The organism is Dietzia sp. NPDC055343 (genome assembly GCF_053645265.1).
Map to the genome: position 1 here is coordinate 1 of NZ_JBSHMJ010000009.1, position 56,611 is coordinate 56,611.

57 protein-coding genes and 1 tRNA gene (1 of these 58 cut by a window edge) are annotated in these 56,611 nt (G+C 70.3%); 45 read left to right on the plus strand and 13 right to left on the minus strand.

Features of this window, described 5'->3' with window-relative positions; translation table 11 throughout:
• Positions 1-32 precede the first annotated feature (32 nt).
• Positions 33-1,607: an MDR family MFS transporter gene (locus ACWIE7_RS06235; protein WP_452101091.1), complete on the minus strand. Its 1,575-nt coding sequence runs from the start codon at positions 1,605-1,607 to the stop codon at positions 33-35.
• Positions 1,604-2,269 carry a TetR/AcrR family transcriptional regulator gene (locus tag ACWIE7_RS06240; RefSeq protein ID WP_452101092.1) on the minus strand — a complete coding sequence of 222 codons (666 nt, stop codon included), beginning with the start codon at positions 2,267-2,269 and terminating at the stop codon, positions 1,604-1,606. The genes ACWIE7_RS06235 and ACWIE7_RS06240 overlap by 4 nt, the downstream gene beginning before the upstream one ends.
• A 112-nt stretch (positions 2,270-2,381) precedes the next feature.
• Here ACWIE7_RS06240 and ACWIE7_RS06245 point away from each other — a divergent pair.
• Positions 2,382-2,457: transfer RNA gene (locus tag ACWIE7_RS06245), tRNA-Glu, on the plus strand.
• Between the two features lie 72 nt (positions 2,458-2,529).
• On the plus strand, positions 2,530-3,399 hold the full coding sequence (locus ACWIE7_RS06250) for an ABC transporter substrate-binding protein (protein WP_452100972.1): 870 nt from the start codon (positions 2,530-2,532) through the stop codon (positions 3,397-3,399).
• Positions 3,400-3,509: 110 nt separating this feature from the next.
• Here ACWIE7_RS06250 and ACWIE7_RS06255 read toward each other — a convergent pair whose 3' ends face one another.
• Positions 3,510-4,211 (minus strand): IclR family transcriptional regulator, encoded by a 702-nt coding sequence (locus ACWIE7_RS06255; RefSeq protein WP_452100973.1) that lies wholly within the window; start codon positions 4,209-4,211, stop codon positions 3,510-3,512.
• Positions 4,212-4,282: 71 nt separating this feature from the next.
• On the opposite strand from ACWIE7_RS06255, the gene leuC reads away from it, so the two are divergent.
• The 3 genes from leuC to ACWIE7_RS06270 all read left to right on the plus strand — a co-directional run bounded on the left by leuC (position 4,283) and on the right by ACWIE7_RS06270 (position 6,895).
• Positions 4,283-5,749, plus strand: coding sequence for a 3-isopropylmalate dehydratase large subunit (gene leuC, locus ACWIE7_RS06260; RefSeq protein ID WP_454068825.1), 1,467 nt, complete (start codon positions 4,283-4,285; stop codon positions 5,747-5,749).
• A 6-nt stretch (positions 5,750-5,755) separates the two neighbouring features.
• On the plus strand, positions 5,756-6,352 hold the full coding sequence (leuD, locus tag ACWIE7_RS06265) for a 3-isopropylmalate dehydratase small subunit (protein WP_452100975.1): 597 nt from the start codon (positions 5,756-5,758) through the stop codon (positions 6,350-6,352).
• Between the two features lie 162 nt (positions 6,353-6,514).
• Positions 6,515-6,895 (plus strand): HU family DNA-binding protein, encoded by a 381-nt coding sequence (locus tag ACWIE7_RS06270; protein WP_452100976.1) that lies wholly within the window; start codon positions 6,515-6,517, stop codon positions 6,893-6,895.
• 58 nt (positions 6,896-6,953) lie between these two features.
• On the opposite strand, the gene ACWIE7_RS06275 is transcribed toward ACWIE7_RS06270, so the two are convergent.
• From ACWIE7_RS06275 to cofC, 3 genes are read right to left on the minus strand one after another with little or no spacing between them, the layout of a single operon-like run.
• Positions 6,954-7,871 (minus strand): NUDIX hydrolase, encoded by a 918-nt coding sequence (locus tag ACWIE7_RS06275; RefSeq protein WP_452100977.1) that lies wholly within the window; start codon positions 7,869-7,871, stop codon positions 6,954-6,956.
• Positions 7,868-9,964: an RNA degradosome polyphosphate kinase gene (locus ACWIE7_RS06280; RefSeq protein ID WP_452100978.1), complete on the minus strand. Its 2,097-nt coding sequence runs from the start codon at positions 9,962-9,964 to the stop codon at positions 7,868-7,870. Before ACWIE7_RS06280 ends, ACWIE7_RS06275 begins: the two co-directional genes overlap by 4 nt.
• Positions 9,961-10,680, minus strand: coding sequence for a 2-phospho-L-lactate guanylyltransferase (cofC, locus tag ACWIE7_RS06285; RefSeq protein WP_452100979.1), 720 nt, complete (start codon positions 10,678-10,680; stop codon positions 9,961-9,963). Before cofC ends, ACWIE7_RS06280 begins: the two co-directional genes overlap by 4 nt.
• Before the next feature lie 109 nt (positions 10,681-10,789).
• Here cofC and ACWIE7_RS06290 point away from each other — a divergent pair, with 109 nt between their 5' ends.
• Positions 10,790-11,788, plus strand: a complete 999-nt coding sequence (locus tag ACWIE7_RS06290; protein WP_452100980.1) for an NAD(P)H-dependent glycerol-3-phosphate dehydrogenase — start codon at positions 10,790-10,792, stop codon at positions 11,786-11,788.
• Between the two features lie 10 nt (positions 11,789-11,798).
• Positions 11,799-12,905 carry a D-alanine--D-alanine ligase family protein gene (locus tag ACWIE7_RS06295; RefSeq protein ID WP_452100981.1) on the plus strand — a complete coding sequence of 369 codons (1,107 nt, stop codon included), beginning with the start codon at positions 11,799-11,801 and terminating at the stop codon, positions 12,903-12,905.
• Between the two features lie 73 nt (positions 12,906-12,978).
• Here ACWIE7_RS06295 and ACWIE7_RS06300 read toward each other — a convergent pair whose 3' ends face one another.
• Positions 12,979-13,599 carry a DUF3515 domain-containing protein gene (locus ACWIE7_RS06300; RefSeq protein WP_452100982.1) on the minus strand — a complete coding sequence of 207 codons (621 nt, stop codon included), beginning with the start codon at positions 13,597-13,599 and terminating at the stop codon, positions 12,979-12,981.
• Between the two features lie 120 nt (positions 13,600-13,719).
• Between ACWIE7_RS06300 and thiL the strand changes: the two genes are divergently transcribed.
• Genes thiL through ACWIE7_RS06315 form a run of 3 tightly spaced genes read left to right on the plus strand, consistent with a single transcriptional unit; the run spans position 13,720 to position 15,933 of the window.
• On the plus strand, positions 13,720-14,697 hold the full coding sequence (gene thiL, locus ACWIE7_RS06305; protein WP_452100983.1) for a thiamine-phosphate kinase: 978 nt from the start codon (positions 13,720-13,722) through the stop codon (positions 14,695-14,697).
• Positions 14,698-14,706: 9 nt separating this feature from the next.
• Positions 14,707-15,228: a gamma carbonic anhydrase family protein gene (locus tag ACWIE7_RS06310; protein ID WP_452100984.1), complete on the plus strand. Its 522-nt coding sequence runs from the start codon at positions 14,707-14,709 to the stop codon at positions 15,226-15,228.
• Between the two features lie 3 nt (positions 15,229-15,231).
• Entirely contained in the window at positions 15,232-15,933 is a 702-nt protein-coding gene (locus ACWIE7_RS06315; RefSeq protein ID WP_452100985.1) for a uracil-DNA glycosylase, read from the plus strand.
• A 133-nt stretch (positions 15,934-16,066) separates the two neighbouring features.
• Here ACWIE7_RS06315 and ACWIE7_RS06320 read toward each other — a convergent pair whose 3' ends face one another.
• A complete protein-coding gene (locus ACWIE7_RS06320) occupies positions 16,067-16,861 on the minus strand; it encodes an enoyl-CoA hydratase/isomerase family protein (RefSeq protein WP_452100986.1) in 795 nt (264 codons plus the stop codon).
• A 130-nt stretch (positions 16,862-16,991) separates the two neighbouring features.
• Here ACWIE7_RS06320 and ACWIE7_RS06325 point away from each other — a divergent pair, with 130 nt between their 5' ends.
• From ACWIE7_RS06325 to ACWIE7_RS06380, 12 genes are all read left to right on the plus strand, one after another.
• Entirely contained in the window at positions 16,992-18,731 is a 1,740-nt protein-coding gene (locus tag ACWIE7_RS06325; protein ID WP_452100987.1) for a DAK2 domain-containing protein, read from the plus strand.
• Positions 18,728-20,980: an ATP-dependent DNA helicase RecG gene (gene recG / locus ACWIE7_RS06330; RefSeq protein ID WP_452100988.1), complete on the plus strand. Its 2,253-nt coding sequence runs from the start codon at positions 18,728-18,730 to the stop codon at positions 20,978-20,980. The genes ACWIE7_RS06325 and recG overlap by 4 nt, the downstream gene beginning before the upstream one ends.
• A 68-nt stretch (positions 20,981-21,048) precedes the next feature.
• Positions 21,049-21,639, plus strand: coding sequence for a 16S rRNA (guanine(966)-N(2))-methyltransferase RsmD (gene rsmD, locus ACWIE7_RS06335; RefSeq protein WP_452100989.1), 591 nt, complete (start codon positions 21,049-21,051; stop codon positions 21,637-21,639).
• Positions 21,636-22,109, plus strand: a complete 474-nt coding sequence (gene coaD, locus ACWIE7_RS06340; RefSeq protein ID WP_452100990.1) for a pantetheine-phosphate adenylyltransferase — start codon at positions 21,636-21,638, stop codon at positions 22,107-22,109. The genes rsmD and coaD overlap by 4 nt, the downstream gene beginning before the upstream one ends.
• Positions 22,110-22,208: 99 nt before the next feature.
• A complete protein-coding gene (locus ACWIE7_RS06345; RefSeq protein ID WP_452100991.1) occupies positions 22,209-23,000 on the plus strand; it encodes a DivIVA domain-containing protein in 792 nt (263 codons plus the stop codon).
• A gap of 24 nt (positions 23,001-23,024) precedes the next feature.
• Entirely contained in the window at positions 23,025-23,606 is a 582-nt protein-coding gene (locus ACWIE7_RS06350) for a YceD family protein (protein ID WP_452100992.1), read from the plus strand.
• Positions 23,603-24,301: a ribonuclease III gene (gene rnc, locus ACWIE7_RS06355; RefSeq protein WP_452100993.1), complete on the plus strand. Its 699-nt coding sequence runs from the start codon at positions 23,603-23,605 to the stop codon at positions 24,299-24,301. The genes ACWIE7_RS06350 and rnc overlap by 4 nt, the downstream gene beginning before the upstream one ends.
• 4 nt (positions 24,302-24,305) lie before the next feature.
• Complete coding sequence (mutM, locus tag ACWIE7_RS06360; protein WP_454068826.1) at positions 24,306-25,247, plus strand: bifunctional DNA-formamidopyrimidine glycosylase/DNA-(apurinic or apyrimidinic site) lyase; 942 nt, start codon at positions 24,306-24,308, stop codon at positions 25,245-25,247.
• Positions 25,248-25,252: 5 nt separating this feature from the next.
• Positions 25,253-25,720 (plus strand): OsmC family protein, encoded by a 468-nt coding sequence (locus ACWIE7_RS06365; RefSeq protein WP_452100995.1) that lies wholly within the window; start codon positions 25,253-25,255, stop codon positions 25,718-25,720.
• On the plus strand, positions 25,717-26,007 hold the full coding sequence (locus tag ACWIE7_RS06370; protein WP_452100996.1) for an acylphosphatase: 291 nt from the start codon (positions 25,717-25,719) through the stop codon (positions 26,005-26,007). The genes ACWIE7_RS06365 and ACWIE7_RS06370 overlap by 4 nt, the downstream gene beginning before the upstream one ends.
• A gap of 16 nt (positions 26,008-26,023) precedes the next feature.
• A complete protein-coding gene (gene smc / locus ACWIE7_RS06375; RefSeq protein WP_454058322.1) occupies positions 26,024-29,590 on the plus strand; it encodes a chromosome segregation protein SMC in 3,567 nt (1,188 codons plus the stop codon).
• Between the two features lie 20 nt (positions 29,591-29,610).
• Positions 29,611-29,928, plus strand: coding sequence for a helix-turn-helix domain-containing protein (locus ACWIE7_RS06380; RefSeq protein ID WP_230928750.1), 318 nt, complete (start codon positions 29,611-29,613; stop codon positions 29,926-29,928).
• A 4-nt stretch (positions 29,929-29,932) separates the two neighbouring features.
• Here the strand turns inward: ACWIE7_RS06380 and ACWIE7_RS06385 are convergent, their stop codons facing one another.
• The 3 genes from ACWIE7_RS06385 to ACWIE7_RS06395 are packed head-to-tail and all read right to left on the minus strand — an operon-like array spanning position 29,933 to position 33,358.
• Complete coding sequence (locus ACWIE7_RS06385) at positions 29,933-30,676, minus strand: succinate dehydrogenase/fumarate reductase iron-sulfur subunit (RefSeq protein ID WP_452099052.1); 744 nt, start codon at positions 30,674-30,676, stop codon at positions 29,933-29,935.
• Between the two features lie 52 nt (positions 30,677-30,728).
• Positions 30,729-32,705 (minus strand): fumarate reductase/succinate dehydrogenase flavoprotein subunit, encoded by a 1,977-nt coding sequence (locus ACWIE7_RS06390; protein WP_452099051.1) that lies wholly within the window; start codon positions 32,703-32,705, stop codon positions 30,729-30,731.
• On the minus strand, positions 32,702-33,358 hold the full coding sequence (locus tag ACWIE7_RS06395) for a succinate dehydrogenase cytochrome b subunit (protein WP_452099050.1): 657 nt from the start codon (positions 33,356-33,358) through the stop codon (positions 32,702-32,704). Before ACWIE7_RS06395 ends, ACWIE7_RS06390 begins: the two co-directional genes overlap by 4 nt.
• A gap of 183 nt (positions 33,359-33,541) precedes the next feature.
• On the opposite strand from ACWIE7_RS06395, the gene ftsY reads away from it, so the two are divergent.
• From ftsY to ACWIE7_RS06480, 17 genes are all read left to right on the plus strand, one after another.
• Positions 33,542-35,020 (plus strand): signal recognition particle-docking protein FtsY, encoded by a 1,479-nt coding sequence (ftsY, locus tag ACWIE7_RS06400; RefSeq protein ID WP_452099049.1) that lies wholly within the window; start codon positions 33,542-33,544, stop codon positions 35,018-35,020.
• A gap of 216 nt (positions 35,021-35,236) precedes the next feature.
• Positions 35,237-36,532, plus strand: coding sequence for an ammonium transporter (locus ACWIE7_RS06405; protein WP_454058353.1), 1,296 nt, complete (start codon positions 35,237-35,239; stop codon positions 36,530-36,532).
• A 27-nt stretch (positions 36,533-36,559) separates the two neighbouring features.
• Positions 36,560-36,898 carry a P-II family nitrogen regulator gene (locus tag ACWIE7_RS06410; protein ID WP_452099048.1) on the plus strand — a complete coding sequence of 113 codons (339 nt, stop codon included), beginning with the start codon at positions 36,560-36,562 and terminating at the stop codon, positions 36,896-36,898.
• Between the two features lie 48 nt (positions 36,899-36,946).
• Positions 36,947-39,271 carry a [protein-PII] uridylyltransferase gene (locus tag ACWIE7_RS06415; RefSeq protein ID WP_454068827.1) on the plus strand — a complete coding sequence of 775 codons (2,325 nt, stop codon included), beginning with the start codon at positions 36,947-36,949 and terminating at the stop codon, positions 39,269-39,271.
• Positions 39,272-39,388: 117 nt separating this feature from the next.
• Positions 39,389-40,957 carry a signal recognition particle protein gene (gene ffh, locus ACWIE7_RS06420; RefSeq protein WP_454068828.1) on the plus strand — a complete coding sequence of 523 codons (1,569 nt, stop codon included), beginning with the start codon at positions 39,389-39,391 and terminating at the stop codon, positions 40,955-40,957.
• A 210-nt stretch (positions 40,958-41,167) separates the two neighbouring features.
• Positions 41,168-41,653 carry a 30S ribosomal protein S16 gene (rpsP, locus tag ACWIE7_RS06425; RefSeq protein ID WP_295653159.1) on the plus strand — a complete coding sequence of 162 codons (486 nt, stop codon included), beginning with the start codon at positions 41,168-41,170 and terminating at the stop codon, positions 41,651-41,653.
• Between the two features lie 5 nt (positions 41,654-41,658).
• Positions 41,659-41,901, plus strand: coding sequence for an RNA-binding protein (locus ACWIE7_RS06430; protein WP_230928758.1), 243 nt, complete (start codon positions 41,659-41,661; stop codon positions 41,899-41,901).
• A gap of 29 nt (positions 41,902-41,930) precedes the next feature.
• Positions 41,931-42,464: a ribosome maturation factor RimM gene (gene rimM / locus ACWIE7_RS06435; RefSeq protein WP_452099045.1), complete on the plus strand. Its 534-nt coding sequence runs from the start codon at positions 41,931-41,933 to the stop codon at positions 42,462-42,464.
• The gene (gene trmD, locus ACWIE7_RS06440) at positions 42,461-43,270 is read left to right on the plus strand and encodes a tRNA (guanosine(37)-N1)-methyltransferase TrmD (RefSeq protein ID WP_452099044.1); all 810 of its coding nucleotides are present in this window, start codon (positions 42,461-42,463) and stop codon (positions 43,268-43,270) included. The genes rimM and trmD overlap by 4 nt, the downstream gene beginning before the upstream one ends.
• 164 nt (positions 43,271-43,434) lie before the next feature.
• Positions 43,435-43,776, plus strand: coding sequence for a 50S ribosomal protein L19 (gene rplS, locus ACWIE7_RS06445; RefSeq protein WP_230928760.1), 342 nt, complete (start codon positions 43,435-43,437; stop codon positions 43,774-43,776).
• Between the two features lie 62 nt (positions 43,777-43,838).
• The gene (gene lepB / locus ACWIE7_RS06450; protein WP_452099043.1) at positions 43,839-44,603 is read left to right on the plus strand and encodes a signal peptidase I; all 765 of its coding nucleotides are present in this window, start codon (positions 43,839-43,841) and stop codon (positions 44,601-44,603) included.
• Positions 44,604-44,644: 41 nt separating this feature from the next.
• Complete coding sequence (locus ACWIE7_RS06455) at positions 44,645-45,289, plus strand: ribonuclease HII (RefSeq protein ID WP_452099042.1); 645 nt, start codon at positions 44,645-44,647, stop codon at positions 45,287-45,289.
• Complete coding sequence (locus ACWIE7_RS06460; RefSeq protein WP_007632861.1) at positions 45,286-45,591, plus strand: DUF2469 domain-containing protein; 306 nt, start codon at positions 45,286-45,288, stop codon at positions 45,589-45,591. The genes ACWIE7_RS06455 and ACWIE7_RS06460 overlap by 4 nt, the downstream gene beginning before the upstream one ends.
• A gap of 144 nt (positions 45,592-45,735) precedes the next feature.
• Positions 45,736-46,152 carry a YraN family protein gene (locus ACWIE7_RS06465; protein WP_454068829.1) on the plus strand — a complete coding sequence of 139 codons (417 nt, stop codon included), beginning with the start codon at positions 45,736-45,738 and terminating at the stop codon, positions 46,150-46,152.
• Positions 46,153-46,154: 2 nt separating this feature from the next.
• Positions 46,155-47,672 carry a YifB family Mg chelatase-like AAA ATPase gene (locus tag ACWIE7_RS06470; RefSeq protein WP_452099077.1) on the plus strand — a complete coding sequence of 506 codons (1,518 nt, stop codon included), beginning with the start codon at positions 46,155-46,157 and terminating at the stop codon, positions 47,670-47,672.
• Positions 47,672-48,877 carry a DNA-processing protein DprA gene (dprA, locus tag ACWIE7_RS06475; RefSeq protein ID WP_452099040.1) on the plus strand — a complete coding sequence of 402 codons (1,206 nt, stop codon included), beginning with the start codon at positions 47,672-47,674 and terminating at the stop codon, positions 48,875-48,877. Before ACWIE7_RS06470 ends, dprA begins: the two co-directional genes overlap by 1 nt.
• Before the next feature lie 100 nt (positions 48,878-48,977).
• The gene (locus ACWIE7_RS06480; protein ID WP_452099076.1) at positions 48,978-49,937 is read left to right on the plus strand and encodes a tyrosine recombinase XerC; all 960 of its coding nucleotides are present in this window, start codon (positions 48,978-48,980) and stop codon (positions 49,935-49,937) included.
• A 51-nt stretch (positions 49,938-49,988) separates the two neighbouring features.
• On the opposite strand, the gene ACWIE7_RS06485 is transcribed toward ACWIE7_RS06480, so the two are convergent.
• Entirely contained in the window at positions 49,989-50,594 is a 606-nt protein-coding gene (locus tag ACWIE7_RS06485) for a M23 family metallopeptidase (protein WP_452099039.1), read from the minus strand.
• A gap of 398 nt (positions 50,595-50,992) precedes the next feature.
• Between ACWIE7_RS06485 and rpsB the strand changes: the two genes are divergently transcribed.
• From rpsB to ACWIE7_RS06510, 5 genes are all read left to right on the plus strand, one after another.
• Positions 50,993-51,874 carry a 30S ribosomal protein S2 gene (gene rpsB, locus ACWIE7_RS06490; protein WP_452099038.1) on the plus strand — a complete coding sequence of 294 codons (882 nt, stop codon included), beginning with the start codon at positions 50,993-50,995 and terminating at the stop codon, positions 51,872-51,874.
• A 208-nt stretch (positions 51,875-52,082) separates the two neighbouring features.
• A complete protein-coding gene (gene tsf, locus ACWIE7_RS06495; protein ID WP_230928767.1) occupies positions 52,083-52,907 on the plus strand; it encodes a translation elongation factor Ts in 825 nt (274 codons plus the stop codon).
• Between the two features lie 238 nt (positions 52,908-53,145).
• A complete protein-coding gene (gene pyrH, locus ACWIE7_RS06500) occupies positions 53,146-53,871 on the plus strand; it encodes a UMP kinase (protein ID WP_454068830.1) in 726 nt (241 codons plus the stop codon).
• A gap of 56 nt (positions 53,872-53,927) precedes the next feature.
• Positions 53,928-54,485, plus strand: coding sequence for a ribosome recycling factor (gene frr, locus ACWIE7_RS06505; RefSeq protein ID WP_230928769.1), 558 nt, complete (start codon positions 53,928-53,930; stop codon positions 54,483-54,485).
• Between the two features lie 56 nt (positions 54,486-54,541).
• The gene (locus ACWIE7_RS06510; RefSeq protein ID WP_452099037.1) at positions 54,542-55,420 is read left to right on the plus strand and encodes a phosphatidate cytidylyltransferase; all 879 of its coding nucleotides are present in this window, start codon (positions 54,542-54,544) and stop codon (positions 55,418-55,420) included.
• 50 nt (positions 55,421-55,470) lie between these two features.
• On the opposite strand, the gene ACWIE7_RS06515 is transcribed toward ACWIE7_RS06510, so the two are convergent.
• Positions 55,471-55,896 (minus strand): lipopolysaccharide assembly protein LapA domain-containing protein, encoded by a 426-nt coding sequence (locus ACWIE7_RS06515; RefSeq protein WP_452099036.1) that lies wholly within the window; start codon positions 55,894-55,896, stop codon positions 55,471-55,473.
• Between the two features lie 85 nt (positions 55,897-55,981).
• Between ACWIE7_RS06515 and rlmN the strand changes: the two genes are divergently transcribed.
• Positions 55,982-56,611, plus strand: partial view of a 23S rRNA (adenine(2503)-C(2))-methyltransferase RlmN gene (gene rlmN / locus ACWIE7_RS06520; protein ID WP_452099035.1) — the 5' portion only. The gene runs 480 nt beyond the window's last position; 630 of the gene's 1,110 nt are visible here — the first part of the coding sequence; it begins with the start codon at positions 55,982-55,984; its stop codon lies beyond the right edge, outside the window.

Below are 56,611 nucleotides of genomic sequence, written 5' to 3' on the forward strand. Positions count from 1 at the left end.
GGCCGGTCCGGCCACCCGCGTCGCCGGCCTGCTCAGTCGATCGTCTCCTTGAGCTTGTCCTCGCGGATGAACAGCAGCATCACGGTGGCGACGAGGAGCAGTGGCACCACGACGTGGTAGATCGGAACGAGGGCGTCGTTGTACGCTCCGACGATCGCGTCGTGCAGCGGCCCGGGAAGGCCGGCGAGTATCTCCGGGCTCATCGAGTTCGCGGCGCCGGAGCCGTTCGAGAAACCTGCGGCGACCTCAGCTCCTTCGGGCCCCATCTGCTGGGCCGCGGCGGGGATCCGCTCGCCCATGAGATCGGCGAGGCGGCTGACGAACACCGAGCCGACGACCGCCGACCCCAGTGTGGCGCCGATCTGACGGAAGAAGTTGTTGGACGCGGTGGCCGTGCCGACCATGGTGATGGGGAACGAGTTCTGCACGATGAGGACCAGCAGCTGCATGCACAGGCCGAGTCCGAAGCCGAACACGAACAGGACCACCCCGAGGTGCGTGAGGGTGTCCTCGGCCCGGAGCGAGCCGATCAGCCAGAGGCCGACGGCCATGACCACCGAGCCGACCACCGGGTACCACTTGTAGCGGCCGGTGCGGCTGACGATGTTGCCCACGACGATCGAGGTGCCCATCATCCCGGCCATCATCGGCGTCATCATGAGGCCGGCGGCGGTGGGGCTGAGCCCGTGGACCATCTGGATGTAGGTGGGCAGGTAGGCGATGCACCCGAACATCGACACGCCGATGATGAGCCCGGCCGCGGTGGACAGGGTGAAGTTGCGCTGGCGGAACAGGGTCATGGGGATCAGCGGATCGGCGGAGCGCAGCTCGACCAGGACGAACGCGACCGCGCAGACGAGGAACACTGCGCCCAGGGCGAAGATCGCCGGGTCGGTCCAGCCGAACCGGTGGCCGCCCCACGACGAGAGCAGGATGAGCGCGGTGGTGCCGGTGGCCATGAGGAGCGTGCCGGCCCAGTCCGTCCGTCGGCCGGCGCCGCGGCGGGGGAGACGGAGGAAGGCCACCGCCACGACCAGGGCTAGGAGGCAGACCGGGAGGTTGAACCACAGCGCCCAGCGCCAACCGGGCCCCTCGGTGAAGAACCCGCCGAGGAGTGGCCCGAGGACGGAGGAGAGCCCGAAGACCGCGCCCATGATGCCCATGTACCGACCGCGCTGGCGGGCGGGCACGACGTCGGCGACGATCGCCTGCGACAGGACCATGAGCCCGCCGCCGCCGAGGCCCTGGATGGCGCGCGCAACGATGAGGACGTCGATGTTCCAGGACAGTGCGCCGAGGAGCGAGCCGGCGGAGAACAGCAGTATCGCGGCCACGAACAGGGGCTTGCGGCCGATCTGGTCACCGAGCTTGCCGTATACCGGCAGGCCGATGGTCATGGTGAGCAGGTAGACGGTGATGACCCAGCTCATCCGGTCGACGCCGCCGAGGTCGGCGACGATGGTCGGGAGCGCGGTGGCGAAGATCATCTGCCCCAGGGACACGATGAGCATCCCCAGCAGCAGCGAGGTGAAGACCAGCGGGACGTTGTGGCCGGGCGCGGCCGGGGCGTTCGTCTCCGCGTGTGGTCGGGTGGTGGTGTCGGTCATACTGACCTCTCTGAGAGGGCTGCGAGCTGGGCGAGTTGGCCGAGGGCCATGAGGCAGTCGGCGTTGAGGTCGGCGAGGGTGGCGTGTTCGCGGGTGAGCCAGGTCGACAGCCCGAGGCTCCCGGAGGCGGCGATCAGCGCGACGTAGGCACGCGCCTCGGCGTCGACGGGGACGGTGGTGAGCCGCCGTAGCTGTGGGCTCCGTCCGAAATGCTGGGTGAGCAGGTCGACGAGCCGGAGCTGGAACTTCGACGAGGCGGTCATCCGCGCGGCGGCCAGGTCGGGGTGCTCACGGAAGATGGCGCGCCGACGCTGCAGAAGGACGGCGGTCTGCGCGTCGTCGGCCGTGCGGACCGCGGCGAACGCCGAGAGGAACAGCGTGAGCAGGGCGCGCGGGACGTCCGGGTCGGCCCCGACGAGGAACTCCGCGCGTGCGGCGTCGGGGACGTCCTCGGGGGTCGTGCCGATGACCGCGGCCTCCTTGGAGGCGACGTAGTTGAAGAAGGTCCGCTTGGAGACCTCGGCGGCCGCGCAGATCTGGTCGACGGTCACCGCGTCGTAGCCGTGCTCGAGCACGAGCGACGTGGCGGCGTCCTCGATGGCGACCATCGTCGCGCGCCGCTTGCGCTCGCGGAGCGAGTCGGCGTCGGGTGGGGAAGTCATGGCGGAAGCCTAGCCAAACTTTGCACCGAGTGCATATTTATACCTGGTGAACTTCGACACCCTCCTGATTTGGAATCCGGAACCGGGTCTGCCTATAGTGGTTCCGCACTAAGCCCCCGTCGTCTAGCGGCCTAGGACGCCGCCCTCTCACGGCGGTAGCGTGGGTTCGAATCCCATCGGGGGTACCAGGGAGATGACCCGGCTCGTCTGATCAGACGAGCCGGGTCATCCTGCATTTGGGGCATGAGAGGATCGCCGTCGTGACCTCGCGCCGTGACCTTCTCCGCCTCGCCCTCGGTGCCGGGCTGGCGACGGTGGGGGTGTCCGGGTGTGCGCGGACGGACGATCCGGGCCGGACGACGACGACACCGTCGACCCGGGGCGCGTCCACGTCCGGGTCGCTCGCCCCGCCGGAGCCGGTCCGGACCGTCACGCCCGACGCCCCTGCGCGACAGGTGGTCGCGATGTCCTCGGCGGACCTCGACGTCCTGCACGCGCTCGACCATGCGCCGACGGCGGCCTGGGCGGCGGACGGTACCGGACCCCGGCCCTGGCGCGGGCGGCCCGCCCCGCCGGCGCCGGAGTGGGCCGGGTCCGGGCCGCCGAGCCTCAGATCCCTCCTGCCCTTCGGGGTGGACGCGTTCGCGATGGCGTCCGCGGATGTCACCGAGTCGCAACTGCGGGCCTATGAACGTCTCGGCGCGGTGATCGTCGGCCCGGAGGGGCGACCCGATTGGCGCGATCATCTCCACCTGATCGCCGACGCGGTGGGCGCCGACCCCGCCCCGGCGGAACGGGCCACCGGGGAGGTGCTCGGGGCGTGGGCCGAGCGGCAGCGCCGGCTGGGGGTGGAGAGCTTCGTCGTCGTCATCGGGACCGGCGCTGACCCCGACACCGCCGTGGCCACCCTCGCGGCCGACGCGCCGCTCCTCGCCGAGCTGCGGGCACTCGGGTTCGACGTGGTGACGTATCCCGGGCCGGTCGTCTTCCGGGAACTGCGGCGGCCCGGCGTGCACGTCGTTCGCGTCGACCCACGGGACGGTGATCTCGTGGCCGCGGTCCGGCAGCCGAGCGTGTCCAGCCTGCCCTGGGCGCTGGAGCGGCTCGTCCGGGGGCGGCGCCCGGGCTGACCCGGCGGGCTGACCCGGCGGGCTGACCCGACGGGCGGCATGCCGGGCCGGGGCGCAGGGCGGGCGGCGCCTGGTTCGGTGCGGGTCGCGGCCGGTGGGGCGGGTGTCGGTTAGAGGCGCTTGTGGATGGCCTCGGCAGCGGCTAGGAGGTCGGCGGCCCAGCGCACACCGGGGCGGCGGCCGATGCGGTCCACCGGGCCGGAGACGGAGATGGCAGCGATCACCGCGCCCGAGGAGTCGCGGATCGGCGCCGAGATGGACGCGACGCCGGGCTCGCGCTCGGCGACGGACTGTGCCCAGCCGCGCTTGCGGATCTCGGCGAGCTGGCGCTCGGTGTAGCCCGCCTCGGCCAGCAGCGCGCGCTGCGTGTGGATGTCGGCCCACGCGGCGAGCACCTTGGCGCCAGAGCCGCGCGTCATGGGCAGGACCGCTCCGACGGGCACCGTGTCGCGCAGTCCGGTGAGGGGCTCGGCCGAGGCCACGCAGACACGGCGGTCGCCGTCGCGGCGGTAGACTTGGACGCTCTCGTCCGTGGTCTCGCGCAGGCGGGGCAGGACCGAGGAGGCGGCCTCGGCGAGCGGGTCGGGGAGGTTGGCCGCGAGCTTGGCGAGGCCGGGTCCCAGGGTCCAGATGCCGGCATCGTCACGGGCCAGGAGTTGGTGCGTCTCCAGGCCCACCGCCAGTCGGTGTGCGGTCGCCCGGGGCAGCCCGGTTCGCTCGCACAGGTCTGACAGGACGCACGGTTGCTCGGCCACGGCGTGTAGCACCGTCATTGCTTTGTCGAGGACCCCGATCCCGCTATACTGTCTCACAGTTCGACTATAGCGTCCTACATGGTGAGAATCCATCGTGAACTCGCCGAGGACGTGGACTTGGAGGCGTGATGAGTGAGACGGTGTCCGGCGGCGGACGGCCGCGGACCCTGGCCGAGAAGGTCTGGGATGACCACGTGGTCGCCAGGGGCGAGGGCGAGGGCGGGTCGCGTCAGCCCGACCTCATCTTCATCGACCTGCACCTCATCCATGAGGTGACCAGCCCGCAGGCGTTCGACGGGCTCCGGCTCGCCGGTCGGCGGCTCCGCCGGCCCGACCTCACGCTGGCGACGGAGGACCACAACGTGCCCACCGACATCGTCGGGGGAGCGGTGAACCTCATCGCCGACCAGACCTCGCGGACGCAGATCGAGACGCTGCGCCGCAACTGCGAGGAGTTCGGTGTCCGCCTCTACCCGATGGGTGATGCCGAGCAGGGCATCGTCCACATCATCGGACCGCAGCTGGGCCTGACCCAGCCCGGGATGACCGTCGTGTGCGGCGATTCGCACACCTCGACGCACGGCGCGTTCGGCTCCATCGCGATGGGCATCGGCACCTCCGAGGTGGAGCACGTCATGGCCACCCAGACACTGTCGCTGCGGCCGTTCAAGACGATGGCGATCACCGTGACCGGCGAACTGCGGCCCGGCGTCACCGCGAAGGACCTCATCCTGGCCGTGATCGCACAGATCGGCACCGGCGGCGGGCAGGGCTACATCATCGAGTACCGCGGAGAGGCCATCGAGAAGCTCTCGATGGAGGCCCGGATGACCGTGTGCAACATGAGCATCGAGGCCGGCGCCCGCGCGGGCATGATCGCCCCGGACCAGACCACCTTCGACTATCTCGAGGGTCGCCCGCACGCCCCGCAGGGGGCCGAGTGGGACGCCGCCGTGGAGTACTGGCGCGGCCTGCGGACCGACGAGGACGCGGTGTTCGACACCGAGGTCGTGATCGACGGCTCCGCACTGACCCCGTTCGTCACGTGGGGCACCAACCCCGGCCAGGGTGTTCCGCTGGGTGCGACCGTGCCGGACCCGGAGTCCTTCACGGACGAGAGTGAGCGGATCGCCGCCGAGAGCGCCCTGGAGTACATGGATCTCCGGGCGGGGACCCCGATGCGGGACGTGCCCGTCGACGTGGTGTTCGTGGGCTCCTGCACCAACGGGCGGATCGAGGACCTGCGCGAGGTGGCCGAGGTCATCGCCGGCCGCAGGGTCGCCGACGACGTCCGAGTGCTCGTCGTCCCCGGTTCGATGCGGGTACGCGAGCAGGCCGAGGCCGAGGGGCTGGACCGGATCTTCACAGAGTTCGGGGCCGAGTGGCGCCAGCCCGGATGCTCGATGTGTCTCGGGATGAACCCCGACTCACTCGAGCCCGGTCAGCGATGTGCCTCGACCTCCAACCGGAACTTCGAGGGGCGCCAGGGCAAGGGTGCGCGCACCCACCTGGTCAGCCCGTCCGTCGCGGCGGCCACCGCCGTGCTCGGCCGCTTCGCCTCTCCCGCCGACCTCGAGCCCGCGAAGGGGGCCTGACACCTCATGGAGCCGATCACCACCCACACCGGCATCGGTGCCCCGCTGCGCCGCTCCAACGTGGACACCGATCAGATCATCCCCGCCGTCTACCTCAAGCGCGTGACCCGCACGGGCTTCGAGGACGGGCTGTTCTCGTCATGGCGCGCGAAGGAGCCCGACTTCGTGCTCAACCGCGCGCCCTACGACAAGGCTTCCGTCCTGGTCGCCGGTCCCGACTTCGGCACCGGTTCCTCCCGGGAGCACGCTGTCTGGGCGCTCATGGACTTCGGGTTCCGCGTGGTCATCTCCTCGCGCTTCGCCGACATCTTCCGCGGGAACTCCGGCAAGTCCGGGCTCGTCGCGGCCCAGGTGGAGCAGGAGAACGTGGAGCTGCTCTGGAAGGTCATGGACGCCCGGCCCGGGATCGAGCTGACCGTCGATCTGGGTGCGCGGACCGTCGCGGCCGGAGATGTGACCGTCCCGTTCGACATCGATGACTACACCAGGTGGCGCCTCATGGAGGGGCTCGACGACATCGGCCTCACCCTCCGGCGTGAGGACCTCATCGAGGAGTACGAGGCCCGGCGTCCGTCCTTCAAGCCCGTCACCGAGCCACGGTAGGCGGGGATCGGCGCCCCTCGGCGGGTGGCTCGGGAGAGCTGCCGGACGCCATGGCGCGCGGATGTTGAGGCTTCTTTATCCCTCTTTGTGTGAGTATGCTTATCCGCACTGGGTGCGGATCGGTTCCGCGACAGCGACACTCGCACAAAGGGGGGCTCCCACGTGAACAAAGCCGATCTCATCGAGGAACTGGCTGAACGTATGGGCGGTGACCACCAGCTAGCCACCGAGGCGCTGGAGAACACCCTCGACATCATCGTGCGGACGGTGGCGTCCGGGGAGTCGATCACCATCATGGGGTTCGGCATCTTCGAGAAGAAGGCCCGGGCCGCACGGGTCGCCCGTAACCCACACACCGGGGAGTCGATCCCGGTCCCTCCCACGTATTCGCCGGTGTTCCGCCCCGGTCAGTACTTCAAGGCGGTCATCCAGGGCGCGGAGGTCCTCCCGGAAGGACGGCTGGCGGCAAAGCGATCGAGTTCGCACCAGTCGTTCGGCGGGCTGGGGCAGAACGGTGTCGACCACCCCGGCAGGGTCGGCTGAGCCTCGGCTGACCCACGCCGCGCCGTCCCGGGAGAGTGCGGTCCCGTCGGCTCGCCGGTCAGTGCAGCGGGAGCGGGCTGCGGTAGTAGTCCGCATAGAGCAGTGTGGTCCCTGAGAAGCCGAGACCCCACGCGCCCGCCTTCTTGGTGGAGGTATCGCCGATGTCGATCCCCGCTGCCACGGCCATATCATCGAGCATCCCGGGGATCGCGGTGCCCTGGGAACTGATCGCCGCGATGCCACCGCCGGTGGCCGCGATCTCGAGCAGCCGCTGCACGGCGCCCGCAGGTGACTCCAGGTAGGCCTCGTCGCTCAGGGCGGGCTCGATCGCGATGTCGACACCGAGTTCATCGGCGAGCGGCCCCAGGGTCTGTTCGCAGCGCACCCGGGGCGCGCTGTGCAGCCGGCTGACGCCGAACGCCCTCAGCATCGGGGACAGCATCTCGGCCTGCGTACGCCCGGACTTCTCGAGTGGTCGAAGCGCGTCGTCCCCGCTCCATTCGCTCCTGTCGCCCGCCTTGGCGTGCCGCACGAGGAGCACCACCGTCTCCACCGGTCGCATGCCGGCGAAGCGGGTGAGTATCTTGCGGTCCAGGGCGTAGGAGACGAGAGCCTTGGCCTCCTCCACGGGGAGCCACCGGAGTTCGTCGACCTCGGAATTCGGCGCGAAGCGGCCGCCGAGCGACCGGGCGGACCAGTAGGTGACCTCCTTGCGGGTGTTCTCCTTCAGCGGGTACGCGGTGGTCCCGATGAGTGACTCGAGCACCGACTCGAACCCGGTCTCCTCGAGGATCTCCCTGACCGCGGTCGTCGGCAGGGACTCTCCTGAATCGACCTTGCCCTTCGGTAGCGACCAGTCGTCGTACCGGGACCGGTGGACGATCGCGCACACCGGCACCCCGTTCTCCACGCGGTACAACACCGCACCCGCGGCGGGGACGACCCGGATCTTGGACTTGGACTTGGACTTGCTCATCGGTCACGGAACCCCGCGTGTTCGGCGGCCATGCGTTCCTGGTGATCGATCGAGTCCGCCCAGTCCTCCGGCGCGGGCATCCGGCGCCACGTGGCGTCGGGCTGCAGCTGGAAGCTGCGCGTGGCGGGATCGAGAGCCGAGGTGAAGATGCGGTTCACCTGCGCCTTGAGGCGCGGGTCGGTGACCGTGACCATCACCTCGACGCGTCGATCGAGGTTTCGGTGCATCATGTCCGCGCTGCCCAGCAACACCTCGTCCGCACCACGGAAGTGCAGGATGCGTGAATGCTCGAGGAACCGGCCGAGAATCGACCGGACGTGGATGTTCTCGCTCAGTCCGGGAACCCCGGCACGTAGTGAGCAGATTCCACGCACGACGATGTCGACCGGGACGCCGGCCTGCGAGGCGCGGTACAGGGCGTCGATCACCTGCTCGTCGACCAGGGCGTTGGCCTTGAGGCGGATGCCCGCCTCCCGACCCTCTGCGGCCAGCGCGATCTCCCGGTCGATGCGCTCGATGATCCCGGAGCGGATGCCCTCGGGGGCGACGAGCAGCCGCCGGTATTTGCTGACATTGGAGAAGCCCGTCAGGTGGTTGAACAGGTCGGTCAGGTCCGAGACCACGTCCTCGTCGGCGGTGAACAGCCCCACGTCCTCGTACAGGCGCGCCGTCTTGGGGTTGTAGTTGCCGGTCCCGATGTGGGCGTAGCGCTGGAGGCGATCGCCCTCCTTGCGGACGACCAGACACGTCTTACAGTGCGTCTTCAAACCCACCAACCCGTACACCACATGCACGCCGGCCTGCTCGAGTTCGCGCGCCCACCGGATGTTGTTCTGCTCGTCGAACCGGGCCTTGATCTCGACCAGCGCCACCACCTGCTTGCCGGCTGCGGCGGCGTCGACGAGGGCGTTGACGATGGGCGAGTCACCGGAGGTGCGGTAGAGGGTCTGCTTGATCGCCAGTACGTTCTCGTCCGCCGCCGCTTGCTCGATGAATCTCTGGACGGTGGTGGAGAACGAGTCGTAGGGGTGCTCGACCAGGACGTCGCCCTCGTGGAGCGAGTCGAAGATGTTGCGGGCCGTCTCCCGTTCACCGAACGCCGGAGGAGTGGCCGGCACCATCGCCGGATCCTTGAGATCCGGGAGCTCGAGTCCGTGGAGCTGCCACAGCCCGGTCAGATCGAGCAGGCCGGAGAAGCGGATCACGTCCCCGGACTCGATGTCGAGCTCGCGCTTGAGGATCCGCAACATCCGGGGGGTGGTGTCCTCGGCGATCTCGAGGCGGACGGCGGAGCCGAATCGACGGCGCGCCAGCTCTCGCTCGAGGGCCTGCAGGAGGTCCTCGTCCCGGTCTTCCTCGACCTCCATGTCCGCGTTTCGCGTCACGCGGAACACGTGGTGCTCGACGATCTCCATGCCCTGGAACAACTCGCCCAGGTGGGCGGCGATGAGCTCTTCGGCGGAGACGAACGCGAACTCCTCGGCGCTCTCGCGCTGGACCCGGATGAAGCGGGGCACGTTGTGCGGGATCTTCACCCGCGCGAAGTGTTCCTGTCCCGAATCGGCGTCGCGGATGATCACCGCGAGATTCAGACTCAGGCCCGAGATGTAGGGGAACGGATGCGCCGGATCGACGGCGAGCGGCGTGAGAACCGGGAAGATCTGGTTACGGAACAGCTCGGAGAGCTCGAAACGCTCTTCTGTGGAGAGCGCCGACCAGGGCAGGATCCTGATGCCGTTCGCCTCCAGCGCCGGCCGGATCTCATCGTGGAACAACCTGGACTGCTCGTCGCACAGTTCACGGCTACGCAGGCTGATCCGACTGAGCTGTTCGGCGGGTGTCCGGCCGTCGGCGGAGCGGACCGAGAGGCCGGTCTTGTCGCGACGCTTCAGGCCCGCCACCCGGACCATGTAGAACTCGTCGAGATTGGAGGCGAAGATCGCGAGGAACTTGGCTCGTTCCAACAGCGGGAGAGATGTCTCGCCGGCCAGCGCGAGGACGCGCGCATTGAAGTCGAGCCAGCTGAGTTCACGGTTGAGGTAGCGGTCACGGGGCCGGGGAAGTGCCTGCGGGGCGTGGTCTTCGACTGTCACCAGACCATTGTGGCCGATCGAGGGTGGTCCGGGCAGCGAAGGGGAGCGGAAACACCCGTCAACGCCCGGGCGGTGGCGGCCCCGACCCGACGACCGGCCAGTCGGACCACGTCCTCGGGGATGTCCACGTCCCGGGAGGCCGCGCCCCGTGCGATGTCGTCGACGTCGAGCACCGCGGCCCCGCCCTCGAGCCGATAGCGCTCGGCGGAGCCGGCGCCGAACCGGCACACACGGGCGGCGCCGCCGGCCCAGAATGCCATCGTGGTGCCCTCTCCGCGATGATCGACGACGACCGAATGCGGGTATTCGGCCGCCGAATCGAGCACGCGGGTCAGCGACTGCGCGTCCAGCTCGGGGAGGTCGGCGGCGACGACTGCGACCCGTCCGGTGAGACCGGCGAGCGCCTCGGTCAGCGCGGCATTGAGCGGGTCCACGTCGGTGCCGGGGGCCGGCGTCGTCTCGGCGACGAACTCCGCCCCCAATCGGTCGGCGAGGGCGGCGATCTGGGGGTCGGAGGAGACGATCCGAACGCGCCCGACCTGCTGACTGTGGAGGCAGGCGGTGACGACATCGGTGGTCATCGCCACCACGAGGCCGCGGCGGGAGTCCGGCGAGAGCGTCGACCCCAGTCGGCTTTTGGCGCGATCGAGGGATTTGACGGGGACGACGATCGTCCACCCGTCTCCCGTGCGCTCCCGGCCACCCACTGCGTTCATCGAACGCCATCCTGCCAGCACCGCCTCGCGATCGCCCGGCGCCGGGTAGCGTCACTGCCGTGATTCACCCGGGGCGAGGCCAGGTGGCGACGAGAGTGGGGAGGCGGCCATGGCGCGGATCGCAGTGATGGGTGCGGGGTCCTGGGGGACCGCGGTGGGCAAGGTTCTCGCGGACGCCGGCTCCGAGGTCGTCATGTGGGCGCGGCGCGAGGAGGCCGCCGACGACATCAACGGCAACCACTGCAACGGCAAGTACCTCCCGGGCGTCGTACTGCCGTCGGCGGTCAGCGCATCGACCGACCCGGCGGAGGTCCTCGACGGTGCGGAGGAGGTCGTCCTCGCGGTACCGTCACAGACTCTGCGCGCGAACCTCGAGAACTGGGTCGACCTGCTGACGCCGAACGTCGGGGTCATCTCTCTGGCCAAGGGCATCGAGACGGGCACGCTCATGCGGATCAGCGAGGTCGTCGCCGAGGTCGCAGGCCTCCCCGAGGGGCAGATCGCCGTCCTGTCCGGGCCCAACCTCGCCCGTGAGGTCGCGGAGGGGCAGCCCGCCGCGACCGTCATCGCCTGCACCGACGCGGCGCGCGCCGCGCGACTCCAGGACGCCTTCTCCACCCGTTACTTCCGGCCGTACACCAACAACGACGTGGTGGGCTGCGAGATCGGTGGGGCCACCAAGAACGTGATCGCGCTGGTGTGTGGCATAGCCTCGGGGATGGGTCTGGGGGACAACACCGCGGCGACACTGGTCACACGTGGTCTGGCGGAGTCCACCCGGCTCGGGGTGGCACTGGGCGCCAGCCAGATGACCTTCGCCGGCCTCGCGGGTCTGGGCGACCTGGTGGCCACCTGTACGTCGCCGCTGTCCCGGAACCGGACGTTCGGTGAGCGACTCGGCAGGGGCGAGACCCTGGAGCAGGCACAGGAGGCGACCAACGGCCAGGTGGCCGAGGGCGTGAAGTCGTGCACCTCGATCGTCGAGCTCAGTCACCGGGCGGGCGTGGAGATGCCCCTGACCGAGGCGGTGCACGAGATCTGCCACGAAGGGGGTAACGCCGTCGAGGTGGCGGTGCGCCTCATGAGACGGAGCACCAAGCCCGAGTAGCCTCGGCCCGGTGAACCGCACCACCGTTGCCGTCCTCTACGGCGGCCGCAGCACGGAACATTCCGTGAGCTGCGTGTCCGCCGGCGCCGTCATCTCCCACCTCGACCGGTCCGAGTACGACGTCATCCCCGTGGGGATCACCTCGACCGGGGCGTGGACACTGGGCCCGGACGATGTCTCCGACCTGCGCATCATCGATCGCTCGATGCCGGTCGTCGATCCGCACCGCCCGCGGGTCGCGCTGGGTTTGTCCACCGAGGACCGGGGTGTCCTGCGGTACGTGGACGGGGACCGCGCCGGGGAGGAGGTCGCGCGTATCGATGTGGTCTTTCCGGTCATGCACGGCACCTACGCCGAGGACGGGACCATCCAGGGGCTCCTCGAGTTGTCCGGGCTGCCGTACGTGGGGCCCGGGGTGCTCGCCAGCGCCGCGGGCATGGACAAGGAGTTCACCAAGATCGTCCTCGGCGCCGCCGGACTGCCGATCGGCGAGCAGGTCGTGCTGCGCCCCGGAACACGGTCCCCCACCGCAGAGGAACTGGATCGCCTCGGGCTGCCACTGTTCGTCAAACCCGCCCGCGGGGGGTCGTCGATCGGGATAACCAAGGTCTCCCGGATCGACGACCTCGATCCCGCGATCGCCGAGGCCCGTCGGTTCGACCCCAAGGTGATCGTCGAGGCCGCGATCGTCGGTCGCGAGGTCGAATGTGGGGTCCTGGAGTACCCCGACGGGCGCGTCGAGGCCAGCCTCCCGGCCGAACTGCACATCCCCGGCGAGCCGACCGGTCGCGAGGGTGAGTCCGAGGGCGATTCCTTCTACGACTTCGACACCAAGTACCTCGACGACGTGTGTACGTTCGACCTGCCGGCGCAGCTCCCGGCCGCCGACATCGAGCGGCTTCGCGAGCTCGCCGTGGCGGCGTTTCGGGCGATCGACGCCACCGGGCTCACCCGGGTGGACTTCTTCGTCACGGTCGACGGTCCGGTGATCAACGAGGTCAACACCATGCCGGGCTTCACCCCGATCTCGATGTACCCGCAGATGTGGGCCGCCACAGACGTCGACTACCCGACGCTGTTGGGCACCCTCGTCCAGACGGCGCTCGCACGCGGCTGACCCACCCTCCGCGGGCGGCCCCCCGGCAGATCCGCGCGATCGCCGCGGTGCGGCCGGCACGGCCCGTGGCGGGTCAGCCCACCGGGGCCGGGGCCGGCTCGATCTCGTCGAGGGACGCGGTGATCGCGTCGGACAGATTCTGGATCGGACCGGTGCCGCTGCCCTCGGGCAGCGTGATCGCGACGAACTCGGGCCGATCCACGGCCACCCATGTCGACGACGTGACCGCCGGGTCCGGGTCGGGCTCGTTGAACCACTGGACCCCGTTGACCTCCTGCAGCCCCACGCCCACGACGAAGGTCGGCGGCGCCGGCAGGCCGCAGCGCACGACCACCGGCTCGGCGTCGGGCATGCGATAGGCCGCGATGCCCGCCGTGTCCGGCTCGGTCAGGGCGACCTGGGTCGCGTCTCCGAGCTCCGGCGGCAATGACTCGATCAGGGCCGTGCAAGCCTGGGACCCGGCGCCCGGCGCGGGGAGGGGTACCGCCGCGTACGGCTCGCTCACGGCGGCTTCCGCGGCCTCGTCGCCCATGTTCCGGAACAGCACCAACACCACCGCGAGAACGATCAGGGGGACGATGACCCCCGCGACCACGACAGCGGTGGGGACGGGGCGAACATCCCCGTCGGAAGCCCTGGTGTTCCGCGGACCGGCGTCGTACCGATCCTCCGGATCCGAGTCCGTCGAAGCCACAGGTGTCGTCCTTCCTCCCCGGGGCGGACGCCGTCCGGGCGGCCGCTAACCTGACGGCAACGCTACAGACCCGCGCCTGCACACCCGGCGCGCGACTCCACCCGGAAGGGGAGGACAGACGTGACCGATCGGGCCGTGACCGTGGCCGAGGCCGGCGAAGCCGCGGTTCTCGAGGTGCTCAGTGGTGCCCCGGTGCAGGCGGGGGACGACCCGGTGGGCAACGGCGACGACGCCGCCGTCCTGGGGCCCGCCTGGGCCACCGTGGTGACCACCGACATGCTCGTTGAGGGAACCCATTTCCGTCGGGATCTCACGGGCTGGCGGGACCTCGGCAGGCGAGCCGTGGCACAGAACGTCTCCGACGTCCTGGCGATGGGCGCCGAATGCACACGGATCCTGGTGGCCCTCGCGGTACCGGGTCGCACCACGATGCGGGAGATCTCGGATCTCGCCGACGGGATCCACTCCGAGGCGGCCCGATCCGGGGCGGTCGTGGTCGGTGGGGACCTCACGAGTGCCGACTTCGTCGTCGTCGGCGTCACCGCCATCGGCACCCTTCCGCACGGGGCCGCCCCGGTGCGGATCGACGGCGCGGCCCCCGGGGACAGCATCGGACTCACCGGACTCCCCGGGCGGTCGGCCGCGGGGCTCGCCCTCCTCCTCGCCGGACGCCCGGACGGCCCGCTGGCCCGGGCATACCGCGTGCCCCACACCCCGGTCGGCACGGGCACCGCCGCACGTGTGGTCGGGGCCTCATCCCTCACCGACGTCAGCGACGGGCTCCTGCGCGACCTGTCCGGCCTCACGCGCGCGTCGGGGGTCGCCGCGGACCTGGACCGCGCGGCACTGCCGGTCGACCCGGAACTGTTCGCCGCGGCGGAGTCGCTCGGCGCCGCCGACGCCGACGCCCGCGTCCTCGACTGGATGCTCGACGGGGGAGAGGACCACGGGCTGCTCGGGACCTTCCCGCCGGGATGTGCCGTGCCGGACGAGTTCACGATCATCGGCACGATCCGTGCCGGCGAACCCGGCGAGGTGACGATCGACGGCACCGCCCGGACGCCCGGAGGCTGGGACTCCGCGCGCGGCGCGAACTAGGGTGGGCACATGGCTGTCTATGCACTCGGAGACCTCGAACCCGACATCGCGCCCGATGCCTGGGTGCACCCCGACGCGGTGGTGATCGGGCGCGTGACGCTCGGTCCGGGCGCCTCGGTGTGGCCCACGGCGGTGTTGCGCGGTGACTACGGGCGGATCGAGGTCGGGGCGATGACCAACATCCAGGACGGCACGATCGTCCACTGCACCGAGAGCGAGCCGACCGTGTTCGGTGAGCACTGCATCGTGGGACACAACGCCCACATCGAGGGCGCGACGATCGGGAACGGCGCGCTGATCTCGTCCGGTTCGGTGGTGCTCAACGGGGCGGTGATCGGCGCCGGCGCGATCGTCGCCGCCGGGTGTCTCATCCCGCCACGCTTCGACCTGCCCGATCGACGGATGGCGATGGGCACGCCCGCGAGGATCCGGGACGGCTACGAGGTCGACCCGGCGATGCTCGAGGGCAACACGCAGAAGTACCACGAGAACGCGATGCGGTACCGTGCCGAACTCCGCCGGCTCGACTGATCCGTGAGACCGGAGATCTCGGCGCGGCCGCCGCTGGAGCACCTGCTCGATCCGGGCTGGGCGCGGGCGCTGGCCCCGGTGGAGGAGCAGATCCACCGGATGGGTGATTTCCTGCGTGCGGAGAACGCGGCGGGGCGCGGTTACCTGCCGGCGTCGGACCGGGTGCTTCGCGCGTTCACCCAACCCTTCGACGACGTGCGCGTGCTCATCGTGGGGCAGGACCCGTACCCGACCCCCGGGCATCCCGTCGGGTTGAGTTTCGCCGTCGATGGTGAGGTGCGGCCGCTGCCCCGCAGTCTGGGCAACATCTACCGTGAGTACACCGACGACCTGGGGCTGCCCGCACCGCCGCACGGCGATCTGGGGGCCTGGACGCGATCCGGGGTGTTGCTGCTCAACAGGGTGCTGACCGTGTCCCCGGGCGACGCCGGTTCCCACCGGCGCAAGGGATGGGAGGCCGTCACCCAGCGGGCCATCGAGGCGCTGGTGGAGCGTGACCGGCCGATGGTCGCGATCCTCTGGGGGCGCGACGCCCGGTCATTGACCGGGATGCTCGGCGAGATCCCCGTGATCGCCTCGGCTCACCCGTCGCCGCTCTCGGCCCGGCGGGGATTCTTCGGCTCGCGGCCGTTCACCCGCGCCAACGAGGCGCTGGCCGCACTCGGGGCGGAACCCGTGGACTGGCGCCTCCCGCTCGAGCCCTGAGCGCACACGCGACATCCGCCACTGCGACGACGGATCCGCTACCGGCGCCCGGGTAGCGAATCGTGATGGTGAGTAGCGGATCGCGGGTTCTCCGGGCCTGGCCGCGGGTGGCGGGTCGGCCGCCGTTCGTAGATCAGTCCCGGCCGAACTCCGGGGCCCGCTTGGCGACGAAGGCGTCTACACCCTCGATCCCGTCCGGCGAGGTGGCCAGACGAGAGATGGAGTCCCGCTCGGCATCGAGGTGGCCCGACAGGCTGGACTCCGCCGAGGCGCGCAGCAGGGCCTTGACCGCGGCATAGGACTCACCGGGGCCCGAGGCGAGACGCACCGCGAGCTCGCGGGCCGCCTCGCGAACGTCGCCCTCGACGAATGTAGTGAGCATGCCGAGTGCGTAGCCGCGCTCGCCGGTCATCGGCTCGTTGCCGAGGATGAAGGCGCGCGCCGCGTTCTGCCCGATCGCGCGGGGCAGGTTCCACGACATCCCGCCGTCCGGGGACAGGCCGATCCCCGGATAGGCGGCCAACAGACGCGTGTCGGGACCGGCCACCGAGAAATCGGCCGCGAGGGCCAGGGAGAGTCCGGCGCCGGCGGCCCAGCCGGCCACGGCCGCCACCACGGGGACGGACACCTCGTCGAGCTGCCGGATCACAGCGTGCAGCCGGTCCGCGAGCTCGCGGACGTGCGCGGAACGATCGTCGGCGGAGGCGAATCCGGCCACATTGCCGCCGGCGCAGAAGTTCTTGCCTAGGCCGATCAGGAGCACCACGCGGGCCTCGAGGTCGCCGGCGAGGAGGGCGGCCAGGGCGGTGCCCATCTGGTCGACCGCGTCGGAGTCGAGCGCATTGCCCTTGCCGTCCAGCGAGATGGGCAGCGTCAGAACCCCCTCCTCGAGAGTGGCGAGGGGTGTCGCTGAGAGGTCAAAGGTCATCCTGGTGCTCCCTGTGGTGTCCACCGTCTCGGCCTGTTCGACGGCTGTCGACAGGTGAGGGTACTAGGCTTGTCCGCGCCACCCGTGCACATCCGGGTGGTAGGGGTGCCAGGGGCGACGAGGAGGGGCGATGACGCAGGAGAGCACGCGCGTCGAGGACCGTCCCAAGACGCTCGACGCGCAGGGGGTGCTCACGTGGGCCCGGCGCTGCGTCGAGCAGCTTGCCGAGCATCGCGAGGAGATCAATGCCCTCAACGTCTTCCCCGTGCCGGACTCCGATACCGGGACCAACCTCCTCTACACGATGAGAGCCGCTCTGGACCGGGCGGAGGGCGAGGACGCATGGATCGCCGAGGGCGGCGGCACCGCCGGCGCCCGGGAGGTCGCGGTCGCGCTGGGCCGGGGGGCGGTTCACGGCGCGCGGGGCAACTCCGGGGTGATCCTGTCCCAGGTCCTGCGCGCGGTCGGTGAGGCCGCGACGTTCACCGTCGTCGATGCGGCCACCTACCGGCGCGCCCTGCGTACCGCCGTGACTCTCGTCGACAACGCGCTGAGCGACCCGGTCGAGGGAACCATCGTCACCGTCCTGCGCGAGGCCGCCGCCGGTGCCGGCCGCTCCACCGCCACGTCGCTCGTCGAGGTCGCCCGCGCCGCGGCGGACTCCGCGGCGGACGCCCTGTCGCGGACGACCTCCCAGTTGTCGGTTCTGCGCAATGCCGGGGTCGTGGACGCCGGCGGCCGGGGACTGCTGATCCTGCTGGACACCATGGTCGGTGTTCTGACCGGAGAGACCCCCGACCGGCCTGACTACGGCGTCCCATCAGATCCGGGCGAGTGCGCAGCCGGGGCCGGCGCAGAGAATTCTGACAGGGGCGATGCGGGCGGGCCTGCTGGGCAGGCATCGGCGCAGACGCGCTACGAGGTCATGTACTCACTGACGCACTCCGACGATGCCCGTGCCGATGAGCTCAGGTCGGCTCTCCGGACGCTCGGTGACAGCGTCGTGGTGGTGGGCGACGGAGGTGCGGGCGACCATGCCCGCTGGGCGGTTCACGTGCACACGGACGACATCGGCCCGGCGATCGAGTCCGCACTGTCCCTGGGCCGGGTCGTGGAGATCAGGGTGACCGACATGCTTGACCCCCTGGGCCAGGGCCGTGCCACCGACGACGCCGCGGGCACGGGGGCCTCGCCGGCTGCGGCGCGGCCCACCGGCACCCCGACCCGGACTGTCGCCGCGGTCGTACGGCCAGGCTCGCTGGCGGAGTTGTTCACCGACGCCGGGGCGGCGGCAATCGACCCCGGCGACAGTGGTGAGGGAGTGATCGACGCGGTTCTGGCACTGGAGGCCGACGAGTGCGTGGTCCTGCCCAACGGCGAGCTGTCCCGAGCGCAGATCGGCTCCCTCGATGAGGCGCTGCGCGACATGGGCCGGCACGCACTGATCCTCCCGACCGCCTCGGTGGTCCAGGGGCTCGCGGCGTTGGCGGTTCACGACGCGTCCTCGACCCTCTCGCTGGACGGTTTCGGTATGGCCGACGCGGCGGCGGCGACCCGCCACGCGCACCTGGTCAGGGCCGAGCAGGATGCGCTGACCCTGGTGGGGCGGTGTGCGGCCGGGGATCTGCTGGGCGTGATCGGCCACGACGTGGCGCTGATCGACAGCGATCCGGTCGGGACGGTGTGCTCCATCGTCGACCGGATGCTCACGGCAGGGGGCGAGCTGGTCACCCTCCTGCTGGGTGATGAGTACGACGAGCCCTCGACCGAGAACGTCCTGACGCGGCTGCGAACCGACCATCCGGATGTCGAGGTGGTGGCCTACAGCGCGGGCCCCGGCAGGATCTTGGCGCGTGTCGGGGTCGAATGACGACCTTCGCCACCACTGAGACCCCGCTCGCCGAGATCCTCGACGCCGACCTCGCCCGGCGGATCGGCACGGCGTTCGGGCACCGCACGGTCGGGGACCTGCTCCACACCCTTCCCCGGCGGTTCCGCCGGCAGGGGCAGCGCGTCGACAGGAAATCCCTCGTCGAGGGCGAGCGCGTAACCGTGATCGGCACGGTAGAGCGACTGTCGTCCTCGACCTACACGTCCAAGAAGGGGTCCAAGCAGCGTCAGCGGGTGACCCTCGTGGTCACCGACGGGGGCATCGAGTTTGAGGTGGTCTTCTTCGCCGGGTGGGGAATCAAGAACATCCTCCCGGTCGGCACCGAGGCGATGTTCGACGGCACTCTCTCCACATTCCGCGGCAAACTGAACCTCAAGCACCCCGAGTTCCTCATCCTCGCCACCGCCGCGGGCGGGTCCGGTGAGCTCAAGGGCTCGGGCAACCTGGCCGCTCTGGCCGAGCTGTCGGCGAAGGTGCAGGCCGAGGGGGGTGAGAGCCTGTTCGGCCGCAGGTTCCTTCCGGTCTACGCGTCCAGGGAGGGGGTGACCTCCTGGGAGGTGTTCGGCGCCGTGGTCACGGCTCTACGGGCGTTGATCCCGGTGGTCGACCCACTCGATCAGTCGGTGATCGACGCCGTGAATCTCATGAACCTGGACGACGCACTGCACAAGGCCCACATGCCGTCGAGCCAGGAGGAGATGGACGCCGCTGGGTACCGCCTGCGCTTCGACGAGGCGCTGGCGCTCCAGTTGTTGCTCGGCGCCCGGCGGCGCTTCTTCTCCCGTGATCCGGCCCCGCCCAGCCCGGTCCGCGCGGACGGGCTCCGGGCCGCGATGTGGTCCCGGCTGCCGTTCGCGCTCACCGCGGGGCAGCAGTCGGTGCTGGAGGACATCTCGGTGGACCTGACCCGCGACCAGCCGATGAACAGGCTGCTGCAGGGTGAGGTCGGCTCGGGTAAGACCGTGGTGGCGCTGCTCGCGATGTTGCAGGTCCTCGATGCGGGCCGCCAGTGCGTGATGCTGGCGCCCACGGAGGTACTGGCCGTACAACATCACCGATCCCTGACCGCGATGCTCGGCGACCTCGGGGAGGGCGGTCGGCTCGGTGCGGCGGACGGCGCCACCCGGGTGGTACTGCTGACCGGGTCGATGTCGACCACCGCGCGGCGGCAGGCGTTGTTGGACATCGTGACGGGTGAGGCCGGGATCATCGTCGGAACGCATGCGTTGATCCAGGATTCGGTCGACTTCTTCGATCTGGGGCTGGTCGTGGTGGACGAGCAGCACCGATTCGGCGTCCGGCAGCGGGACCGACTTCGAACCAAGGGGCGGGACGGCATGGTGCCGCACCTGTTGGTGATGACGGCCACGCCGATCCCGCGCACCATCGCGATGACGGTGTTCGGGGACCTCGAGGTGTCGGAACTGGGGGAGCTGCCGGGCGGCCGCCGCCCCATCTCCACGTCGGTGGTGCCGGCGCGGGAGAAGCCCCGGTGGTTGGAGCGGACGTGGGAGAGGGTCCGCGAGGAGGTGGCCGCCGGACATCGCGCCTATGTGGTGTGTGCACGGATCGACGGCGACGACGACAAGCCCGACGCCAAGGACGACGGGAGCATCCCGTTGACCGCGGCCGTGGACCTGCACCACAGCCTGTCGACCGGGCCGCTCGCCGGCCTGCGGGTCGGTCTCATGCACGGCCGACTGTCGCCGGAGGAGAAGGACACGGCGATGACGGCGTTCGCCGCCGGCCGGCTCGACGTACTCGTGTCCACGACGGTGATCGAGGTCGGCGTGGACGTCCCCGAGGCCACGGTCATCGTGGTCATGGACGCCGAACGCTTCGGCGTGAGCCAGCTGCACCAGCTCCGCGGCCGGGTGGGCCGGGGTGGCCTGTCAGGGCTGTGCCTCCTGGTCACCAACTCGCGATTCGACAGCCGGGCGATGGACAGGCTCAACGCCGTGGCCTCGACCACCGACGGGTTCGTGTTGGCCCAGCTCGATCTCACCCAACGCCGGGAGGGCGACGTACTCGGCGATGCGCAGTCGGGTGCCCTGTCGGCGCTGCGGATCCTCTCGGTGGTCGAGGACGGTGCGGTCATCGGGATCGCCCGCCAGTACGCCGAGCAGATCCTGGATTCCGACCCGGGCCTGCACGCGCATCCGGCGCTCGCCGAGAGGGTCTTCCGGCTGGTCGGGTCCGAGGAGTCCGCCTATCTGGAGCGATACTGAGCACACCCCCCGCGGTATTCGCCTGACCCGCCAGCACATGACCCGCCACCCGAACGAGCAGGACTGACATGACCCGCATCATCTCCGGCCGACTCCGAGCACTCTCGATCGTCGTCCCGCCGGCCGGCACCCGGCCCACCACCGATCGGGTCCGCGAGGCGTTGTTCAGCGCGATCGACAGTCGGGTCGACCTCGCCGGGGCGTCGGTGCTCGACCTGTTCGCCGGCTCCGGCGCGCTCGGACTCGAAGCACTCTCCCGTGGCGCCGACGCGGGATGGTTCGTCGAGGAGAACCCCCGTGCCGTCGCCTGCCTCAAGAAGAACGTCGCCGGGGCGTCGGCGTTGTCGTCGTCGTCCATCACGGCGACCATCAGACGTGCATCCCTTCCCGGCGCCCTCCGTGGCCCGTGCCCCGTCCCCGGAGGGTTCGACCTGGTCCTCGCGGACCCGCCGTACGAGCGCTCCGGCGTGCTCGACGAGCCGATCCTCCTCGCGCTGCGGGACGGCGGTTGGCTCGCCCCCGACGCACTGGTGGTGTGGGAGCGGTCCAGGCGCGACCCGGCGGTGCGGTGGCCCGAGGGGTACGCGCGAGAGTTCGAGCGCACCTACGGTGAGACCGCCGTCGAGATGGCGCGACCGGTTGATACGGTCAGGCGATGACCACAGTCGTGTGCCCAGGCTCGTTCGATCCGGTGACCCTCGGGCACCTCGACATCATCCGCCGCGCCGCGGCGCTGTTCGACGACGTGATCGTGTGCGTGGTGGCCAACCCCAACAAGCAGGGCACCTTCACCATCTCCGAGCGCAAGGCGCTCATCGAGGAGGTCTGCGCCGACATCCCCGGTGTGCGGGTCGACAGCTTCTACGGCCTGCTCGTGGACTACTGCCGCGACCAGGGCGCCACCGCCGTGATCAAGGGGCTGCGGGACTCCACGGACTACGACTACGAGCTGCCGATGGCGCACATGAACCGGTCGATCGCCGAGATCGACACCGTCTTCCTGCCCACCCGCGCTGACCTGTCGTTCGTCTCGTCCTCGCTGTGTCGGGAGGTCACCCGACTCGGTGGCGACGTGTCCCACCTGCTGCCAGGGCCCGTCGCTACGGCGCTCAGGGAGCGTCTGGTCTGAACGCCGGAGAGTAGGACACACCGCCGCCGCACCGGCCACGGCGCGTGTGTTGCGGGCACACTGGTGTGGCAAGAGTGACGAACCGGTGAAGGGACGAGCGTGTACCGAGTGTTCCAGGCCCTCGACGAGCTGAACGCGATGATCGAGGACGCCCGCAGTCTGCCCATGACCGCGAACTGTGTGGTCCCGCGGCACGAGTCCCTGTTGTTGCTCGACGACATCCGCGATTCCTTCCCCGGCGAACTCGACGATGCGCAGGACGTTCTGGACCAGCGCGATCGCGTGCTGGCGGAGGCCGATGACACGGCGCACCAGACCGTCGCGGCGGCGGATGCCGAAGCGGACCGGACCCTACGGAACGCGCGCGAGGACGCCGACGCGATGCTCGCCGACGCCAAGGCCCGCGCCGACCGCATGGTCGCCGAGGCCACCACGCACGCCGACGAACTGGTGGGCGACGCCCGCGCCGAGGCGGGCGAGCTGCTCGAGCGATCGCGCCGCGACGCCGAGTCCACCACCGTTCGCGCCCGCGCCGAGGCCGAGCGCCTCACCGAACAGGCCAACATCCTCTACGACCGCACCATCACCGAGGCGCGGCAGGAGCAGCAGCGCATGCTGTCCGAGTCCGAGGTCGTCCGCATCGCCGACGAGGAGGCCTCACGGGTGCGCGACGCCGCACATGCGGAGAGCGATCGCCGTCGCGAGGAGTGCGACGCCTACATCGACGACAAGATGGCGCGGTTCGAGGAGTTCCTCGGAACCACCATCCGTACCGTCGCCCGCGGCCGCGAGGAGCTCCACGGCGTAGCCCCGTCGGGCCGCCGTGAGCCGGGCGGGCGTCGCGCCGGGCGTGACGATGCGCGCCACGGCGACGGGTACGGAGACTACTGACTCGAGGCGGGTAGTCTGCTGGTCGTGTCCACCACCTCCAGGTCCCATCGTTCCGCGCCCGGCCCCCTCGTCCTCGATACGCGCAGTATCAGCAGGACACCCGGCGCGATGACGCCGATCCAGCGTGTCACCGTGGCGCCGTCCACGATCGGGGTCGAGATGATCGCAATCCCCGAGGGGGCCGAACTCGATCTCGACCTGATGCTGACATTCGTCGACGAGGGCGTCCTCGTCACCGGTTCGGTCAGCGGACAGGCGACGATCGAATGCGCGCGGTGCCTCGGCGAATTCCACGCCGAGGTCGCGGTGGACCTCACCGAGATGTACGCGCTGGAGAACAAGGCCGCGGCCGAAGGCGCCGAGCAGGACGAGGTTCGGCTGCTCGATGGTGATCTGCTGGACCTGGAGCCGGCGCTGGTCGACGCGTTCGGTCTGGAGTTCCCGCTGTCGCCGACGTGCACGGACTACGGTCACGCCGAGTGCATCAACGCCGACACCCCGCGCCCCGACGGGGTCTCCGGGGAGACCGAGGGGCGGATCGACCCCCGCTGGGCGGGGCTGGCCGAGAAGTTCGGCACCACCGGCACGGACGAGGGCCGCGCGTGACGGATCGGCCCGGCTCACTGGGTACGGCCCTGGGTGTCGAGCTTCCCGCCGAACTGGCCACCCAGGCGGTCACTCACCGCTCGTTCGCGTACGAGAACGGGGGAGTGCCCCACAACGAGCGGCTCGAGTTCCTCGGTGACGCGGTCCTCGAGTTGGTCGTGACGGAGTACCTCTACAGCGCCTACCCGGATCGTCCGGAGGGAGACCTGGCCAAGATCCGGGCGAGCCTGGTCAACACCTACGTGCTGGCCGACATCGCTCGCGAACTCGGTCCCGGCGGGTTGGGCGCGCACCTGCGACTCGGCCGCGGCGAGGAGCTCACGGGAGGCCGGGACAAGCATTCGATCCTCGCCGACACGTTGGAGGCGGTGTTCGGGGCGGTGTATCTCACGCACGGTCTCGAGCCGGCGCGGGCACTGATCGAGCGGATCATCGGCGAACGGTTGCAGGTCGTACCCACGCTGGGCGCCGCCCTCGACTGGAAGACCAGCCTGCAGGAGAAGTGCGCGTCATCGGGCCGCCCCAAGGCCCACTACGACATCACCTCGACCGGCCCGGATCACGACAAGACCTTCACCGCGGTGGTGTTCGTGGGGCAGGAGCGACTGGGGCAGGGCCTCGGGCGCACGAAAAAGGAAGCCGAGCAGAAGGCCGCCGAGCAGGCCTGGGCCGTTCTGGACGGGAAGTCGGGCTGACGAGATGCCCGAGTTGCCCGAGGTGGAAGTCGTCCGGCGCGGTCTCGAGGACCATGTCGTGGGCCGGCGGATGGTCGGCGTCGACGTGACCGGCGTCCGCACCGCGCGCCGCCAGCCCGGCGGGGGCGCGGAGATCGAGGACCGACTGACCGGTCGGACGGTCACCGGGGCCCGGCGGCGCGGCAAGTACCTGTGGTTGACCCTCGATGACGACGACGCCGTCGGTGCCGACTGTCTGCTGGTTCATCTGGGGATGAGCGGACAGATGCTGGTGACGGATGAGGGCGTGGCGCCCGTGCGACACATGCACGCCCGGGCGTTCCTCGACGACGGCCGGGAGCTGCGTTTCGTCGACCAGCGCACCTTCGGTGGATGGACGGTCGGGCCGTTGACCGACGCTCTCGACGGCACCGGCGTGCTCCTGCCGGCGCCGGCGGCCCACATCGCCGCGGACCCGTTCGAGGAGGGGTTCGACCCCCTCGCCACCGCCCGGTCGATCCGGCGTCGGGACACCGAGATCAAGCGGCTCCTGCTGGACCAGACCGTCGTATCCGGGATCGGCAACATCTACGCCGACGAAGCGCTGTGGCGATCCGGGATCCACGGTCGCCGCCGCACCGGCGCACTCACGCTCCGTTCGGTCACCCAGACCCTGGAGCACGCCCGGGACGTGATGTCCGATGCCCTGGTCGCGGGCGGCACCTCCTTCGACGCGCTGTACGTCAACGTCAACGGCGCCTCCGGGTACTTCGACCGCTCCCTGGACGCCTACGGTCGCACCGGCCTGCCGTGTGCCCGCTGCGGCACCGCGGTGGTGCGGGAGGATTTCATGAACCGCGGCTCGCACTTCTGTCCCGTCTGCCAGCCCGCGCCGCGCCGGAGTGCGGTCGCACGGCGGGTGACAACACGCCGAGCCGGGAGCCGAAGCGGACCGATCGTACGATGAATGTCATGTCCGAGAGCACTCCGCAGAGTCCCGCCCCCCAGACCGCGCCCACCAGCACCGAGCTTCGGGTGGAGCGGACCGGCACGCGCCGATACGTGGGTCTGTCGTCGCGCGGCGCACGGGTCGAGATCGGCTCGGCGGACGTGGAGGGGGTGTTCACCCCGGGCGAACTGCTCAAGATCGCGCTCGGCGCCTGCACCGCGATGGCCTCGGACTTCACCGTGTCCCGTCGGCTGGGTGAGGATTACGACGCGACCGTTCACATCTCCGGCGATGCCGATCGTGAGAGCGAGCGTTACCCGCGGCTCGAGGAGCTCTACGAGCTCGACATGTCCGAGATCAACGCGGCCACGGCCGAGCGGCTGGTCGCCATGATCCGTCGCTCCGTCGACAAAGCCTGCACGGTAGGCCGAACCCTGCAGACGGGGACCGAGATCGCGCTGGAGATCGAGACCGGGATCGATCCGCGGTGAGTGAGCAGGCAACCGGTCACGTGCGGTTGGTCGCGTGGGTGCACGGCCGGGTCCAGGGCGTGGGGTTCCGCTGGTGGACACGCAGTCGTGCCCTCGAGCTCGGACTCGCCGGGTACGCCACCAACAAGTCGGACGGCCGCGTGCACGTGGTGGCGGAGGGGCCCGAGCAATCCTGCCTGGAGTTGCTCGACAAGCTTCGGGGAGACGGCACGCCGGGGACCGTCGAGCTCGTCGTGGACTCGTGGGAGGCGGCGCGGGGCGGGCTCACGGGATTCGTCGAGCGCTGACCTAGGATCAGCTCCCGTGTACCTCAAGTCGCTGACGCTCAAGGGCTTCAAGTCCTTTGCGGCGCCCACGACCCTGAGGTTCGAACCCGGCATCTGCTGCGTGGTGGGCCCGAACGGCTCCGGTAAGTCCAACGTCGTGGATGCGCTCACCTGGGTCATGGGCGAACACAGTGCCAAGACACTGCGTGGCGGCAAGATGCAGGACGTCATCTTCGCCGGCACCTCGGGCAAGCAGCCCCTCGGTCGCGCCGAGGTCACACTCACCCTGGACAATTCGGACGGCGCGCTGCCGATCGACTACGCGGAGGTCTCACTCACTCGCCGCATGTTCCGCGACGGCGCCGCCGAGTACGAGATCAACGGCGACCGCGCCCGCCTCATGGACGTGCAGGAGCTGCTCTCGGATTCCGGTATCGGCCGCGAGATGCACGTGATCGTGGGGCAGGGGAAGCTCTCCGAGATCCTCGAGTCCAAGCCGGAGGAGCGCAGGGCGTTCATCGAGGAGGCCGCGGGCATCCTCAAGCACCGTCGCCGCAAGGAGAAGGCCCAGCGCAAGCTCGCCGGGATGCAGGGGAACCTGGACCGCCTCAGCGACCTGACCACCGAACTGCGCCGTCAGCTCAAGCCGCTGGGCCGCCAGGCCGAAGTGGCCAGGCGGGCACAGACCATCCAGGCCGACCTGCGCGACGCGACCTTCCGACTGGCCGCCGACGATCTCGTCACGCGTCGCCGCGAACTCGCGGACGCCGAAAGCGTGCGCGGCCGCCTGGAGGAGCGCGTCGCCGAGGCTGTCGATCGTCGCGACGGACTCGCCCGTGAGGTCGCGGCGACCCAGTCCGAGCTGGACCGGCTCACCCCGGATGCGGAGGCGGCACAGCAGCGCTGGTTCGCCCTGTCGACGCTCGCCGAGCGTGCCCGGGCCACCGCCCGCATCGCCTCCGACCGGGCCCGCTCGCTCGCCGCCGAGGTGGCCGTTCATCACGGCACGGATCCGGACGAGCTCGACCGCCAGGCGGACCGCGCCGAGGCCCACGAGAAGGAGCTCGCCGAGGACGTCGAACGGGCGGCCGAACGCGCACGTCACGCCACGGACGCTCTGTCCGCGGCCGAGTCGGCGTCGGCCGCACTGGAAGCCGAGCACCTCAAGGCGGTCAGGGCGATCGCCGATCGTCGTGAAGGCGTGGCACGACTGGCGGGCAAGGTCGAGACCCTGGCGGCGCGGGTGGAGTCCACCGAGGCGGAGATCGCGCGGGTGGACGCCGAGACGGTGGCCGCCCGCGAAGCGGTGGCCGATACGGAGGCCGAGTTCGACACCGTCCACGCGCGCGTCGGCGTCCACGGTGAGGGTGAACAGACCCTCGACGAGCACCTCGGCCGCGCCGAGCGGGCCCACCTGTCCGCGCGCGCCCGGCTCGCGGAGCTACGGGGGATCGAGCGCGAGGCGGACCAGAGGATCGCCCGGCTGGCGGCCCGCATCGAGACTCTCGAGCAGAACAAGGGCGCCGGCGACGGCGCCGAGTGGGTGGTGCGCCGCCTGGGCACCGACGCGGTCGCCGGGACGGTGGGCGAGATGCTCGGCGTCCGCGACGGATGGGAGCGCGCGATCGGTGTGGCTCTGGGCCCGGCCGGCGACGCCGTGGTGGTGGATCAGACCGTTGACCGTAGCGAAGTCCTGGCAGCGTTGCGCGACGCGGACGCCGGTCGGGCAGGTCTGCTCGGACGGGGCGCGCCGGGAGGCGATTACCGCCTCGAGGTGGAGCTGGTCGACGGGGCGCGCTGGGCGCTGGACGTGGTGGACGTCCCCGACGGCCTGACCGCGTCCGTCACGGCTCTGCTGGTCGACGTCGTGCTCGTCGATGACCTGGCCGTCGCCTCCGCGCAGGTCGACGCCGACCGGCGCGTCCGGGCCGTCACCCGGGCCGGCGAACTCGCGGGATCCGGATGGGCGGTGGGTGGTTCCGCGTCGGGGCGGACCGGACTCGAGATCCAGTCGGCGATCGATGCGGCGGTCGCCGAGCGGGACACCGTCCGCGCGGAGATCGAGACCGCTCGCGCCGAGCTCGCCGGAGCCGAGGCAGAGGATGCGGACCGCGCCGACCGGTTCGCGGAGACGATGGCCGCGATCACCGAATCCGACGCGGCGATCGAGGAGATCTACGCGGAACTCGCCCGGATCGGACAGCGACGCCGCCGCGCAGAAGCCGAAGTCCGGCGCCTGGAGCAGACGCGGCGGATCGCCGTCGACAAACTCGACGCCGCCCGCGCGGAGCACACCGAACTCACCGATCGACTCGCGCGGGCGGGGGAGGACCACGACGAGGACCAGATGCCCGCCGATGACGGTCGACTCGCCGCGCAGGCGGCGGTCTCCACCGCGCGGGCTGCGGAGATCGAGGCCCGGCTCGCGCATCGGTCGGCCGAGGAGCGAGCCACCGGCGTGCGCGGCAAATCGGCTTCACTGCGCCGTGCCGCCCAGGCCGAGCGGGAATCGCGCGCCCGGGCCGCCCGCGCCGCGGCAGCCAGACGCAGGGGCGCGGAGGTCGCCGGGGTCGTCGACGAACTCAGCGAGCGACTGCTGGCCAGACTCGACGAGGTCATCAGCACCGCCGGAGCGGAACGCGACCGGCTGGCGGCCGCCCGTACGGCGGCGACCACGGGACTGTCGACGCTCCGCAGCGAGCTGGCCGCGGCCGAATCCGAGGTCGGTCGGCTGGGGGACGCCGCACACCGGGACGAGGTCGTCCGGGCGCAACTCGAGGTCAAGGTCTCGGAACTGGAGTCATCGGTACTGGAGCGCCACGGCATCGAACCCGAGGCGCTGGTGACCGACTACGGGCCGGATATCGAACTGCCCCCGTCGGCCCTGGAGATGGAGGAGTACGAGGCGGCCCGCGAGCGGGGCGAGGACGTGACCCCACCGCCCCCGATGCCGTTCGTCCGTGCCGAGCAGGAACGCCGACTCAAGCGCGCGGAGAAGGATCTGGCCACGCTGGGTAAGGTCAACCCGCTGGCGTTGGAGGAATTCGCGGCCCTGGAGGAGCGGTACGCGTTCCTGTCCACCCAGCTCGACGACGTCAAGAAGGCCCGCTCGGACCTCGAGGGTGTGATCGACGACGTCGACGAGCGCATCGAGCAGATCTTCACCGAGGCGTGGATCGATGTCGAGCGGGAGTTCCGTGACGTGTTCTCGGTGCTGTTCCCCGGCGGCGAGGGCCGCCTGATCCTGACCGAGCCCGAGGACATGCTGGCCACGGGCATCGAGGTCGAGGCCCGGCCGCCGGGCAAGAAGATCAAGCGACTGTCTCTGCTGTCCGGTGGCGAGAAGTCGCTCACCGCGGTGGCGATGCTCGTGGCGATCTTCAGGGCGCGCCCGAGTCCGTTCTACGTGATGGACGAGGTCGAGGCCGCGCTCGACGACACCAACCTACGGCGTCTGATCGGGCTGTTCGAGCAGCTCCGCGAGACCAGCCAGCTCATCGTGATCACCCACCAGAAGCCCACCATGGACGTCGCCGACGTCCTCTACGGCGTGTCCATGCAGGGCGACGGCATCTCCAAGGTCATCTCGCAGCGGATGCGCTGAACCACTGGCAGGCTGGTGTCATGACTGATCACGAGTTCTACATGGACGCCGCACTGGCGCGGGCCGCGCGGATTCTCTGTCAGGTCTCCACCAAGGTGGTCGCACTGCGGTCGGGGATCGATCCACAGCTTCTCAAGGACTACGAACGCGGGGTCGTCGACCTCAGCGATGCCGAGGTCCAGGCGCTCACCGACGCGCTGTCGCACTTCGGGGCCCGCTTCATCGCCGAGGACGACGGCGGGGGCGTGGGGGTGCGGCGGAAGTTCACGAGGACCAAGGTCCGGATGATCGAGCGCTGGGAGGGCGAGGGCGGCCCCGTCGGAGAGGACGACGTATAGCCGCTCACCGGCGGCGGAACACCGAGCGCAGGCGCTCACGGTTGACGGCCCCGATCGCGCGTAGCGGGATCCCGGCGGGGCACACCCTCGAACACTCGCCGTAGAGCGAGCAGGGACCGAATTCGCGGTCCGCCTCCCGGACCATCTCCCGGGCCCGCGGGGCGCGGTCGAGCGCGGACACCGGCATGAGCGCCAGGTGCCCGAGCTTGGCACCGACGAACAAGTTCGCCGACCCGTTGGGGCACGCCGCGACGCAGGCGCCGCAGCCGATGCAGGCCGCGAAGTCCAGGGCGGTGTTGGCCGTGTCGTGGTCCTGCAACGTGCTGTCGGCGTCGGGCGCGGCCCCCGCGGGAATGCGCACGTACGCACCGGCCTCGATCACGCCGTCGAGAGCGGAGCGGTCCACCACCAGGTCCCGCACCACCGGGAAGGCGGCCGCACGCAGTGGTTCGATGCGCAGGGTGTCTCCGTCGGAGTACGCGGTGAGCCGCTGGTGGCACGACGGGGTGTTCGCCGCGGGACCGTGGGGGCGACCGTCGACCGTCACCCCGCACGCGCCGCAGATCCCCTCGCGGCAGTCGGAGTCGAACGCCACGGGCTCCCGACCGGAGTCCACCAACCGTTCATTGAGCACGTCGAGCAGTTCCAGCACGCTCATCTCCGGCCGGGCGCCGGACACGTCGTGATGCTCGTACCGTCCCGTGTCCTCCGGCCCGTCCTGGCGCCAGATGCGCAGTGTCAGATCCATGGTGTCCGCCTCCCGGTCTGAGACCGCATCGGTTGCCCCTCGTCGGTGGCTCTCATCGGTAGTCCCTCGTGGTCACACCGACCGTCTGGAATCCGAGAGGCTCGGCGTGCCGGGTGAAGGCGCGCGGGCCGCCCCGGTCGTCTCCCGTGGACTCCCACGCCGAGGCGAAGCACCACGACGCGTCGTCGCGCAGCGCCTCCCCGTCCGGTGTCTGGTGTTCGTCGCGGAAATGGGCGCCGCAGGATTCGTCCCGGTCCAGGGCGTCGACGCACATCAGCTCGGCCAGCTCCAGATAGTCGGCCACCCGGCCGGCCAGTTCGAGGACCTGGTTGAGGTGCTCTCCGGACCCGGTGACCCGGAGATCCGCCCAGAAACGGGCGCGCAGCTCACGGACACGGTCGATCGCCTCGGTGAGCCCCTCCGCGGTCCGCGTGACCCCGCACCCGGCGTAGAGGATCTGCCCGAGTTCGCGGTGGAAGTGGCCCGGCCCGGTCGTCCCGCCCACCGAGAGGAGGGCGTCCACACGCCGGCGGGCGCGGTTCACGGCGGACGCGACCACCTCGTCGTCGTCCGCCGGTAGTTCCCGTCCGAGACGGGTGGCCAGGTGCGCAGGTACCGAGAAGGGCAGGGTGAACCACCCGTCGACACTTGCGCTGAGCAGTGAGTTCGCGCCGAGCCGGTTGGCCCCGTGGTAGCCCCAGCCGCACTCTCCGCCCACGAACAGTCCGGGGACCGAGGTCTGGAGATCGTAGTTGCTCCACAGCCCACCCATCGTGAAGTGACAGGTCGGGGCGATCCGCATCGGGACCGTGTACGGGTCCTCGCCGGTGGCGTGGGTGTACATGTCGAACAGGTTGCCGTAGCGTTCGGCGATCACCTCGCGCCCCACGCGTACCAGCGCGTCCCGGAAGTCCAGGTTCACCGAGTTGCACCGGGGGCCGACGCCCCGGCCGGCCCGGATCTCGGTGGTGATCGCGCGCGAGGCCACGTCACGGGGCACCAGGTTGCCGAACGCGGGGTACCGGCGCTCGAGGAAGTAGTCCCGCTCGGCGTCGGGGATATCCCCCGGGGCCCGCGTGTCGTCGGCACGCAGCGGGACCCAGATCCGCCCGTCGTTGCGCAACGACTCGCTCATGAGGATGGTCTTGGCCTGCCAGTCGGTGTCCTTGGGCAGGGCGGTGGGGTGGAACTGGACGAACGAGGGCGAGGCGAACAGAGCACCCCGCTGGTGGGCGCGCCACACGGCCGAGGCATTGGAGTGCACGGCGAGCGTGGAGTCGCGGAAGACGGTGCCGTACCCGCCCGTGGCCAGGACGACCGCGTGCGCGGTCTCGGCCCGGATCCGGCCGGTGACCAGGTCGCGCACCACAACCCCGTGGCAGCCGGAGTCGTCGACGACGAGGTCGAGCATCTCGTGGCGGGTGTGCAGTTCCACCGCGCCCGCCCCGACCTGCCGCAGTAGGGCCTGTGTCCCGGCGATCTGGAGCTGCTGCCCGGTCTGGCCCCGGGAGTAGTACGTGCGGGAGACCTGCACCCCGCCGAAGGAACGGGTGGCCAGGACGCCGCCGTACTCACGGGCGAACGGGGCGCCGATGGCGGAGAAGTGGTCGATCACCCGCACCGACTCCTCGCCCAGTCGGAACGCCTCGGCCTCCCGACCACGGAAGTCACCACCCTTGACGGTGTCGGTGACGAAGCGGGCGACCGAGTCGCCGTCCACCCGGCGGCCCCGGGCCGCATTGATGCCGCCCTGGGCGGCGACGGAGTGCGCGCGGCGCGGCGCGTCGTGGTAGGTGAACGCCGTGACCCGGTAGCCGAGTTCGGCGAGCGCGGCGGCCGCCCCCGCGCCCGCCAGCCCCGTACCCACCACGACCACGTGGAAGTGCCGGCGGTTCCCGGGGGCGACCAGGGGGTAGGCGTCGCGACGCCGCGCCCATGCCGTGGCGGGGTCGCCGTCCGGCACGCCGCTCAACAGTGCCCGGCCGAGCGAGACGCCCGGGATCGACACCGGAGGCGGCGTGAACGTCATGTCAGCCACCCCATCTGGACAGCCACGGGGATCGCGGCATTACCGAGAAGGACCGCCACGGCGGCGATCCCGCCGATGACCGCGATACCGGCACGGCTCCGGACCCCGGTCACGCCGAGATCGCCGGCCGCTGTGCGGACACCGTGCGCGATGTGCACGGCCAGCAGCAGCATCGTGAACCCGTAGAAGGTGGCCACCCACGGCCGCGCGAGGCTCCCCACGAGGTTGGCGTGGGCCGAGCCCGGGACGAAGGAGGACGGCGCGACCGGCGGGGTGCCGGTGGTCATGTCCAGGATGTGGAAGACGACGAACAGCAGCAGCACCACGCCGGTCACCAGCATCGACCGCGCCCCGAACGATCCTGCGGACAGCCGCCGCCGATGCGGGCCCGCCGACGACCGTGAGCGGCGAACCAACACCACGGAGCACCACAGGTGGGCGACCAGGCACAGCGCGAGCACCACGCGGAGTGCCCACAGGACGCCCTCGTGCGGGACGAGGGGCTCGAGCAACGAACGCAGCCACGCGGCGTAACCGTTGAACGTGGCCGCACCGCTGAACACCTTGAGATTGCCGACCATGTGCACCACGACGAAGGCGGTGAAGACCAGCCCGGTCACCGCCATGACGGCCTTGGCGACCCAGGTGGGCACGACCGGGGCGCGGCGGATAGGGGCTCTGCGTGCACGGGGAGGGGTCGGTGGACCGGCGTGCGGTGGGGCGTGGACATCGGTCACGGCACGAGCACCTCCTTCCGGTGACGAGCGTCAGTCTAGGGCCGCTCCGGACCCCCGGGATCGAGATGACGAAGGGGGCGTTCGGCCATACTGGGCACCGTGAACACCACTACCTGGATCATCGTGGCCGTCGCCGTCGTGCTGTTGCTGGCAGTCATCGCGCTCGTCGTGGGACTGCAGCTCCGCAAAAACCGGCAGATCACCCTCAGCAAACCCGAGGAGAACAAGGAGCTCACCCAACAGGAGCGCTCCGGCAACTACCAGGCTGGAACGGGCTTCTCGTTCACCCAGGCCGGAGGGGCTGCCACCGCCGCGCCACCGAAGGAGCCGCTGCCGCGCGAGACGCCCGCCCCCGTGGAGCCCACGCAGCCCGTCGAGCCCTCGGCCCCGTCGGCCGATCCGGCGCCCGCCGCGCCGGTTGCCGAGCCCGCGCCGCCGGCTCCGACTGCCGTGCCCCCGGCGCCGTCGACGGAGCCGGAGCCGGCGCCCGAGCCGGACATCGAGCCCGGACCGAGCGCGGAGACCGTGGTCGTGGAGCCGACCCCTGTCGAGCCCGTGGTGGTCCCACCCGAGGTCCCCGACGACGAGGTGCCCGTCCACTCGCCGGACGTCATCACCGGCACCCCCGAGCCGGTCGCCCCCATCGAGCGCATCGATCCGTCCGCCGGACGCCTGGATCGACTCCGCGGCCGCCTGTCGCGGTCGCAGAACTCGGTCGGTCAGGGCCTGCTGGGACTGCTCGGTGCGGGCGATCTCGACGAGGACGCATGGGAGGAGATCGAGGACACCCTGATCATGGCCGACCTCGGCGCCGCCATGACCGAGCGCGTGGTCGACACCTTGCGCGAGGAGATCGCCACCCGCCAGGTCCGCACCGAGGCGCAGGTGCGCGACCTGCTGCGGCAGACGCTCATCGACAACCTCCACCCCGAGTACGACCGTTCTTTGCGGGCGCTGCCGAACGACGGGACGCCGGCCGTCCTCCTCGTCGTCGGCGTCAACGGCACGGGTAAGACCACCACCACCGGCAAGCTCGCCCGCGTGCTGGTCGCTGACGGCCGCGCCATCCTCCTCGGCGCCGCGGACACGTTCCGTGCCGCGGCCGCCGACCAGCTCCAGACCTGGGCCGAGCGTGTCGGCGCCGAGGTCGTGCGCGGCAAGGAGGGCGCCGACCCGGCTTCCGTGGCCTTCGACGCCGTCGCGCGGGGGGTGGAGACCGGAGTCGACGCCGTGCTGGTCGACACCGCGGGCCGCCTGCACACCAAGACGGGCCTCATGGATGAGCTCGGCAAGGTCAAGCGCGTCGTGGAGAAGAAGACCCCTGTGGACGAGGTCCTGCTCGTGATCGACGCGACCACCGGTCAGAACGGCCTCATGCAGGCGCGCGTGTTCAAGGACGTCGTGGACATCTCCGGCGTCGTGCTGACCAAGCTCGACGGCACCGCCAAGGGCGGAATCGTATTCCAGGTGCAGCACGAACTCGGCGTGCCGGTGAAGCTCGTCGGACTCGGGGAGGGCGCTGACGACCTGGCACCGTTCACCCCGGAGGCGTTCGTCGACGCGCTGCTCGGGACCTGACCCGGTCGGGGGCTGCCGTGTAGGTACCGGGACGCAGGACACAGGAACGGAACGAAAGGCGCCCGCGCGTAACCGACCGGAAACGTGCGCGCGCACCGGCCGCAACACGACGGCGGAAATCTCTTATCTCGGACGGGGTGGCGACAAGACGCCTCCCCGCGAGACGAGGAGGACCGCATCGTGACAGGTGAGTTCGATACGGGAGACACGGCCTGGATGCTCATGGCGGCATCCCTGGTGCTGCTCATGACACCCGCGCTGGCACTGTTCTACGGCGGGATGTCCCGGCAGAAGTCCGTGCTCAACATGATGATGATGTCGTTCGGGTCGATGGGCCTGGTCGGCATCATCTACCTGCTGTGGGGCTGGTCGATGTCCTACGGCGGACAGTCCGTCGGCGGCGTGTTCGCCAACCCCTTCGAGATGTTCGGGCTCTCCGGGGTGATCGGCGACGCCTCCGGCTGGGTGGCCTCGGGTTCCGGCGCCTACCCGCAGGTCGTCGACGTCGCCTTCCAGGTGACCTTCGCGATCATCACGGTGGCACTCATCTCGGGGGCGCTCGCCGAGCGGGTGAGGTTCGGGACCTGGCTGGCCTTCGCGGGCGTCTGGGTGACCCTGGCGTACTTCCCGCTCGCACACATGGTGTGGGGAGGCGGCCTGCTCTCGCACTCGGAGAACGGGATCGCCGCGAGGATCTTCGGCACCGTCGACGACGGTGAGGGCGGTTTGACCGCCGCGGTCGCCCCGATCGACTTCGCCGGCGGCACGGTGGTCCACATCAACGCGGGTATCGCCGCGCTCGTGCTGGTCCTGCTCATCGGCAGACGCCTGGAGTTCGGGCGCACCGCCTACCGTCCGCACAACCTGCCGTTGGTCATGCTCGGTGCCGCACTGCTGTGGTTCGGCTGGTTCGGCTTCAACGCCGGCTCCGCCTTCGGTGCCGACGGCGCGGCCGGGCTCGCATGGGTCAACACCACCGCGGCCGCCGCCGCCGCCATGCTCGGCTGGCTGCTCGCCGAACGGATCCGGGACGGTCACGCCACCAGCCTCGGGGCCGCCTCGGGTGTGGTCGCCGGTCTCGTGGCCATCACGCCGGCTGCGGGCTCGGTCAGTCCGCTCGGTGCTGTCGCGCTCGGAGCGGTCGCCGGCATCCTGTCCGCGCTCGCGGTGGGGCTGAAGTACCGGTTCGGATACGACGACTCTCTCGACGTGGTGGGCGTCCACCTCGTCGCCGGGCTCTGGGGCACCGTGGCGATCGGCCTGTTCGCCACCGGCACCTTCGACACCGCCGCCGGGCTGTTCTACTCCGCCGATGGTTGGAAACTGCTCGTCATCCAGGCGGTGATCGCGATGGCGGCGCTGGTGTTCACCGCGGTGATGACCACGATCGCCTGGGCGATCTGCAGGCCCCTCGGGTGGCGGATCAATGCGACCGACGAACAGTCGGGCATCGACGGCGCCCAGCACGCGGAGACGGCGTACGAACCCTCCACCACCGCGCTCATCCGCTGAGCCGGACCCACGAAAGGACATCACGACATGAAACTCGTCACCGCGATCATCAAGCCGTTCACCCTCGACGACGTCAAGGCGGCGCTGGAGCAGGCCGGAATCCACGGACTGACCATCAGCGAGGTGCAGGGTTACGGCCGCCAGAAGGGCCACACAGAGGTCTATCGCGGCGCGGAGTACGCCGTGGATTTCGTCCCCAAGATCAGGGTGGAGGTGGTGGTCGACGACGAGGCTGTCGACGCGGTCATCGCCCTGGTCGTCGACTCGGCCCGCACCGGCAAGATCGGCGACGGCAAGGTCTGGGTCACCCCGGTCGAGTCCATCGTCCGCGTCCGCACCGGCGAAGAGGGCCCGGCCGCCATCTGAGCGGCCCGCCGAGGCCCGGGTGTCGCCGCAAGGCGGAGAGGAGTCCCCATGAGCGGGACGTTCGGTATCCAGCGTGCCCGGGCGCTCCGCGAGGGACGCGCGGAACTCCTGGGTGTGTCTCCCGAGCACCTACCCGCGGACGCCCTGAGGGGCGCCCTGTGCGAGTTGTACGAGCGGGAACTCGCCCTCCTGGCCCAGGAGGCCGGCATCGGGGACCGGAGCGGGTTCGTGCTCGTCGCACTCGGCGGCCTCGGGCGCCGCGAAGTGCTCCCGTTCTCGGATCTCGACCTGGTCCTCGTGCACGAGCGGCGCCCGGACCGGGAGCTCGCGAGAATCGCCGAGTCGCTGTGGTACCCGTTGTGGGATTCCGGGATCGAGCTCGACCACAGTGTCCGGACCGTCGACCAGTGTCTGACCGTCGCCGCCTCGGACGTGTGTGCCGGGCTGAGTCTGCTGGACGCCCGCGTCGTGGCCGGCGACGCCGACCTGGGAGCGCTCGTGATCGACGGCGCGCGCCGTCAGTGGCGGAGCCAGATCGCCTCCCGATACGACGACCTGGTCGACGCGGCCGCGGCCCGCCGCCGGCGCGCCGGCGTGATCGCCCATCTCACCGAGCCCGACCTCAAGAACGGGGCGGGAGGCCTGCGGGACCGCCAGCTCGTGTCGGCGCTGACGTTGGCGCACCTGTGTGACGGTCGGTCGGCCAGGCCCGAGGATCTGGCGACAGCGCATGCCAGGGTCCTCGATGCGCGGACCGAACTGCACCGCATCAGCGGCCGCCCGCGCGAGGTCCTGCACGCCCAGTACGGCGACGAGGTCGGCCGTGCGCTCGGCGTGGGTGACCGGTTCGAGTTGGCCCGGGCCCTCGGCGACGCCTCCCGCACGATCGCCTTCACCACAGACCAGGCGCTGCGGGTGTCGTGCGCGGCGCTGTCCACACGCGGGCTCACCGGATTACTGCGGCGGTCACCGGTGCGCCGTCCGTTGGCGGACGGGGTGGTGGAGCACGCCGGGGAGGTGGCACTGGCCCGGGGCGCGCGGGTCGAGACCGATCCGTGGCTGCCGCTGCGCGTCGCCTCCGCCGCGGCACGCGCGGGGCTTCCCATCGCTCCCGCGACTCTCGGGGTGCTCGCGGAGCGCTGCCCTCAGCCGGAGGGGCGGTGGCCCGCGGCCGCGCTGTCCGATCTGCTGGTGTTGTTGGGTTCCGGTGACACCCTGCCGCCGGTGTTCGAGGCGCTCGACCGCAGCGGGCTGTGGGAGCGGCTGCTGCCCGAGTGGTCCGGGATCCGCGACCTACCGGCCCGGGAGCGCACCCATGTCTTCCCGGTGGACCGCCACCTCATCCAGACGGTGGTGGCCGCCTCGCGACTCACCACCTCTGTGCGCCGGGCCGATCTGTTGTTACTCGGGGCGTTGCTCCACGACATCGGCAAGTGTCGCGCCGGGGATCACAGCGTGAACGGTGCGGAGATGGTGCGGCCGGTGGCGGTACGGCTCGGGTTGGATGATGACGACGACGAGACACTCGTGCGAATCGTTCGTCACCACCTGTTGTTCGCCAGGTCGGCAGTTCGTCACGACCCACGGGACCCGGCCACGCCCGCCATGCTCATGGCGGTGCTGGAACACGACACGGTGGCGATGGACGTCCTGGCCGCCCTGACCGAAGCGGACTCGATCGCCACCGGACCGACGGTGTGGACCGAGGGGCGGGCGGCCGCTCACGCAGCCCTGGTGGCCGCGTGCCGGGCGACACCGTCCGGTCGCCCCGGTGATCTCGAACCGCCCGCGGTGGACGCGGCCCGCCCGCACGGGCCACCCGACGTCGTCGTCGACCTCCGGACCCGGGGCGCCGGGACCCGCCACGACGTCACCCTCGTCGTGCCCGGTGGGGGACGCTCGCTCGAGGTTGCGGCACAGGTCCTGGCATTCCACCGGCTGGAGGTCGTGGACGCACGGATCGACCTGCGGCCGCCCGGCGGCATGCGGGCGACGATGACGGTGTCCACAGGATTCGGGGCGCCGGTCGACCCCCGGCTGCTCGCCAAGGACCTGCGGCGGTCGATCGATTCGGGATTACCGAGCACGATGCGCAACGCGCTGGGTCGGGCACCCGCGCACCGGCCCCCGGACGTCCCGGCGTCGGTCATCGTCAGCCCGCGCTCCGACGGGGACGGAATCATCCTGGAGGTGCGGGCCCGGGATCGGCCGGGGCTGCTCGCCACGATCGTCTCGTCGCTCCTGGGTGCCGGTGCGAGAATCGACTGGGTTCTGGTGAGAACCCGCGGCTCGGCGGTCGAGGACGCCTTCGCGCTGTCCGGGCGGGGAGCGGTTCTCGGTACGGCGGCGGTCGTCGAGACCGCCCTGTCCTGATACGGACTCGACGACCTCAGCGTGTGCTGACACGGTGTGTCCCGATACCCTGTGTGGAGTCGTCGCCGACGACACCGGGGTTCTCCGTCCCGGGCCGCGAACCAGGGAGCTGTTGCCGTGTTCGAATCCTTGTCCGACCGCCTCACAGGTGCGCTCAAGGACCTCCGTGGCAAAGGCCGGCTCAGTGACGCGGACATCGACGCCACGGCGCGCGAGATCAGGCTGGCGCTACTCGAGGCGGACGTCGCCCTGCCGGTCGTCCGCGCCTTCATCTCGCGGGTCAAGGATCGGGCCAAGGGCGCAGAGGTGTCCGAGGCGCTCAACCCGGCGCAGCAGGTCGTCAAGATCGTCGATGCCGAGCTCACGGCGATCCTCGGCGGTGAGGCGCGGCGGATCGAGTTCGCCAAGCAGCCCCCGACCGTGATCATGCTGGCCGGCCTCCAGGGCGCGGGTAAGACCACCCTCGCCGGAAAGCTCGCACACTGGCTCAAGGGCCAGGGCCACACCCCGCTGCTCGTGGCGTGCGACCTGCAGCGCCCCGGCGCGGTGGATCAGCTGCAGATCGTCGGTGAGCGGGCCGGGGTCCAGGTGTTCGCGCCGCACCCCGGCACCTCCGTCGGTGGTGACGGCGAGGTCGTGGGGGTCCAGGAACCCGTCTCCGTGGCCCAGCGCGGACTCGCACACGCCCGCGCCAAGATGCACGACGTCGTGATCGTCGACACCGCCGGTCGACTCGGTATCGACGACGAGTTGATGGCCCAGGCGCGGGGGATCCGTGACGCCGTCCAGCCGGACGAGACCTTCTTCGTCCTGGACGCCATGATCGGTCAGGACGCCGTCATCACCGCCGAGGCGTTCCGTGAGGGAGTCGGCTTCACCGGCGTCGTCCTCACCAAGCTCGACGGCGATGCCCGAGGCGGTGCGGCGCTCAGCGTCCGCGAGCTGACCGGCACCCCGATCATGTTCGCCTCCGACGGCGAGAAGCTCGAGGACTTCGACGTCTTCCACCCGGAGCGGATGTCGAGCCGCATCCTCGGAATGGGCGACGTGCTCTCGCTGATCGAGCAGGCCGAGACCGTCTTCGACGCCACGGAGGCCGAGAAGACCGCCGCGAAGATCGGCTCGGGCGAGCTCACCCTCGAGGACTTCCTCGACCAGATGCTGATGATCCGGAAGATGGGGCCCATCGGGAACCTGCTCGGCATGCTCCCGGGCGGCAAGGAGATGAAGGCCGCCGTCGGCGACATCGACGAGAAATACCTGGACCGCATCCAGGCCATCATCCGCGGTATGACCCCGGAGGAGCGGGCCAACCCGAAGGTCATCAACGGGTCCCGCCGCCAGCGCATCGCCAAGGGTTCCGGCGTGACCGTGACCGACGTCAATCAACTCGTGGACCGCTTCTTCGAGGCCCGCAAGATGATGAGCCGGATGGCCGGCCAGATGGGCATGCCGGGCGCTGGCCGCAAGAACCAGCGCAAGGGCAAGAAGGGCAAGAAGGGGCGTGGCCCCACACCGCCCAAGAACCGCGGGATGATGCCGGGCGGCATGCCAGGTATGCCGCCCGGTATGCCCGGTATGCCTCAGGGCATGCCCGACCTGTCGCAGATGCCGCCGGGACTGGATCAGCTCCCGCCCGGCCTCGAGGGGATCGACATCAACGACCTGAAGTTCCCCAAGCGTTGACACACGCTGCTGCGCCGGGCGGGGCGATTGGTGCCCCGGCGGCACGGCGGTCTAGACTGGTCCGCCGGACGCCGTCACCGGTGGAACCACGCGCCCAAGCGCGGGTTCCGTGCCGACCGGCGGTCACCCGCAAGGCGAAACCGGGCCCCGCAACCAGTGCGGGCGTCGCTGAATCGCCACGTGACCTGCAACAGAAAGTGAGACGCCCACATGGCCGTCAAGATCAAGCTCACCCGCCTCGGCAAGATCCGCAACCCGCAGTACCGCGTGATCGTGGCCGACGCCCGCACCCGTCGTGACGGCCGGTCGATCGAGACCATCGGTCTCTACCGTCCCAAGGAGGAGCCCAGCTTCGTCCAGATCGACTCCGAGCGCGCCCAGTACTGGCTCGGCGTCGGCGCCCAGCCGACCGAGGCCGTCGAGCAGCTGCTCAAGCTGACCGGTGACTGGCAGAAGTTCAAGGGCATCGAGGGCGCCGAGGGCACCCTGAAGGTCGCCGAGCCCAAGCCCAGCAAGCTGGACCTGTTCAACAAGGCGCTCGAGGAGGCCCAGGGCGAGCCGTCCGCCGAGGCCATCACCACCAAGCGCAAGGCCGAGAAGGCCAAGAAGGCCGAAGAGGCCAAGAAGGCGGAGGAGGCCGCTGCGGCCGAGTCCACCGAGGGCGAGGCCGCCGAGGCCGAGTCCGCAGAGGCCTGAGTCTGATGAACGACATGGTTGTCGACGCCGTCGACCATCTCGTCCGCGGCATCGTGTCGGATCCCGACGCGGTGGCCGTGCGGTCGAGTGGTGGCCGGCGCGGCGCCGTGATCCGGGTGACGGTCGCCCCGTCCGATCTCGGTCGGGTGATCGGCCGTGGTGGTCGCACCGCTTCGGCGATCCGGACCATCGTCACCGCTGTGGGTGGCCCGGGAATCCGTGTCGACGTCGTCGACACCGACCGTTGACCCGCCAGTAGCCCGAGGACAAGGACACCATGGAGCTCGTCGTCGGACGCGTCGTCAAATCGCACGGCGTCCGAGGCGAGCTCGTGGTCGAGGTGCGGACCGACTCCCCCGAGGAGCGGTTCGCCCCCGCGAGCCGTCTCGTCGGCCGCACCGGCCGTGGCAACAACACGGCGGATCGTGACGTGACGATCGAAGCCGCCCGGAGTCACTCCGGGCGGCTTCTCGTGCGTCTCGAAGGGGTGGGGGACCGGGACACCGCCGACGCGCTGCGCGGCATGCTGCTGCTCGTCGACTCCGGGGCGCTTCCTGACCCACAGGACCCGGACGAGTTCCACGACCACCAGTTGCTCGGACTCCGTGTGCTCGATACCTCGGGCGACCGCCTCGGTGAGGTCGTCGAGGTCGTGCACACCGCCGCGGGCGAACTGCTGGGCATCCGTCTCGCCGACGGGTCCGACGCGCTGGTGCCATTCGTGACGGAGATGGTCCCGGAAGTGGATCTCGCCGGGGGCACGTGTGTGATCGATCCGCCGGAAGGACTGCTCGAACTGGGCAGCTCATGACCGCCGCCGACGAACGTGGTGGGGCCGGCCCGGCGCTGCGACTCGACGTCGTCACCGTCTTTCCCGAGTACCTCGCCCCGCTCCGGCTGGCCCTGCTGGGCCGCGCCGTCGACCGCGGGATCGTCGAAGTGGGGATACACGACCTGCGTGACTGGACGCATGACGTCCACCGATCCGTGGACGACACCCCGTTCGGCGGTGGCCCCGGCATGGTCATGCGCCCCACCGTGTGGGGCGAGGCACTGGACGATCTCGTCCCCGTGCCGCACCCGGACACCCGAGGGGACGACCGGCCGCTGCTGATCGTGCCCACCCCCGCTGGCCGACCGTTCACCCAGTCCGACGCCCATCGCTACGCGCGCCGGCGACACCTGTTGTTCGCGTGTGGGCGCTACGAGGGGATCGACCAGCGTGTGGTCGACGAGGCATCCGAGACGATGGACGTCGACGAGGTCAGCATCGGCGACTACGTCCTCATCGGGGGAGAGGTGGCCGTACTCGTGATCGCCGAGGCGGTCGTCCGCCTCCTGCCCGGGGTTCTGGGCAATCGCCGCAGCCACGAGGAGGACTCCTTCTCCGACGGCCTGCTCGAGGGGCCCTCGTACACCAGGCCCGAGGTCTGGCGGGACCGCGCGGTTCCGGAGGTGCTCAAGTCAGGAAACCACGCCAGGATAGACCGCTGGCGTCGGGACCAGTCGCTGCGCCGGACCGCCGAGCGGCGACCGGAGCTGCTGGCCCGCGCCGAACTGGACACACCGGATCTGGCCCTGCTCGCCGAGCTCGGATGGGCGCCACCGCAGCCCTGATTTGGGGCGTGCGCACCAGTGATGGCACACTAGCGAGGTTGACCTTCCGGGCGTCCTGCACGCCCGTCGTCGGTCGCGCTGATCCGGGGCACGAACCGGTTGTCCCACCTACACGGTGGGCGCCAGGGTCCTCTGTCCTCATTCCTGACATGCAAGGAACATCAATGAACACTCTCGATTTCATCGACAACAAGTCCCTGCGGGACGACATCCCCGAGTTCCGGGCCGGCGACACGCTCGACGTGCACGTCAAGGTCATCGAGGGCACGAAGGAGCGTATCCAGGTCTTCAAGGGCGTCGTGATCCGTCGCCAGGGCGGCGGCGTCCGCGAGACCTTCACCATCCGCAAGGTCTCGTTCGGCGTCGGCGTCGAGCGCACCTTCCCGGTGCACTCGCCGAACATCGACCGGATCGATGTGCTGGTGCGCGGTGACGTCCGTCGCGCCAAGCTGTACTACCTGCGTGCTCTCCGCGGCAAGGCCGCGAAGATCAAGGAGAAGCGCTGATCGCGTAGAGCGAGTCCTACTCGGCCGCCGACGGTGGCAGGGAATCGACTACGCTCGTCCGGGTGAGCAGCACCGAATCGCCTGGACATGACCCCGCCGAGCCGGGGCCCCGTGAAGACGGGGCCCCGGCTCGCGGCGTCGAGAAGAAGGGCCAGCCCTGGTACATAGAGATCCCCCTGCTGGTGGTGATCGCGCTCGTCCTGGTCTTCGTGTTCCAGACCTTCGTGGGGCGGGTGTACCAGATCCCCTCCGAGTCGATGGAGCCCACGCTCCACGGCTGCGTGGGATGCACCGGGGACCGGATCTTCGTCGACAAGATCAGTTATCGGTTCGGTGACCCGGAGCCCGGCGATGTGGTGGTGTTCAAGGGGCCGGATTCCTGGAACCAGGGCTACCAGTCGATCCGATCGGACAATCCCGTCATCCGCACCCTGGAGAACATCGGCGGCGTCATCGGCGTCGTCCCGCCCGACCAGAACGACCTCGTGAAGCGCGTCGTCGCCGTGGGCGGCCAGACGGTGGGCGGATGTTCCCCGGACGGCCGGCTGCTGGTAGACGGTCAGCCGCTGGACGAGCCGTACCTCAACGAGGATCCGACGGTGAACCGCAATCCCATGAACTGTGCGTTCGGGCCCATCACGGTGCCCGAGGGCAACTACTGGGTGATGGGTGACAACCGGAACAACTCGGCCGACTCGCGTTTCCACATGGGCGACGAGTTCCAGGGGACGGTGCCGGGCGAGAACATCATCGGCAAGGTCCAGGCGATCATCCTGCCCTTCAACCGGATCGGGACGGTCTCCTCCCCGGACATCAGCGTCGGGTGAGGCCGGTCGGTCTCAGGCCGGCCCTGCCGGACCGCGCGCGGGTGACCCGCAGGGCTGGTCGTCTGGCTCTCGAGGCGGCCGTCTCACGTCGCGGTCTGGGTCCCGCCGCCGGGGTCGATGAGGCGGGCCGGGGTTGTTGCGCCGGCCCTCTCGTCGTCGCGGCGTGTGTTCTCGGAGACCGGTTACACCCCGAACTCGCGGACCTCGATGATTCGAAGAAGCTCTCGCCCGCCACCCGTGAACGACTCCACGACGCGGTCATGCGCCGTGCGGTGGCGATGTCTGTGGTGGTGATCGACCCGGAGCACATCGATGCGCGGGGGATCCACCGCTGCAACCTCGAGGGGATGCGTCGCGCGGTGGCCGGGCTGGATCCGTCTCCGGGTTTCGTGTTCACGGACGGGTTCGCCGTCGACGGGCTCGGGTGCCAGTCCACGGCGGTCATCGGGGGTGATGCGGTGGTCGCATCCATCGCCGCCGCGAGTGTCCTCGCGAAGGTGACGCGTGATCGGATTATGGTGGACCTCGACTCGCGGTACCCGGGCTACGGGTTCGCCTCCCACAAGGGATACGGGACCGCACGTCACGCCAGGGCGATCGAGGAACTCGGTCCCAGCGACATCCATCGCATGTCGTACGCCAACGTCCGTCGCGCCGCGCAGGCGCATTCGAGGAGCACGAGATGAGCGCCGAGGATCTGGAGAACTACGAGACCGAGATGGAGCTCTCGCTTTATCGCGAGTACCGCGACATCGTCGGGCAGTTCACCTATGTCGTCGAGACGGAGCGCCGCTTCTACCTCGCCAACGCCGTTGAACTCATCCCGAGGTCCGCTGACGGCGAGGTGTACTTCGACGTCCGCATGTCCGATGCCTGGGTGTGGGACATGTACCGACCTGCGCGTTTCGTCAAGTACGTGCGCGTGTTGACGTTCAAGGACGTCAATATCGAGGAGCTGGACAAGCCCGAGCTCCGCCTTCCCGAGTAGGCATCCGGGGCGATTGTCCACAGGCCCCGGACTCTCCACAGACCGTCTCCGACCCGGCCCGCATCCGGCGGGCCGGGTCGTCTGCGTCCGGCAGGGTGATCCCCGGCGGACCCGGGTGGGCCGGGTCGCCGGGAGGGGCGGGCGATGGCGGGTCACGAGGGGGACGGGAGCCGGAGGGCGGGGACGTCCGGGCGACGCAGGCCGGACCGGCGGCAACAGATCGGGAGGGCGGGGGAGAAGCACGCGGAATCGCTCCTGAGGTCCAGGGGCGCCGAGGTCCTGGCACGGAACTGGCGGTGTGCGGCCGGGGAGCTCGATCTGGTGGTGCTCGACGCCGCGGGTCGTCTCCGGTTCGTCGAGGTGCGCACCCGTACGGGCCCGGGCTTCGGCACCCCCGCCGAGTCGGTCACACCGGCCAAGCAGCACCAGGTTCGCATGGTGGCGAAGTACTGGCTCGCAGCCAACCCGGGCGGGTGGCGTCAGGTGTGCTTCGACGTCGTCGGGGTGGAACTGTCCGAGTCCGATCGTCCGCGGCTGGAGCTGTTCGAGGACGTGATGTGACAGTGGCGCTCGGACGCACGTGGGCGGTCACCCTCCAGGGGGTCGGTGGACAGTTGGTCGAGGTCGAGGCGGATGTGGGCCGTGGGCTGCCGGCGGTGAGCATCGTGGGTCTTCCGGACAAGGCGGTATTGCAGGCCAGGGACAGGGTCCGGGCCGCGGTCGTCAACTCCGGCCTCACCTGGCCGCCGGGCAGGGTCGTGCTCTCACTGTCGCCTGCGGCGGTCCCCAAACGGGGCTCAGGCTTCGATCTCCCGCTCGCGATCGGGGTCCTCACCGCGTCGGGCGAACTCCCGGCCGGGGCGTTCGAGGGGACGCTGCTGGTGGGGGAGCTCGCACTGGACGGGCGCATCAGGCCCGTGAGAGGCGTCCTTCCCGCGGTCCTCGCTGCGCGGGAGGCCGGGTTGGAACGGGCGATCGTGCCGGGGGCGAACCTGGCAGAGGCTCGTCTCGTTAGGGGAATCGCCACGGCCGGGGCGGACTCGCTCGCGATGATCGCCGTCTGGTGCCGCGGCTCAGGGGATCTGGTCTCGGAGGCGGCAGCGCCGCGGGGCGTCGCGGACGGTGATGACTCCGACCTGGCCGAGGTGGTGGGCCAGGACGATTGCCGGCGTTCCATCGAGGTCGCGGCGGCCGGCGGCCACGCGGTTCTTCTTCGCGGGGCCCCCGGGACGGGCAAGACGATGTTGGCGCGCAGGCTCCCCGGGTTGCTGCCCGATCTGGACGAGCAGGCGGCGCTCGAGGCCACCGCGATCCATTCGGTCATGGGCAAGCTCTCCTCCCGGGACCCGCTGCTGCGCCGTCCGCCGTTCGTCGCCCCACACCACGACGCGTCGACGGCGGCGCTCGTCGGCGGCGGGTCCACCACACCGCGCCCCGGGGCGGTCTCGCTGGCGCACAGGGGAGTGCTGTTCCTCGATGAATGTGCGGAGTTCTCCGGCCGCGTGCTCGACAGCCTCAGGACACCGCTGGAGGAGGGCGAGATACGGATCGCCCGGAGCGACGGGATCATGGTCTTTCCCGCGAGGTTCCAACTCGTCATGGCCGCGAACGACTGCCCCTGTGGCGCCGCGAGGCCGGACGACTGCACCTGCTCGCCTGACGCGCGCCGCCGCTACGGGCGGGCTCTGACCGGTCCGCTGCGGGACCGGATCGATATCGCCGCGCGGACTCTGCCGGTCGGTTCGGGATTGTTCGCGGTGGGGGAGATCGAGGACACCGCGGTCGTGCGGGCCAGGGTGACGACGGCGAGGGCCGCCGCCGCCGATCGGTGGGCGGGGTGCGCGGAGGCGAACGGCGCCGCGGCCAACGCCGGCGTGCCCGGGCGGGTCCTGCGATCACTGAAGGCGCTGGACAGGCGTGCCCTCCGCCCGCTTGACCGTGCGCTGGCCCACGGTGTCCTGTCTCCACGTGGTGTGGATCGGTGTCTCCGTCTGGCGTGGACGGTCGCGGACCTGGAGGGGGCCGTCGTGCCCACCGAATCGCATGTCGCCGAGGCGATGGTGCTGAGAGGAGAGGACTGATGGCAGGGCTGTTCGAGACGGCGGTCCCGGCGACGGATGAGGTCCGCGCGGCGTACGCCTATTTGGGTGCAGTGACGGAGAGGCCCACCGCACAACTCTGGGACCTGGTGGACACGGTCGGGCCGGTCGAGGCCCGCGACCGGATCCGGAGGAAGCAGGTGCCCGAGGGGCTGGCCGATCAGACCGAGGCACGACGAGACGTGGTCGACGGGGCCGGACTTCTGGATGACGCCCACAGGTCGGGGGCACGGCTGCTGGTGCCGGGCGATCCCGGCTGGCCGGACTGGCTGCTCGCGCCCCTCGATCGACCACGGGGGAGACGGCGCGATGGCACGGGCGGGGTGCCCACGGCGTTACGGCCGCTGGGGCTGTGGTGGCGTGGTCCCGCCGATCCGGCCACGGCGCTGGGTCGGTCGGTGGCGGTGGTCGGAACCCGCGCACCCACCGCGTACGGGCGGGCGGTGACCGCGGACCTGTCCGCCGGGGTATCGGCCGAGGACTTCACCGTGGTCTCCGGGGGAGCGTTCGGGATCGACGCCGCCGCGCACCGTGCCGTGTTGGGGGCGGGAGGGGTGACCATCGCGGTTCTGGCAGGAGGCGTGGACCGGCTGTACCCCCGGGGGAACGACTCCATGCTCCGGCAGATCGCGGAAACCGGGGCGGTGATCTCGGAACAGCCCCCGGGGACCGGCGTGACCCGGTACAGGTTCCTGGACCGGAACAGGATCATCGCGGCCCTGACATCCGCGACCATCGTGGTGGAGGCGGCCGCACGGAGCGGGGCCCTGAGCACCGCGGCGTGGGCGGCGGCGCTGGAGCGGCCGGTCGGCGCGATACCGGGTCCTGTGACGTCGGTGGCATCGGTCGGGACCCATCTGCTGATCCGCGATCGCGGAGCCGTGTTGATCGGACGGACGGCCGACGTGGTGGAGTTGGCCGGCGATATGGGGGAGACGGCGGCGCCACCGTCCGGGGGCACCTCGACCTGGGACGGACTGGATGACGTGACCCGGCGGGTGCTGGAGGCCCTACCGACCACCGGTGGTGTGGCACCGGCCGAGGTCGCGGCGTCGGCGGGGATCCCGCCGAGTACGACCCGGGCGGTACTGGGTCGACTGATGTCGACGGGAGCGGCGGTCCGGGGGCCGCAGGGGTGGCGACGATCCGGTGGGGGCGGCGTGCAGATGAGCCTGTCGGTGGGCTGACCGGGCGCCAGCGGGGCCGGCCGGTGATGGCTGCGCGAAGCCCGCGGCGTTCTTCTTGCGTGCGATCGCGGGTGGGGTGATGATGGGACTCATGGGACGCATGGGTTCACAAGGGGCGGTCGGTCGCGAAGTGCCTCCCGCGCTCGAACCCGTCCTGGACGACTTCGCCGACCATCTCCGCGCCGGCCGGTCCCGCTCCGAGGCGACGGTCCGCGCCTACCGTTCCGACGCGCGAGCGCTGCTGTCCCGGCTCTCGACCGAGCCGGGGGGCCCGGCCTGCGCAGCCGATCTCGCCGGGGCGTTCACCCTGCCCGCCCTCCGGGGGTGGCTCGCCGAACAGGTCTCCGCCGGGGCGGCGCGCTCGAGCGTCGCGCGGCGGGTGGCGGCGGCGCGATCATTCAGCACCTGGGCGAGCCGGACGGGACTCGTCCCGACGGATGTCGCCGCCCGCCTCGAAGCACCGAAGGCGCAGCGCCACCTTCCGGAGGTGCTGCAGACCGCCCAGGCCGCCGAGGTGCTCCGGACGACTGAACTCGGGGCGGCGGAGGGCGACCCGATCGCCCTACGGGACCAGCTCGTCGTGGAACTCCTGTACTCCTGCGGGATCCGGGTGGCCGAGCTGTGCGGACTGGACGTGGACGACCTCGACCGGGAACGACGCCTGCTGCGGGTACTCGGCAAGGGTGGCCGTGAACGTTCTGTTCCCTACGGCCGCCCGGCCGAGGCCGCATTGCGGCTCTGGCTCGACGCGGGGCGACGAGCTCTTGCCACCGACCGTTCCGGACCAGCTCTGCTGTTGGGGGCCCGGGGCGGCAGGCTCGACCCGCGGGCCGCACGTCGGATCGTCAACGAGGTGACGGCGGTGACCCCGGGATCGCCCAGGGTCTCGCCGCACGCCCTGCGGCACAGTTCGGCGACACACCTCCTCGAGGGCGGCGCCGACCTGCGCCATGTCCAGGAACTGTTGGGGCATTCGACGCCGGCGACCACGCAGATCTACACCCATGTCTCGGCCGATCGCCTCCGCGCCGCGTACCGCGGAGCCCACCCGCGGGCATGAGACCGGGGCGGGGGAAAGGGCGAGTAAGGCAGGCGCGGCCCGGCGCAGTGATCAGGCTTCGCCGTCCCCGGGACGGGTGGGCTTGAGTCGGATCGGCCGGTCCGAGACGAGTGTCAGCGACAGTGGGTCGACGTAGTCGTCGTCGTCACCTCCCGGGTTCCCCGAAGCGACGCGTGCGCCCCAGTGCAGGCACGCTTCCATGGGGCACCCCGGGTGTCCCGCGACGAGGTGCCCGACCGTCTGGCCCGTCGAGACCTCATCGCCTTTCAGGACACTCGCCGTCACCGGTTCGTAGGTGGTCCGTAGGCCGTGGCCATGATCCAGGGACAGCACCGGCTTTCCACCCACCGACCCCGCGAACAGCACGGTGCCGGGTGCCGGCGCGAGCACGGGCGACAGGGGCTCGGCCGCCAGATCGACGCCCCGATGCCCGGCGAGCCAGCGGTGTTCGGGGGGATCGAAGCCGGTCACCGGGACCGCCGGGCCCGGGACGGGGCTGCGGAACCGCACCGTCGGGGCGGCAGGCGCGGCGGGGTGGGGCAGCACAGCGGCGAGCAGAACCCCCGCCACCGCCACCCCCACCGCGGCGGCGCCGGCCCTTGTGGCTCCGGCACGGTCCATCCGCACGGCTCCCGGTACGCCTCGCTCGTCTCCCATGACCCCAGTGGAGCGTGTCCCGGGGCGCGGCGCGAGAGTCCCGGCGCCGGGTGTGGAGAAACTCGACGACCATCCACAGGTGTTCGTCGCCGTCGCCGTCTTGGCGGACAGACGCACCACCGGATATGCTTCCCGGTGCGGTCGACTCTGCAGTCGATTGACTTCGCGTGTCCTGCCCCGCCCGCGGGTGGAGCATCCGGACCCGTGATCCCCTGGATCACGGACCCTCCGGACGACGGACCAGTTGGTGCCCCTGGCTGTTCAGGGGTGAGGTCCGGCGCGGACACCAGGGCCCGAGGCCACCCGGCTGAAGGGCGTAACCCGATACAGATTCAGAAAGCGAGGACGAGGGCCTCGCGGTCCGGCTGCTTCCAAGCCGGACGAGCCCTCAACCCATCATGGCAGTTATCTCCATGAAGCAGCTGCTCGACGCAGGTGCTCACTTCGGTCACCAGACCCGTCGCTGGAACCCGAAGATGCGCCGGTTCATCTTCACCGACCGCAACGGCATCTACATCATCGACCTGCAGCAGACCCTGACGTACATCGACCAGGCGTACGAGTTCGTCAAGGAGACCGTCGCCCACGGCGGCACCGTCCTGTTCGTCGGCACCAAGAAGCAGGCCCAGGAGGCCATCGCCGAGGAGGCCGCCAAGGTCGGGATGCCGTACGTCAACCAGCGCTGGCTGGGCGGCATGCTCACCAACTTCCAGACCGTGCACCAGCGGCTCCTGCGCCTCAAGGAGCTCGAGTCGATGGAGCAGTCGGGTGGCTTCGAGGGTCGCACCAAGAAGGAAATCCTCATGCTCACGCGTGAGAAGAACAAGCTCGAGCGCACGCTCGGCGGTATGCGTGACATGACCAAGGTTCCTTCGGTGGTGTGGGTCGTCGACACCAACAAGGAGCACATCGCCGTCGGCGAGGCCCGCAAGCTCAACATCCCGGTCGTCGCGATCCTCGACACCAACTGTGACCCGGACGTCGTCGACTACCCGATCCCGGCGAACGACGACGCGATCCGCTCGGTGACCGTGCTGACCCGCGTGATCGCCTCCGCCGTCGCCGAGGGCCTCAAGGCCCGCTCGCAGGCCGGCAAGACCACCGGCGACCAGGCCGAGCCCCTCGCCGAGTGGGAGACCGAGCAGCTCGACCAGGTCACCGGCGAGGCCGCCGCTCCGGAGGCCGCCGAGGCCCCCGCCGAGATCACCGGCACCGAGTCGCCCGTGGCGGAGCCGCCCGCCGCGGAGGCCGCCCCCGAGGCGCCCGCCACCGAGGTCTGATCCTCAGGCACCAGCTCGAGACATGTCGGGCCCGGCCGCCCATGACCCCTCGCGGGGGTCCCCGGGTGGCCGGGCCCGACGTGTCACCGGCGGTGGGAACCGGTCTCCATCGGCGCTTCGGCGTCTAGGGTGGAGGCGGATTCGTCCGCCGACCGACGCGACTACTTTTCACGACACATCCAACCCCTATAAGGAGGGTCGCCCCACAATGGCGAACTACACCGCTGCCGACGTCAAGCGTCTGCGTGAGCTCACCGGCTCCGGGATGATGGACTGCAAGAAGGCTCTCGAGGAGACCGACGGCGACTTCGACAAGGCCGTCGAGGTCTTGCGCATCAAGGGCGCCAAGGACGTGGGCAAGCGCGCCGAGCGCGCCACCGCCGAGGGCCTGGTCGCCGTCAAGGACGGCGTCATGGTCGAGCTCAACTCCGAGACCGACTTCGTCGCCAAGAGCGCCGAGTTCATCGCGCTCGCCGACAAGATCGTCGGCGTGGCCGCCGCCCAGGGCATCTCCGATCTCGACGCGCTGAACGCCGCCGAGCTGGACGGCACCACCGTCGCCGACGCGGTCGTCGCCTTCTCCGCCAAGTCCGGCGAGAAGCTCGTCCTGCGTCGCGTGGGCAAGCTCGACGGCCCCGTCGCCGTCTACCTGCACAAGCGTTCGTCGGATCTGCCGCCGGCCGTCGGCGTCCTGGTCGCCTACTCGGGCGAGGGCGAGGCCGCCGAGTCCGCCGCCCGTTCCGCCGCGATGCAGATCGCCGCGCTCAAGGCCCAGTACCTCTCGCGTGACGAGGTCCCCGCCGACGTCGTCGCCAAGGAGCGCGAGATCGCCGAGGCCACCGCCCGCGAGGAGGGCAAGCCGGAGCAGGCACTGCCCAAGATCATCGAGGGTCGGCTCAACGGCTTCTACAAGGACGTCTGCCTCCTGGACCAGGCCTCCGTCACCGACAGCAAGAAGACCGTCGGTGCGCTTCTCGAGGAGGCCGGCGCGAAGGTCACCTCGTTCCTGCGCTTCGAGGTCGGTCAGGCCTGACCCGCGCCTGAGCCGCTTCGTGCGGTGAACCAGCGACGGCGGTACCCGGGGATCGGGTGCCGCCGTCGCTCGTCGTGCCCACCGGGTGCGCCCGCCTCCGGCGGGCTGCGCTGTGGAGGGCGTGCGGATAGGGCAGAATGTACCCGGCTCCACCATGGGCCGGACAGCTCCTCGACGACACGGTGTCAGGAGCGTCGACGCGCGACACGGGCTCGATCCGCCCGGGACGAGGAGAACGATGACCGACCCGCTGCACGGGTACAAGCGTGTGATGCTCAAGCTGGGTGGCGAGATGTTCGGCGGCGGTGGCGTGGGCATCGATCCGGACGTCGTGCAGTCCGTCGCGCGCCAGATCGCAGAGGTCTCGAGGACCGGGGCCCAGATCGCGATCGTGATCGGTGGTGGCAACTTCTTCCGTGGCGCCCAGTTGCAGCAGCGCGGACTCGACCGCGCCCGGAGCGACTACATGGGGATGCTGGGCACCGTGATGAACTGCCTGGCCCTCCAGGATTTCCTCGAGCAGGAGGGCATCTCCACGCGGGTGCAGACGGCCATCCACATGGGTCAGGTGGCGGAGCCGTACATCCCGCTGCGCGCCGAGCGGCACCTCGAGAAGGGCCGGGTCGTGATCTTCGGTGCCGGCATGGGCATGCCCTACTTCTCCACCGACACCACCGCCGCCCAGCGGGCGCTGGAGATCCGGGCGGACGTGTTGCTCATGGCAAAGGCCGTCGACGGTGTGTACTCCGATGATCCGCGGACGAACCCGGGTGCCGAGCTGTACGCCCGCATCGAGCACCGTGAGTGCCTGGAGCAGGGTCTCAAGGTCGCGGACGCCACAGCGTTCAGCCTCTGCATGGACAACAACATGCCGATCTTGGTCTTCAACATGCTCACCGAGGGCAATATCGCCCGCGCGGTGGCCGGTGAGCAGATCGGGACCCTGGTGAGCAGCCCGGCCTGACCCGGCCGCAGTAGGACCACGCACCCACCAGCCGACACGAACGAAAAGAGACGAAGATGATCGACGACACCCTGCTCGAGGCCGAGGAGAAGATGGAGAAGGCGATCGAGCACGTCCGCGACGAGCTCTCCGCCATCCGCACCGGTCGTGCGAATCCGGGCATGTTCAACCGGGTCATGTGCGAGTACTACGGAACGATGACACCTATCACCCAGATGGCGACCATCACGGTCCCGGAGCCCCGCATGCTCATCATCAAGCCGTACGAGATGTCGCAGATGGGCCCCATCGAGAACGCGATCCGTAACTCGGACCTCGGCGTCAACCCGACGAACGACGGCCAGGTGCTCCGCGTGACCGTCCCGCAGCTCACCGAGGAGCGCCGCAAGGACCTGGTCAAGCAGGCCAAGGCCAAGGCGGAGGACGGTCGCATCGCGCTTCGCGGGGTGCGCCGCAAGGCGATGGATGAGCTCAAGCGCATCGACAAGGACGGCGAGGCGGGCGAGGACGAGGTCAACGCCGCGGAGAAGGAGCTCGACAAGGTCACGCAGCGCTACGTGGCCGAGGTCGACGAGATCGTGAAGGGCAAGGAAGCCGAACTGATGGAGGTCTGACCCCTCCCGGGTTCTCCGCCAGCCGTTCAACCACCACAACAGTCGAGGAGTACGCCGTGGATGACGCTCCGTCCGGCCCGCCCGGGCCCACTGCCGCGGCCGCGGCGCCCCCGTCCCGCGCCGGCCGCGACCTGACCCGGGCGATCCCGGTGGGGATCGGGCTCGGTGCCCTCGTGATCGCCAGTATCGCGTTCAATCCGCGGGCGTGGTATCTGGTCGCGGGCGGAGCCGTGGCCATCGGGACGTGGGAGGTTTTCAAACGCCTCCGTCAGGCCCGGTTCACGCTGCCCCTTGTTCCACTGCTCCTCGGCGGTCAGGCGATGGTGTGGTCAGGTTTCCTGATCGGCGCGACCGGGGCCTTCGCGGCTTTCGCGGCCACGGCGGTGGTGGTGCTGGTCTGGCGGTTGCTCATGGGCGGCCTCGACATCGCTCCGAAGAACTATCTACGGGACGTCTCGGTCACGGTGTTCGTCCTGGTCTGGATCGCCGTGCCGGGATGCCTGGGCGCGATGCTCTCGGACGGTGAGTACGGCGCGCAACGTGTCATCGCGCTCATCCTGCTCGTGGTGTGCTCGGACGTCGGTGGCTATATCGCCGGCGTGCTGTTCGGAAAGCACCCGATGGCGCCCGCCATCAGTCCGAAGAAGTCCTGGGAGGGCTTCGCCGGTTCACTCATCCTCGCGATGGTCGGCGGTGCGCTGGTCGTGTGGCTGCTGTTCGACGACGACATCTGGAAGGGCATCCTCCTCGGCGTGCTCGCGGTGTTCACCGCGACCCTCGGCGATCTCGTGGAGTCCCAGGTCAAGCGCGACCTCGGGATCAAGGACATGGGGACGGTGTTGCCGGGTCACGGCGGGTTCATGGACCGCCTCGATTCCGTTCTGCCCAGCGCGGTGGTGGTCTGGATCGTCTTCACATTCGTCGTCCCGACATAGCGGACACTTCGGCCGGCCGGACTGTCGTTCCGCGCGGCCGGCCAGCGACATCAGCGGGATCGCGCCGAGAGCTTCCGGGCCTTGCGCGCCCGCATCCGGAGCTGCAGGATCCGGAACCCGGCGAACAGGGCCATGATCAATGCGCCGGCGATCGCGGCGAACAGGATCAGGACACCCAGCGGCAGGCTGAAATGCAGACCGAGGTACTGCACGTCCGTCGAGGTGGTGTTCTGTGCTATGAAGATCAGCAGGAGAATCGTGACCAACGCGCCCAGCACCAGACCGACCCACGCCGATCCGAGCCTGCCCGCCGCGCTGTCGGGCACGGCCTGAGGCGAGAGGCGATCGTGATCGGTCGCCTCCGGGGCCGACGGCGCGGGCACGTCGGCGGTTGCATTCTCGGCGGGCACCACGGCCGTCTCGGGGGACGACTCGGTGTTGCCGGCGTCGGCAGGGTCGTGTGAACGCGTGGTCATAGGTGAACTGTAAGCGTTCCCGGCGCTCGTGAGCACCGCCACTCGGTGTGTCGTCCGGCCTCGGTTCTGACACAATGGCCGCATCATGGCTGAACCACTTCCCCTCGTCTTCGATGCGCCCCGCCGCGGGCTGCCCCCTCGTCACTTCGCCGACCTCGACGCCGAGGGTCGGGCGGAGGCGATGGCGGAGTTGGAGGTCCCGGCGTTCCGCGCCAAGCAGCTGGCAAATCAGTACTTCGGTCGTCTCGAGGCGGACCCGCGGGAGATGACCGACCTCCCCGCCAGCCTGCGCGATCGGGTCGCGGACGAGCTGTTTCCGCCCCTGACGTCCTCACTGCGGCATATCACCACCGACGAGGGCACCACGCGTAAGACACTGTGGAAGCTCCACGACGGTTCGCTCGTGGAGAGTGTGCTGATGCGGTACCCGGATCGGGCGACGGTCTGCATCTCCAGCCAGGCCGGATGTGGCATGGCATGTCCGTTCTGCGCGACCGGGCAGGGCGGCCTCCAACGCAACCTGTCCGCGGCGGAGATCCTCGACCAGGTCCGGGTGGCCGCCCGGGCTATGCGCGACGGCGAGATCCCGGGCGGTCCCGGCCGCCTGTCGAACGTGGTCTTCATGGGGATGGGGGAGCCGCTGGCCAACTACAAGCGGGTGCTCACCGCGGTACGGGGTATCGTCTCGCCGCCTCCGTCGGGATTCGGGCTCTCC

Coding starts and splice junctions, on each gene's coding strand:
- ACWIE7_RS06235 (WP_452101091.1), bottom strand. CDS start 1,607: ATGACCGACACCACCACCCGACCACACGCGGAGACGAACGCCCCGGCC.
- ACWIE7_RS06240 (WP_452101092.1), bottom strand. CDS start 2,269: ATGACTTCCCCACCCGACGCCGACTCGCTCCGCGAGCGCAAGCGGCGC.
- leuC (WP_454068825.1), top strand. CDS start 4,283: ATGAGTGAGACGGTGTCCGGCGGCGGACGGCCGCGGACCCTGGCCGAG.
- leuD (WP_452100975.1), top strand. CDS start 5,756: ATGGAGCCGATCACCACCCACACCGGCATCGGTGCCCCGCTGCGCCGC.
- ACWIE7_RS06275 (WP_452100977.1), bottom strand. CDS start 7,871: ATGAGCAAGTCCAAGTCCAAGTCCAAGATCCGGGTCGTCCCCGCCGCG.
- cofC (WP_452100979.1), bottom strand. CDS start 10,680: ATGAACGCAGTGGGTGGCCGGGAGCGCACGGGAGACGGGTGGACGATC.
- ACWIE7_RS06290 (WP_452100980.1), top strand. CDS start 10,790: ATGGCGCGGATCGCAGTGATGGGTGCGGGGTCCTGGGGGACCGCGGTG.
- ACWIE7_RS06310 (WP_452100984.1), top strand. CDS start 14,707: ATGGCTGTCTATGCACTCGGAGACCTCGAACCCGACATCGCGCCCGAT.
- ACWIE7_RS06320 (WP_452100986.1), bottom strand. CDS start 16,861: ATGACCTTTGACCTCTCAGCGACACCCCTCGCCACTCTCGAGGAGGGG.
- ACWIE7_RS06325 (WP_452100987.1), top strand. CDS start 16,992: ATGACGCAGGAGAGCACGCGCGTCGAGGACCGTCCCAAGACGCTCGAC.
- recG (WP_452100988.1), top strand. CDS start 18,728: ATGACGACCTTCGCCACCACTGAGACCCCGCTCGCCGAGATCCTCGAC.
- rsmD (WP_452100989.1), top strand. CDS start 21,049: ATGACCCGCATCATCTCCGGCCGACTCCGAGCACTCTCGATCGTCGTC.
- coaD (WP_452100990.1), top strand. CDS start 21,636: ATGACCACAGTCGTGTGCCCAGGCTCGTTCGATCCGGTGACCCTCGGG.
- mutM (WP_454068826.1), top strand. CDS start 24,306: ATGCCCGAGTTGCCCGAGGTGGAAGTCGTCCGGCGCGGTCTCGAGGAC.
- ACWIE7_RS06365 (WP_452100995.1), top strand. CDS start 25,253: ATGTCCGAGAGCACTCCGCAGAGTCCCGCCCCCCAGACCGCGCCCACC.
- ACWIE7_RS06380 (WP_230928750.1), top strand. CDS start 29,611: ATGACTGATCACGAGTTCTACATGGACGCCGCACTGGCGCGGGCCGCG.
- ACWIE7_RS06385 (WP_452099052.1), bottom strand. CDS start 30,676: ATGGATCTGACACTGCGCATCTGGCGCCAGGACGGGCCGGAGGACACG.
- ACWIE7_RS06390 (WP_452099051.1), bottom strand. CDS start 32,705: ATGACGTTCACGCCGCCTCCGGTGTCGATCCCGGGCGTCTCGCTCGGC.
- ACWIE7_RS06405 (WP_454058353.1), top strand. CDS start 35,237: ATGCTCATGGCGGCATCCCTGGTGCTGCTCATGACACCCGCGCTGGCA.
- ACWIE7_RS06410 (WP_452099048.1), top strand. CDS start 36,560: ATGAAACTCGTCACCGCGATCATCAAGCCGTTCACCCTCGACGACGTC.
- ACWIE7_RS06415 (WP_454068827.1), top strand. CDS start 36,947: ATGAGCGGGACGTTCGGTATCCAGCGTGCCCGGGCGCTCCGCGAGGGA.
- rpsP (WP_295653159.1), top strand. CDS start 41,168: ATGGCCGTCAAGATCAAGCTCACCCGCCTCGGCAAGATCCGCAACCCG.
- ACWIE7_RS06430 (WP_230928758.1), top strand. CDS start 41,659: ATGAACGACATGGTTGTCGACGCCGTCGACCATCTCGTCCGCGGCATC.
- rimM (WP_452099045.1), top strand. CDS start 41,931: ATGGAGCTCGTCGTCGGACGCGTCGTCAAATCGCACGGCGTCCGAGGC.
- trmD (WP_452099044.1), top strand. CDS start 42,461: ATGACCGCCGCCGACGAACGTGGTGGGGCCGGCCCGGCGCTGCGACTC.
- rplS (WP_230928760.1), top strand. CDS start 43,435: ATGAACACTCTCGATTTCATCGACAACAAGTCCCTGCGGGACGACATC.
- ACWIE7_RS06460 (WP_007632861.1), top strand. CDS start 45,286: ATGAGCGCCGAGGATCTGGAGAACTACGAGACCGAGATGGAGCTCTCG.
- ACWIE7_RS06465 (WP_454068829.1), top strand. CDS start 45,736: ATGGCGGGTCACGAGGGGGACGGGAGCCGGAGGGCGGGGACGTCCGGG.
- dprA (WP_452099040.1), top strand. CDS start 47,672: ATGGCAGGGCTGTTCGAGACGGCGGTCCCGGCGACGGATGAGGTCCGC.
- ACWIE7_RS06480 (WP_452099076.1), top strand. CDS start 48,978: ATGGGTTCACAAGGGGCGGTCGGTCGCGAAGTGCCTCCCGCGCTCGAA.
- ACWIE7_RS06485 (WP_452099039.1), bottom strand. CDS start 50,594: ATGGGAGACGAGCGAGGCGTACCGGGAGCCGTGCGGATGGACCGTGCC.
- rpsB (WP_452099038.1), top strand. CDS start 50,993: ATGGCAGTTATCTCCATGAAGCAGCTGCTCGACGCAGGTGCTCACTTC.
- tsf (WP_230928767.1), top strand. CDS start 52,083: ATGGCGAACTACACCGCTGCCGACGTCAAGCGTCTGCGTGAGCTCACC.
- pyrH (WP_454068830.1), top strand. CDS start 53,146: ATGACCGACCCGCTGCACGGGTACAAGCGTGTGATGCTCAAGCTGGGT.
- frr (WP_230928769.1), top strand. CDS start 53,928: ATGATCGACGACACCCTGCTCGAGGCCGAGGAGAAGATGGAGAAGGCG.
- ACWIE7_RS06515 (WP_452099036.1), bottom strand. CDS start 55,896: ATGACCACGCGTTCACACGACCCTGCCGACGCCGGCAACACCGAGTCG.